Here is a 56,909-nt window from a genome sequence, read left to right on the forward strand (position 1 = left end):
GGACGGAAACGACCTGGGCGACAAGGACGCCGACGGCCTGCTGGTCCTGGACCAGCCCTGGCCCGCCATGGCGCGCGGCATCTGGGGCGATATGCAACGTTTCCAGGAAACCTACTGGGATAGATTCGCCTCCGCCGGCTGGTATTTCGCCGGAGACGGCGCCCGCCTCGATACCGACGGCGATCTCTGGGTGATGGGCCGCGTCGACGACGTCATGAACGTCTCCGGCCACCGCATCTCCACCGCCGAGGTGGAATCCGCGCTCGTCGGCCACTCCGGCGTGGCCGAGGCCGCCGTGGTGGGCGCGTCCGACGCCACCACCGGCCAGGGCATCGTCGCCTTCGTGATCCTCACCGCCGAGGCCACCGACACCGGCGCGGCCCTCATCGCCGAACTGAAAGCCGAAGTCTCCCGCGAGATCTCCCCCATCGCCCGCCCCCGCGATATCCACATCGTCCCCGAACTCCCGAAGACCCGCTCCGGCAAGATCATGCGCCGCCTGCTCCGCGACGTGGCCGAAGGCCGCGAACTGGGCGACACCTCAACCCTGGTGGACCCCACCGTCTTCGAATCCATCGCCCGCCGCTGACGCCCACCGGGCATACGTGTTCTCGGGCCTCACCGTGATCACATCGAGTTGCTTCACCAGCGCCGCCGGAATCTCCCCGGCGGCGAAGTGCTGCGGGCCAGGAACAATGACCGCTTCGGCATCCAGCCGAATCGCCTGCGCCCGCAGCCGCGCCAGCGGCGGCCGCCCGAACTTGGGGTCGTAGACGACCATGCCGGAGAAGTCGTAGCCGTACCGCTCGGCCACCCGCCTGATCCGCTGTTCATCCCAAAGCTGGGCGATACCGGATACATCAGTCCGCAGATATCCCGAAGCCGTTGTCTTATAACGCATTACCACCCTGTCTCGCGGCCTACCAACCCAGCCACTCCATGAAGCTCGAGCATTCCGCCGGGGAAGCTGAACAGCCGCGAACCGACACGGGCCGCGGCACTTTCACTCTGACCGGGCAGCCGGTCACCGATGAGGCGACGCTGAGCCAACTGGATATCGCCGAAGATGAGACTGCGATCGTGGTTCCGAAGCGAGAGAGGACGTTCTACGGTGCGACCGGATGACTTCTGGTTGTTCGATGACGAGCTGGTGATCTTCTCCGCGTTCGGGCAACACGGGGGTTGGTCGGGCGCGATGACCACCGATCCCCACCTTGCCGCTTACTGTCGTGAGCTGAAAACGCGGTTCTGGTCGGTGGCCGGCCCGTACCCGGAGTACGTCAACCGGAGCTGACGATCACCCAACCGCGAGAGATCAAGATCTATCACCGGACGTGGAACCTTCACCTTGTCCGGAGCTCCGGTCACAGACCCCGAGGCCCTCGGGCAGATGGACATCTACCCTGACGAGACCTGTGTGGAAGTGCCGAAGCTAGGAAGGACGTTCTACGGCAATGCAACTAGTGCAGGGTGAGGCGTTCAACGACCTGTTCCGCGCAGCGCGGCGCGAAGCGTTCCACCTCGAGGTCAGGGACGACTACTACCCTCCGGACTATCCACCGCTCGTACGATTCCTCGCTGGAAAGCCGGAGGACTATGCATGGTTCCAGCCGTGGCTGAACCATGTACGGGAATCGGTCGCCCGCGGGGTGGCGGTGAATCGGGCACGAGTCGTTTCCACCCCTCACAACGACTACACCCGATACGCGAAACATGTTGCCCGCCTCAATGCGGAGGCCGGCGAAGATGTGCGGTACCTGTCGCGCCACCTGATCGACGCTGGCGACTTGACCACCGATGACTGGTGGATCTTCGATGACACGGTTGTCGCTTTCACGGTCTTCGAGCCCGGAGAATATGGACGTTGGGTCGGTGGCGCGGTGACCAGCGACCCTCGGATCATCGAGTACATCCGCGCGGTAAAAGAACGAGTTTGGGCTCGGGCCGTCCCGCTGTCGGAATATTGCGAACCGTGACGAGTTCGCTCGAGCAGGCCAAAGAGGCTCTCGGCGTCAGACTTCGAGAGCTTCGCCTCGATGCGGGCCTGACCGGCACCGAGCTGGCCCGCCGCGCGGGATGGCATCAAACCAAGGTTTCGAAGATCGAGTACGGCAAGACCAGACCCACCGACGACGACGTCCGGACCTGGTGTGCCCTGACCGGTTCCGAAACTCAGCTGCCCGACCTGATCGCCACCCTGCGCAACATCGAAGCCGCCTGGCTCGAATGGCGGCGCGTGCTCGGCACCGGAACCAAACGGCGGCAACAAGCGTCGATCAAGCTGGAGGCCGGCACCGAAGTCATGCGGGTATACCACCCGTTCCTGATTCCGGGTCTGCTCCAGACGGCGGAATACGCCGAAGGTGTGCTTCGGCGCGTCATCGAATTCCAGCAGATACCCAATGACATCGACGAAGGCGTGTCCAAACGCATGGAACGCCAACAGATTCTGTATCGACGGAATCATCGGTTCCACTTCGTCATCGCGGAGCAGGCTTTACGGACCACGGTAGGCGACGACCGCGCCATGGTCGGGCAACTCGACCGGCTGCTGGCCGTCCTAGGCATGCCGAGAGTTGTGCTCGGCATAGTTCCGGCCGAGTCGCCGTACCGGGTATCGATGACGAACTTCACCATGTTCGACAAAGCCAGAGTCATGATCGAAACCGTGACGGCGGAGCTGACGGTCACCCAACCACGAGAGATTGCCCAGTACGGTCGCGCGTTCGACATTCTGGCCGGGCAATCCGTGACCGGCGAGGGTGCTCGCGCATTGATCCGGCAGGCGCTCGCGTACCGGTAGCGGATGCGCGGGCTTTGCACGGCACAGCGCCCGGCCGAAATACGGCCGGGCGCTGCGTCTTCCGGTCAAGCCACTTCTCGCACCGGGACAAGGTTGGCGGTACGGCGTACGGCGTGCGCGCCCCGGACCGCCAGCGGCAGCACCCATGCCGACGCGAGTTGCTCGTTGACCAGCGCGCCCATGCTGAGCCGGTTGTGTACGAAACCGATCGAGATGCCGGAGGCGGGGTCGGCCCAGCCGAGCGAACCGCCCAGGCCGATATGGCCGAAGCCGCCGCGCGCGCCGGGAATCGGCAGCGAGTGGTAGCCGAGATGCCACATCATCGGCGCGTAGCCGAGGGCGTGATCGAGCTGGTAGGTCTCGATGCGGCGCATCGCTTTGACGGTGCGGGGCGAGAGGTAGCGGTGGCCGTTGTGCATGCCGCCGTTCGCGATCGCGCCGTAGAGGGTGGCCAGGCCGGACGCGGTGCAGACACCGTTCCCGGCAGGCATCTCGGTATCGAGCACCGGCGGTTCGTCACCGTCCACCAGACCCTCCAGGCCGGGCAGGAACAGGCAGCGGGCCAGCGTGCCGAATACCGCCGGGAAACCGTAGGCGCGGCCCAGGAACATCGAGGTGTAGGTGCTGCCCACCGGGGCGAGCCGGTTGCCGAACAGGTTGGCGGCGACCGTGGAGGAGCCGGCCGGCGGACGGCCCAGATGGATGCCGTCGGTGCCGAGCGGTTCGGCCACCTCGGTGCGGAACAGTTCGGCCATGCCGCGGCCGGTGATCGCGCGCGCCAGACCGGCCAGCAGCCAGCCGAAAGTCAAGGCGTGATAGGCCGGAACGCCCAGCAGGCGATCGGGTTTCGCGGCGGCGAGGTTGGCTTCCATCAGCCGGTGATCGAGCACATCGTCCAGGCCGCGGGCGATCGACGGCAACCCGGAGAGCCCGGCGCGATGGGTCAGCACCTGCCTGACCGTGATGCGTTCCTTGCCGCCCGCCGCGAACTCCGGCCAGTAGGCGGCGACGGGGGCGTCGTAGTCGAGCAGACCTCGGTCCGCGAGCCGGTGGATGACCGTGGCCGCGACGCCCTTGGTGGCGGAGAAGACGACGGAACCGGTATCGGCGGTCCAGGCGGTATCGGCCGACCGCTCCCCCACCCAGATCTCGGCGAGCGTCTCACCGTGCCGATGCACCGTGACCGCGCCCCCCGATCCGGGCCGGCCGCCCATCCGTCGCGCGAAAGTACGTACCAGCGGCCCGAATTCGGCGGCGGCGTACCCGCCGACACCGGCGGGTAGCCCGGCTGACCCGGGGGAGGAAGCGTCATTGCTCACGGGTTCCACGGTACGAGTCCGTTCGCCCCGGGGGCAATGATTCGCGCGTCGGCGTTATTCCCGTTGTCCGAGAGGTTATTCCGGATGTCCGATCGGTGACGGGAGCGTTATGCCGACGGCGGTGTGAAACACGGGCATGATGGGTACGTGGGCATATACGAAGACCGGGTGCTGCCGCACCTCGTCGACCTGGCATGCGGATCCCGATTCCTCGATCCGACGCGCGAGCGGACCTGCGCCGGACTGCACGGGCGCGTGGTGGAGATCGGTTTCGGCTCCGGGCGCAATGTGCCGTTCTATCCGGCGCAGGTGCGGTCGGTGAGCGCGGTCGAGCCCGCCGACCTGGGCTGGAAGATGGCGGCCGAGCGGGTCGCGGCGGCTACGGTTCCGGTGGAACGGGCCGGGCTGGACGGCCGGTCGCTGCCGTTCGAGGACGATTCGTTCGATTCGGCGCTGTCCACCTGGACGCTGTGCACCATTCCCGATGTCGAGGCGGCGCTCGCGGAAATCCGGCGAGTATTGGTTCCCGGCGGCACTTTTCATTTCGTCGAGCACGGGCGCGCACCCGATGCCGAGGTCCGGACCTGGCAGCGCCGCTTGAATCCGATTCAGAAGGCGCTGGCCGGCGGCTGTCATTTGAATCGCGATATTCGCGGGCTGGTCGAGGCCGCGGGATTCGAAATCCGCGACCTCGACGCCTTCTACGAGAAGCACACGCCGAAACCCTACGGCGCGCTGTCCCTGGGCGTGGCGGTCACGCCCTGACCGTGGCTACTCGGGCCACCCGCCATACGGGACGGTGATCATCTCCAGGTAATGACCGGCGGGATCGCGGAAGTAGATGCCGCGCCCGCCGTCATTGTGGTTGATCTGCCCTTCCGCCTGGCCACGCGGGTCCGCCCAATAGGTGAGCCCGCGCTCCTGGATCTTCGCGTAGCCCGAATCGAATTCGGCCTCCGAGACCAGGAAGGCGTAGTGCTGCGGCTGAATGCCACCGGGAAGATCGGGGGGAACATTCGCGAAGTCGAAGGTCACGTCATTCGCCACCTTGACCGGAATGAACGGACCCCATTGCTCCCCCACCTCCAATCCGAGGATGTCGCCCCAGAATCGGGCGGATTCCCGGTTGTCGTTACAGCCGACAATGGTGTGGTTGAACTGAATAGTTATCGGATTTCTCCTGTGTCCGTGGCGATCCCGACCCTGGACCGGTACAAGTCGGCCGACAGGAGCACCGCCACCGGATCGAAGTTAGCGAATGCCCGCCCGCTCCGCCAACCATCCTGTGGCGGGCGTCACAGCGCGCGTAGGCTGGGCTGGTGCGTACTTTGCGGTCGCTATTGCCCGTCGTGTTCGTCATCGTCGCCCTGGTGGCCGCGGGCTGCTCGCGCTCCGGCCAGGAGGCGGCGCCCGCGCCGCTGACCGGCGATTGGCACGGCACCATCGAGATACCCGAGCATCCGCTGCCGGTGGGGGTCAGCTTCGCCAATGACGGCAAGGGCACCATCGACATTCCGCTGCAAGGGATCTCGGCCAAGACCCTGACCGGGGTGCGGACCGACGAAGACGCGGTGGCCTGGGGGTTCTCCGCGGGCGGCGGGGAGGCGTCGTATCGGGGAACCTACGACAAATCCTCCGACAGCATCAAAGGCGATTTCACGCAGGCCGGTCAGCAGTTCACGCTGAACCTCACCCGCGGAAAGGTGGAGGGACCGGTCCGCCCGCAGGAGCCGAAACCGCCGTGGCCGTACAAGTCCGAGGACGTCAGCTACCCGAGCGGGGATATCACCATCGCGGGCACGCTCACCGAACCGAACACCGGCGGACCCTTCCCGGCCGTGGTGCTGATCACCGGCAGCGGCGCGCAGGACCGCAATGAGAGCCTGCTGGGGCACAAACCCTTCCTGCTGCTCGCCGATACGCTGACCCGCGCCGGGTACGCCGTACTGCGGACCGACGACCGGGGCGTCGGCGGCACCGGCGGAAACCTCGACCACTCCGGCTACCAGGCGCTCGCCGACGATGTGGGTGAGAGCGTGAAATTCCTGCGCGGCCGATCCGAAATCGATACCGCGCGAATCGGATTGCTCGGCCACAGCGAAGGCGGCTACCTCGCGCCGCTGTACGCGTCCCGGCCGGACAGCGGGGTGGCGTTCGCGATCCTGATGGCCGGGCCGTCGGTGCCGGGCTCGGAGGTGGTGCTGGAGCAGAATCGGCTGATCCTGCGGGCGCAGGGCGCGAGCTCGGAGAAGATCAGCGAGCAGGTCGGGTTCCTGTCCGGGCTGACCAATATCTTCCGCACCGGCGATCTCGACGCGGCGAAGCGGTTCGCGCACGAGCACAATGACGCGCTGCCCGCCGAGGAACGCGTCTCCGACGAGGAGATCGACGCCATGGTCACCCAGTACTCGTCGGCGCTGTTCACCTACGATCCGGCTCCGGCCCTGTCCGCCTTGCGAATTCCGGTGCTCGCGTTTTACGGGAGCAAGGATCTCCAGGTGCCCGCCGCGCAGAACGAAGGCCCGGCGCGGACGCTGCTGGCGGCGGATCCGGATGCGACGGTGCAGGTCTTCGACGGGTTGAATCATTTGATGCAGCCCGCCGGCAAGGGGACGCCCGACGAGTACGCCGGGATCGAGACCACCATCGATCCGCAGGTGCTGAGTTATGTGACGGAGTGGATCGGGCAGCGGTTCCCGGCGGCACGCTGACGCCGCACCGGGCCGCGCTGGTGACGGCGCGACATCCGGTGCCGCCGAGGCGATTTCACGCTCGCGCGGTGCGATAGCCGACCGCCACGGTGGCGGCGGCCAGCAGCACCAGCACACCGACCAGGGCGAGGCCGGTCCCCATGGCGTCGGTGAACGCGGCGGTGTCCGGGGTGTCGTGGGCGCTGCCGGTCAGGGCGGTGCCGATCACAGCGACGCCCAGGGCCGCGCCGAATTCCCTTGCGGCGGTGTTCAATCCGGCGCCCATCCCGGATTGTTCGGCGGGCAGGGCGGCGATCACGCCGGTGGTGAGCACCGGTGCGCAGAAACCCATACCGGCGGAGAGCACGACCAGGTAAACGGCGTACAGCGGATACGGGGTGTTCGCGTCGGCGGTCGCCACCGCCAGCAGGCCGAGGCCGATCAGGGCCAGGCCACCGGCAGCCGGAAGCGCTGCGCCATAACGCATCTGGACGCGAATCGCGTAACGCGGCACGAACATCATGCCCAGGGTGAGCGGGATGAGGGCCAGGCCGGTGAGCGCCGGGGAGAATCCCTTGGCGTACTGGAGATATTGGGCGTTCACGAAGAACAGCGCGAAGAGGCCGAAGAAGCTCGTCGCGGTGCCCAGCAGGGCGATACGCAATGGGCGGGAACGGAACACGCGCGGATCCACGAGCGGATACTTCGCGCGCAACAGGTAGGCGGTGAGCACCGCCAGCAGGAGCACGCCGAGCGCGAATCCGGCCAGCACCTCGGGGGCGGCCCAGCCACGCGCGGGTCCTTCGATGATGCCGTAGAGGATCGCGGTCGCCCCGAGGGTCAGCAGCACCGCGCCGATCGGGTCCGGGGAAGCCGTGCGGCGGGGAGTACGCGGCGTGCACCGGGCGACGGCGAGCGCCAGCAGCGCGGCCAGTGGCACCACCGACCAGAACAGCGCCCGCCACGGCAGGTACTGCTGCAACAGGCCGCCACCGATATTGCCCAGCGCGCCACCCGATCCCACGGCCAAGGTCCAAGCGGCCAGCGCCTTGCCGCGCGCCATCGCATCGGGGGCGAGGGACACCAGGATCGCCATGGTGGCGGGCATGATGAACGCCGCACCCGCACCGGAGACGGCTCGCCCGGTGATGAGTACCGCCATGTTCGGGGCGAGCGCGCTCATCGTCGCGCCGAGCATGAATACGGCCAAGCCGGTCAGCAGCGCGCCCTTACGTCCGTAGCGGTCACCGAGGGCGCCGGCCGGGATGAGCAGCCCGGCGAACACGATGACGTAGGCGTCGACCGTCCACAGCAGCTGTTCGCCGCTGGGATGCAGGCCGGACCGGGTCAATACCGGGATGGCCAGGTTGATGGCGGCCACCATGCTCTGCGCCAGCGCCACGCAGGCGCACAGGGTGAGCACGATGATCCGCGGAATACGTTGCGGTGGTGCGGTTTCGGATGGGGCGACGGCGGTTCGAGCCGCGCCCGGAGACAGGGAAGACACAGAGAACTCCTGACGGAAACGTCATGGTGGCTATCGGTGTCGCGACGTGTTCGACGGTAAAGTGCGCACAGGAATTACTCAAATGCAAGTTAGGTAACTATTAAATGCATGAGACGCAATCGAACGGGACGCCGCGCAATCTGGACCTGAACCTGCTGGTGGCGCTGGACGCCCTGCTGGCGGAGCGCAGCGTGACGGGCGCGGCCGAGCGATTGCGGCTGTCCGAACCCGCCGTGAGCCGAGCGCTGGGCCGCATCCGCAAGGCGCTGGGCGATCCGGTGCTGGTGCGCGCCGGGCGGACCATGACCCCGACGCCGCACGCGCTGGCCATCGAGGCCGAGGTGCGGGAGCTCGTCGAGCGCGTGCAGGCGCTGTTCGCCGCGGCGGGCAACACCGATCTGCGCACGCTGGTGCGGGGCATGACCCTGCTCGTGCCCGATGTGATCGCCGCCGCCTACGGTCCGGCGCTGCTCGCCCGCGCGGCGGCCGAAGCGCCCGGACTGCGCCTGGGTTTCCTCCAGGAGAGCCATATCGACCTGCCGGTACTGCGCGAGGGTGCGGCCGATCTCGAGGTCGGCATAATCGACACGCGCGCACCGGAAATCCTCACCGAGCCGCTCTTCGACGATCACATGGTCGGGCTGGCCCGCCCGGGTCACCCCCTGCTCGCCGAGCCGGTGACCGCCGAAAGTTTCGCCCGGGCACGGCATTTGATCGTCTCCCGGCGCGGCCGCTCGCACAGCCCGGTCGACACCGAACTGGAGCGGCGCGGCCTGCGCCGCACGGTGGCCGCCACCACCAGCACCTTCACTTCGGCCCTGTTCCTGCTGCACGGCAGCGACCTGATCGGGCACATTCCGCAACGGCTGAGCCATGTCGCCGAACAATTCGGCCTCACCACCTTCCCCCTGCCCTTCGATCTCCCGGCCCTGCCCTTCGCCATGGCCTGGCACCCGCGTCAAGACGCCGACCCCGCCCACATCTGGCTTCGCGACACCGTGCGCTTCGTCATGCGCGAACCGTCCCCGCGCCCGGTATCCGCGACCGCTACTCCGACAGCTCGCTGATCACCGTCCCGGTCCGGTACAGCTCGATCAGCAAGGGCCGCAATGCTTCTCCCGCTGCCGTCAGCCGATACTCCGACCGCGGCGGAAACCCGGCCACCCGGGTGTGCGTCACCAGCCCGCGCTGCTCCAGCACCCGCAACCGCTCGGTCAGCACCTTCGCGCTGATCACCGAAAGCCGCTCCCGCAGTGCCCCGAACGACATCTCCCCGTGCATCAACTCGCGCAGCACCAGCGTCGTCCAGCGTCCGGCCACCGCCGCCAGCGCCACCTCGACCGGACACCCCGCCTCCGGCCGATCCGTCCGCCCGCGCTCCCCCGGCACCAGCTCCGCATCCCAAACCCGCTGCTCACCATGAGTTTCCGTTTGGTAACTCACCTCGCGCCCCGCTTCACTCGCCGTATGCACACCAACTCCAACCCCGAAACCCCCGCCGCCCCTTCCCTCACCACCGATCCCGCTCACCACCCTCATGTCTTCGCCGCCGCCTTCAACACCGGTGACCCCGCCGCGGTAGCAGCCGTCTACGACCCCGCCGCCGTCTTCGTCCCCCACCCCGGAACGCCCGTCACCGGCCCCGCTCTCGGTGCTGCCACAGCCGAATTCCTCTCCCTCGGCCTTCCCATCACCGTCCGCCCGCGCCACACCTACGTAGCCGACGACATAGCGCTGCTCATCGTCGACTGGACCATCGAAGGCATCGCTCCCGACGGCACCCCCACCCATATCGAAGGCACCGCGACAGACGTGGCCCGCCGCTCCCCGGACGGCCGGTGGCGCTATCTGATCGACAACCCCTTCGGCGCCGCCGCCCCTTGACCCTGTGCGGCTAGGCGGGCCGGCGGCCCGGCGAGTATTCCTGTTCGGGGCGGCCGGTGCTGCCGTAGCGCAGTTGCATGCGGAGCTCGCCGGAGCCGACCAGGACGGCCAGGTGGCGCTGGGCGGTGGCGCGGGACATGCCGGTGGCGGCGGCTACCTCGGCGGCGGAGAGCGGAGCGGTGGCGGCCCGGATCGCTTCCAGCACCAGGGTTTTGGTCGGCGAGGCGGCCGTCGCGGTGGCACCGGGAGCGGTGGTGGCGGCCGCCGGGCGTAGCGCTTCGAGTGCGGCGTCCACGTCGCGCGGGGTGACCTCCGCGGCGGAGAGGATGCGGCGGTAGCGGGCATATCCGGCCAGCCGGGCAGCGAGGGTGGCGTGATCGAAGGGCTTCACCAGGTAGCCGAGCGCCCCGGCCGACAGCGCCGCGCGCACCGTCTCGGCTTCGGTGGCCGCGGTGAGCATGATGGCGTCGCAACGCATTTCCCGAACCAGGTCGATGCCGTTGCCGTCCGGCAGATAGACATCCACCAGGGCCAGGTCGACGTCGGTGCCGCTCAGCAGTTCCCGGGCAGCCGCCAGCGTGTTCGCGGTCCCGCCGACGGTGAAACCCGGTAGCGCCGTGACGATTCCGGCATGCAAGTTCGCCACCCGGAAGTCGTCATCGACCACCAGCACCGTCAGATCCGTTCGGCCCACGCCGCTTCTCCTTCCACCAAGACCCCCGGTAGTCGTGCGATGAACTCAGCCCCCGGCAGCGCCTCGGCGGCGAGGCCGGCACCGCCGGGGTGAGCAAGGCGGACATCGCCGCCGAGGGCGCGGGCGATCTGCCGGGAGAGGGCCAGGCCCACGCCGCGCCCGCCCGGGACGCCGGGACCGGGCCGGGTCGAGACGCCCTCGGTGAAGATGGCATCCGCCAGGTCGGCCGGGACGCCCGCGCCGCTGTCGGCCACCGCTATATGCAGGGTCGAATCTTCTTGGAGGAGTTCGACTTCCACTTCGTGCGGGGGCGGGCCGAGGCGAGCGGCTTCTATCGCATTGTCGATGAGGTTGCCCAGGACGGTGGTGACATCCACCGGGAGAACGAGGGTGGCGTCGACCCAGGTGTTGGGACCGAGGCGGAGCCGTACGCCGCTTTCGCGGGCGTGCGCCGCTTTGGCCGCGAGGAAGGCTTGCAGATAGGGGTCGTGAACGGCGTCCGTGCCGGGGAGGGCGGCGCCGAGCGGGCCGGAGCCCAGCAGCTCCGAAATATATTGCGCGGCTTCGGAAGGGCGGTCGTCGTGCAGGAGGCCGTTGAGCAGGTGGAGGCGGTTGGCGAACTCGTGACGCTGGGCGCGCAGGACGGTGCTCATGGAGCGGACGGCATCCAGTTGGCGGGTCAGCGATTCGATGTCGGTGCGGTCGCGGACGGACAGGACGGCACCCAGGTCACGGTCGTCGCGGCGGACGGTGCGGGCGGTGACGACCACGATGCGGTCGCCGACGGTGGCCTGCACCGGCACCCCGTCGGCGGCCCGGAAGACTTGCAGCACACGGGGAGTCAGACCGATTTCGTCGATCGGGCGGCCCGGGATCTCACCGATACCGCCGGAGACGTCTGCGGCGAGGCCGAGCAGGCGGCGGGCCTCGTCATTGACGACGGTGACGCGCCAGCGGTGGTCGGCGGCGACCACGCCTTCGCCGATGCCGTGCAGGACGGCGTCTTGTTCGCGGACCAGTTCGGCCAGTTCCCGGGGTTCCAGGCCGAGGGTGAGTCCGTGCCAGCGGCGGGCCAGCAGCAGGGAGCCCGCTACCCCGGCGAGCAGGGCGAGGCCGACCAGGAGTCCGGCGCGGCGGAGGTCGCGGACGAGTTGTTCGTGGACGGCTTCGGTGGAGATGCCGACGCTGACTTCGCCGACCACTTGTTCACCGTTGGGCCGGAGGATGGGGACCTTGGCGCGGACCGATTCGCCGAGGGTGCCGCGTTCGCGGATCATCACCTCGGAGCCGGCGAGGGCCTGGGAGGGGTCGGTGCTGACGCGTTCGCCGAGGCGGGTCCGGTCGGGGTGGGCGAGGCGGATGCCGGCGTCGTCGGTGATGACGACGAAGAGGGCGTCGGTGCGCCCGCGGGCCGCGTCGGCGATCTGCTGGACTTCGCCGGCGGCGAGTTCGGCGGTCAGGTCGGGACCGGATACGAGGGTTGCTTCGGAGTAGCGGGAGACCTCGGCGCGGACCTCCGGATCGGAGGCGACGGTACGCGCGACGGCCAGCGCCCGTTGCCCGTATTCCCCGGACAAGCGCTGGTTGCCGACGTAGGCGAACACCCCGAACGCAATGCCCAGGGTCAGTGCGACGAGGACCACCTGTAGCAGCACGATCTGTGTCCGCAACCGCACGGGAAACGCGCGGCGGCCGAACACGCTCATCGGGTCAGTGTAAGCAGAGTGCGTGAGCACAATGCGCACAATGCCGCTATTGCCGCTTGCGCGGGTTGTGCGCACAAGCTCCGGTCATGTGACCCAGGGCACTTAACGTACCTGCATCGGTCGCACGTCACCCCCGTGCGGCGCAGGACAACAGGAGCTGTCAATGAACTCCCCACGCATCGAGAGCGGCTCTCCGCTCATCGAACTGAGAGGCGCGACGAAGCGCTTCCCGGGCACCGGCGGTGGCATTCACACCGCGGTGCGGGATCTGAACTTCACCGTGGCGCCGGGCGAATTCGTCGCGGTGGTCGGGCCGACCGGCTGCGGCAAGTCGACCACGCTGTCGCTGGTCTCCGGCCTGGAACCGGCCTCGGCCGGGCGCACCCTGGTGCACGGCAAGGACGTTCGCGGTATCCCGGACGGCGTCGGCTACATGTTCCAGCAGGACGCCGTGCTGCCCTGGCGCACCGTCATCGACAATGTCGCGCTGGGCCCGCGTTTCCGCGGCAAGGGCAAGGGCGAGGCCCGCGAACGCGCCCAGGAGTGGGTGGCCAAGGTCGGCCTGGCCGGGTTCGAGAAGTACTACCCGCATCAGCTCTCGGGCGGCATGCGCAAGCGCGTCGCGCTGGCGCAGACCCTGGTCAACGAGCCCGAGATCATCCTCATGGACGAGCCCTTCAGCGCCCTCGACGTGCAGACCCGCCAGCTCATGCAGGACGAGTTGCTGCGTGTGTGGTCCGGCACCGGCGCGGCCGTCATCTTCGTGACCCACGATCTGGAGGAGGCCATCGTGCTGGCCGACCGCGTGGTGGTGATGACCGCGAGCCCGGCCACCGTGTGCGGCGACTTCACGGTCACCCTCGAACGCCCGCGCGATGTCGAAGAGGTGCGGCTGACCGAGGAATTCCGCGACCTCTACAAGGAAATCTGGGAGACGCTGCGCGATCAGGTCGATGCGGCGCGCAAGAAGGGAGCCTCCCGTGTCGCTTGAGGTGATGTCCGAAACCGCGAAGAGCGCACCGGAATTCGAGGTCGAGACCGAGGAGCAGATCCTGGCGCGGGTGCGCAACAGCGCCCGCAGGGCCAAGGCCCGCACCTGGGGTCTGCGCGCCCTGCTGGTGGCATTGTGGCTGGGCTCGTGGGAGCTGACCGCCTCGCTGTGGATCGATCCGTTCTTCTACTCCAAGCCGTCGCTGATCTGGGATCGCCTGGTCGAATGGTTCACCGAGGGAACGCAATTCGGTTCCATCTGGTTGCAGCTGTACACCACCGTGCAGGAGGCCGTGCTGGGCTTCGTGATCGGCACCGTGGCCGGCATCGTGCTGGGCGTCCTGCTGGGCCGCTCGCGCTACTGGGCCGATGTGCTCGCCCCGTTCATCAAGGCGCTCAACGCGGTTCCGCGTATCGTGCTGGCCTCGCTGTTCATCATCTGGTTCGGCCTGGGGCTCAGCTCCAAGGTGGCCACGGTGGTGGTGCTGGTGTTCTTCGCGGTGTTCTTCAACGCCTTCACCGGCGCGCGTGAGGTCGACGGCAATGTCATCAACAATGCGCGCATCCTGGGCGCGAACCGCACCCAGATCCTGGGCACCATCGTGCTGCCGTCGGCCACCACCTGGATCCTGTCCTCGCTGCACACCGCCTTCGGTTTCGCGCTGATCGGCGCGGTGGTCGGTGAATACGCCGGCGCCAGCAAGGGTTTGGGCCTGCTCATCTCCAATGCGCAGGGCACCTTCGACGCGGCCGGCATCTACGCGGGCATGATCATCATCACGGTGGTGGCGCTGGTGGCGGAGTGGCTGATCGGCATCGCGGAGAACCGCCTGCTGAAATGGCGTCCGTCGCAGTCCGGTTCGGGTCACGGGGTGTGAGGCATGAAGTATCGCAAGCCTTTCGCGCTGATCGCCCTCGCCGTCTCCACCCTGCTGATCACCACCGGCTGCCGGGACTCCCGCGCGATTCCGGTGCAGAACGGGCGGCCGCAGATCACCATCATGGTCGGCGGCTTGGAGAAGGTCATCTACCTGCCCGCCATGCTCACCCAGCAACTCGGCAATTTCGAACGCAATGACATCGACGTGCAGCTGCTGGGCGAACAGTCCGGCGCGAACGCCGAAACCGCGCTGCTCACCGGCGATGTGCAGGCGGTGGTGGGGTTCTACGACCACACCATCGACCTCCAGGCCAAGGATCAGTGCATCCGGACCGTCGTGCAATTCGCCGATGTGCCGGGCGAGGTCGAACTGGTGTCGAAACAGGACGCGGCGGCCATCAAATCGCCCGCGGACTTCAAGGGCCGGAATCTGGGCGTTACCTCGCTCGGTTCCTCCACCGACTTCCTCACCCAGGGCCTGGCCGGTCAGGCGGGCTTGAGCACCTCCGACTACACCCGGGTGAAAGTCGGTGCGGGACAGACCTTCATCGCGGGCATGAACCATGACGGCATCGACGCGGGCATGACCACCGACCCGACCGTGGCCAAGATGGTCAGCTCGGGCGAGGCCGAGGTCCTGATCGATATGCGCAACGAGGAGGGCACCCGCAAGGCGCTCGGCGGCCTCTACCCCGCGGCCTCGCTCTACATGCGTTGCGAGACGGTGGAATCCCATCCCGATATCGTGCAGAAGCTGGCCACCGCTTTCGTGCAGACGCTGCGATGGATCAAGCAGCACTCCCCCGAGGAGATCGCCGCCAAGATGCCGTCGCAGTACGCGGGCGGCAACCCCGACCTGTACGTGAAGTCGGTGCGCGATTCCATCAGCATGTTCAACGGCGACGGCCTGATGAAACGCGAAGGGGCGGAGAACGTCCTGCGCATCCTGGGCCAGTACTCACGCAATGTGAAACCGGTCCGCGACCGCATCGACCTGGACGCCACCTACACCAACCGGTTCGTCGAGAGCGCCCAGGGCGTCGAACAACCCTGAGTCCCGGGAACCGCGCATCTGATGAGGGGTGCGCGGTTCACGGCTGTTCCGGGACGGCGACCGGCACCTGTGCGCGCCTCGACCGCCGCACGGCATCGAAGGTGAACACGCCCAGCGCCAGCCAGATCAGGGCGAACCCGGCCCAGCGCGAGGCCGGCATGGATTCGTGCACCACCGCCACGCCCCAGGTGAGCTGGAGCGCGGGCGTCAGGTATTGCAGGATTCCCATGGTGGACAAGGGAACTCGCTGGGCGGCCAGCGCGAAGAGCAGCAGCGGCACCAGCGTGACCGGCCCGGCGGACATCAACAGCGCGGTATGCGAGGCACTGGATCCGAAGGTGGCATTGCCGGTCACCGCGAAGGCGATCACCGCGATGAGCGCGAACGGCGCGGCCGCCAATCCCTCGGCCGCCAGGCCGGGCAGCGCGTCGAGCTTGATCACCTTCTTGACCAGGCCGTAGGTGGCGAACGAGCAGGCCAGAATCAAGGCGATCCACGGTGGCCGCCCGTAGTCGACGGTCAGCACCACCACGGCCGCCGCACCCAAACCCAGTGCCGCCCACTGGATCCGGCGCAATCGCTCGCGGAAGATCAGCACCCCGAACGCCACCGTGACCAGCGGATTGATGAAATACCCCAGCGCGCACTCCACCACCTGGTGCGAGATCACGCCGTAGACGTACACACCCCAGTTCATCGACAGCGCCGCCGACGCCACGAACGCCAGCCGCCAGGTCCGGCCGTCGATCCTCCGCAGCTCGCCGATCCGCCCCGATACCGCCAGCAGCGCCAGCGCCACCACCAGCGTCCACAGAATCCGTTCGGCCAGCACCTCCCCCGCACTGGCGAAGGCGAGCAACCCGAAGAACGCCGGGAACAACCCCCAGCACAGGTACGCGCCGACGCCGAAGCTGACACCCAATTCCTGCTGAGATCGTTCGCCCACCGAACTACCCTAACGCGCGGTCATTACCAGCCGAAACGAAATCCTCGGACCGCCGAGCGCCGCTCACCTGCGTTTTCCGGACAGGCATCTAGGCTGTTCGGCATGTCGATCACGACGCAGGAGTCGAGTACGCCCAGTCCACCCACGTTGGGGCTGAGTGCAGCCGAGGTGGAGCAGCGGCGACGGGACGGGTTGACCAATGACGTGCCCGAGCGGGCCAGCCGGTCGGTCGGTGACATTGTCAAGGCGAATGTGTTCACCCGGATCAATGCGATCCTGGGTGTGCTGTTCATTCTGGTGCTGGCCACCGGGTCGATCATCGACGGGATGTTCGGGCTGCTGATCGTCGCGAACAGCGCGGTCGGCATCATTCAGGAGATCCGGGCCAAGAACACCCTCGACAAGCTGGCCATCGTCGGGCAGGCGCAGCCGATGGTGCGGCGCGAGGGCAAGGCCACCGCGGTCGCGCCGCAGGAGGTGGTGCTCGACGACATCATCGAGCTGGGGCCGGGCGATCAGATCGTCGTCGACGGCGAGGTGGTCGAGGCCGAGCTGCTCGAGGTGGACGAATCGCTGCTCACCGGTGAAGCCGATCCGATCGAAAAAAGCGTTGCGGCGCAGGTCATGTCGGGCAGCTTCGTGGTGTCGGGCAGCGGCGCGTACCGGGCCACCAAGGTCGGCAAGGACGCCTACGCGGCCAAGCTGGCGGATGAGGCGAGCAAGTTCACCCTCGTCAAGTCCGAGCTGCGCAACGGCATCGACACCATCCTGAAAGTCATTACCTACCTGCTGATTCCGGCGGGTCTGCTGTCCATCTACAACCAGCTGGTGTCGAGCAAGGAATCCTGGCGGCCCGCGGTCAACGGCATGGTGGCCGCGCTGGTGCCGATGGTGCCCGAGGGCCTGGTGCTGATGACCTCGATCGCGTTCGCGGTCGGCGTGGTGCGACTGGGGCGGCGGCAGTGCCTGGTGCAGGAGCTGCCCGCGATCGAGGGCCTGGCCCGGGTGGATGTGGTGTGCGCGGACAAGACCGGCACGCTGACCGAGAACGGCATGCGGCTCTCGGAAGTCCGCGCGGTGGGCGACATTCCGGAGAGCGAGCTGCGCACCGTGCTCGCCGCCATGGCCGCCGATGATCGGCGCCCGAACGCGTCGGTGGCGGCCATCGCGGAGGCGCTGACCGATGCCCCGGGCTGGCAGGTGAGCGGGATCGCGCCGTTCAACTCGGCCAAGAAGTGGAGCGGGTTCTCCTACGGCGAGCACGGCAACTGGCTGCTCGGCGCGCCGGACGTGCTGCTGGATCCGGATTCCGAAACCGCCGATGTCGCACAGGAGGTCGGTGCGCAGGGTTTGCGGGTGCTGCTGCTGGCCAGTAGCGACCGGCCGGTCGATGCCAAGGACGCGCCCGGCCACGTCACCCCCGCCGCGCTCGTCATTCTTGAGCAGAAGGTGCGCCCCGACGCCAGGGGCACCCTCGAATACTTCGCCTCCCAGCACGTTTCGACCAAGGTGATCTCGGGCGACAACGCCAGGTCGGTGGGCGCGGTGGCCGAATCGCTCGGCTTGCAGGGCGGTGCGCACGCGGTCGACGCGCGGAAGCTGCCGACCGACCAGAACGAACTGGCCGATGTCCTGGAGAACCAGACGGTCTTCGGGCGGGTGCGGCCGGATCAGAAGCGCGCCATGGTGGGCGCGCTGCAATCGCGCGGCCACACCGTCGCCATGACCGGTGACGGCGTCAACGACGTGCTGGCCCTGAAGGATGCCGACATCGGCGTCGCCATGGGTTCGGGCAGCCCGGCCACCCGGTCGGTCGCGCAGATCGTGCTGCTGGACAACAAGTTCGCCACCCTGCCCTACGTGGTCGCCGAGGGCCGCCGGGTGATCGGCAATATCGAGCGGGTCTCGAACCTGTTCCTCACCAAGACCGTGTACTCGGTGGTGCTGGCCTTCCTGATCGGCATCGCCGGAATCGGTTCGCAGATCTTCCATTACAAGGCGATCGGGTATCCGTTCCTGCCGCGGCACGTGACCATCGCGGCCTGGTTCACCATCGGCATTCCGGCGTTCATCCTGTCGCTGGCGCCCAATAACGAGCGGGCACGGACCGGATTCGTCGGGCGCGTCATGCGATTGGCGATTCCGTCCGGCGTGGTGATCGGCGTGATGACGTTCATCTCGTATCTGATCGCGTACCAGGGCCCGGACGCCGGCGAGACCGAGAAGGTGCAGGCCGGGACCACGGCGCTGATCACGCTGCTGATCATCGCGGTGTGGGTGCTCGCCATCGTGGCGCGGCCGTGGAACTGGTGGAAGATCCTGCTGGTGGCGGGTTCCGTTGCGGGATACCTGATCCTGTTCAGCATTCCGTTCACCCGGCACTTCTTCAAACTCGATCCCTCGAACGTGGCGCTGACGACATCGGCGATCGTGTGCGGGGCCATCGGCGTGGTGCTGGTGGAGGTTGCCTGGTGGGTGCAGGCGCGTTTGCGGGGACAGACGCCGCACCTGCTGCCCGCGGCGCCCGAGGAGGTCGTCGAAAAGCGCTGATCTCAGCGACATTCGGCAATACCGAGCACGGCGGCGGACCAACCGGTCTGCCGCCTTTGCTTTACATCCAAACTGGTCGCATGGTTTGGCTCGCCGTGAACGGCCTTGTCCTGGGCAGACATTGAATCCACGGGTACCTTGGGCGACATGGAGGTCCTCCTGCACCAGATCGACGCGTTCGCCGACGCACCGTTCTCGGGCAATCCGGCAGCCGTCATGCCATTGCTGAACTGGCTCCCGGACGAGCTGTTGCAGCACCTCGCCGAGGAGAACAACCTCGCCGAAACCGCCTTCTACACTTCGGCGCTACCCGTGGACGCCGGTGCGCCCCCGGACAATTCACCCGCCTTCCACCTGCGCTGGTTCACCCCCGCCGTCGAAGTGGACCTGTGCGGCCACGCCACCCTGGCCGCCGCCGCCCAGATCCTCGACGACATGCACCCCGGCGCGGACCGCGTCCACTTCTACACCCGCAGCGGCTGGCTGCGCGTGGACCGCGACCGCGACGACCTGGTACTCGACCTGCCGGTGGTGTCGTCGGTAGAAATCGGTGTGCACGAGGACATTCCGCAAGCCGTCGCCAAGGCCCTGGGCGTCCGCCCCCTGCGCGCCTACGAAGGCACCGACCTCATCCTCGTGGTCACCGCCGAACACGAAGTCCGCGACGTCCGCCCCAATTTCTCCCAGTTCCCGAAGCTCAGCCGCGCCGCCATCCTCACCGCCGAAGGCGACGAGATCGACTTCGTCTCCCGGGTATTCGCCCCCGGCGTCGGCGTCCCCGAGGATCCGGTCACCGGTTCGGCGCACGCACAGCTGACACCACTGTGGGCCAAGGAACTCGGCCGCACCACCATGTCGGCCCGCCAGCTCTCCTCCCGCGGCGGCGCGCTGCGATGCACCCTCACCGGCGAACGAGTCCGCCTCTCCGGCCGCTGCCGCCGCTACCTCGACGGCGTGGTCCGCCTGCCCGACTGAGGTTTTCGCCGATGCGCGCGCCCGCACAGACGGGCGCGCGAGTCAGCGTTCGACGATCCGCTCGGTCAAGGTCACCAGATCGTTCGCGCGATAGCCCGGGTACCCGTGCAGGATCTCCACCCACTCCGCCGGGATCGCCGAGGCGCCCCACCGCGCGCCCAGCAGCCCGCCCGCGATGGCGGCCGTGGTGTCGGTGTCGCCGCCGGCGCGCACCGCCGATTCCAGTGCGGCGGGCAGGGAATCGCTGTGGGTGATGGCCCACCAGGCCGTCTGCAAGGCGTGCACGACCCAGCCGTTCTTCGGGAAGTCTTCCGGCACACCGTGTTCCGCGCTGTCCAGCAGGGGCGCCCAGAAGCCGGCGTCGACGATCGAAAGGGCTTCTCGCACACCGTCGTACGTGCCGTACAGGACGGCGTGGCGGATGGCGAGGGACCAGAGTTTGCAGGCCTGCATGGCCTGGGGGTCGTAGTGGGTGAGGGAGCTGACCACGGCGGCGGCCTTGGCGCATTTGATCGGCTCGTCGTCGAGGTAGGCGAGGGCTACCGGGGCGGTGCGCATGAGCGACCCGTTGCCGGCTTTCAGGCCGTGCAGTTCGTGGGCGTGGATCTGCATCTCGCGGCCCGAGAGACTGCGGTGGCGCAGCACCTGGCTGGTCTGCGCGCCGACATCCTTGGGTCGGGTGTCCCACCAGGCGATGAATTCGCGTGCGACGGCGTCCAATCCGGCTTCCTCGTGCAGCTTGCCCACCTCGGCGGCGGCCTTGGCCACCGCGATCGCCATCGACGTGTCGTCGGTCCACTCGCCCGGCGCCCAGTCGAACGCGCCGCCGCCCTTCATCCGGATCACCACATCCGGTTTGGGGTGGGTGAACTCGTAGCCCGCGCCCAGCGCGTCCCCCGCCGCCGTCCCCAACAGCACGCCCCGGGCCCGATCGGCCTGCTCGGCAGTCAAAACCATCGGTTCACGACCCCTCTCCTCAGCTGAGCTTCCCCCAATCTTGCACAGTCATCCGACAGCGCCGGGGTCCGGGACATACTTGTCGGGCCGGAACCGATGAATCCGCCGCGCGCCGCCCGTCTCGACTCGTAGCACCGAAACGAGGAGGAATCATGCTGCCCGATCCCATCGAAGCCACCGACCTCAATATCTACGAGCCCGCCGAACTGCCCTGGAGCCTGGTCCGCAAGCACTTCGAGGCGGGCATCGGGCTACCCGAGACACCGGCTTTCCTGGGCACGGTCGACCCGGACGGGCGTCCGCATTCGACCGGTATCGGACCCGTGGAATACCAGGGGTCCATCTACTTCACGAGCGGCCCCGGAACCCGCAAATCCCGGAACCTGGCCGCGAACCCGGCCTGCACCCTGTCCTTCCGGTTCCCCGAAGCCGACCTGATCTTCGAAGGCGATGCGACGCGCATCCTCGATCACGCCGAACTCGATCAGGTCACCGCGGTGTTCAACGCGGGCGGCTGGCCCGCATCACGCGCGGGTGACGCGGTCACCGCGCCCTACAGCGCCCAGAGCGCCGGACCCGGCCCCTGGTATCTGTACCGGTTCGACCCGCTGACCGCCGTCGCCCTGGGCCTCACCGACCCGCACGGCGCGACCCGCTGGCGCTTCCGCTGAATCGACTCGGATCAGCGCGATCTCAGTTCACGGTGGCCGGGATGGAGCGGCTTTCGGCGAAGGCGGCCAGATCGACCTGGCGGCGGGCATTGGACAGGCCGGTGATGACCGTGGCGCCGAGCGGGCCCGTGCGGTCGTACAGGGTGGCGGTGGCGGTGACCACGCCCGCGGACGAGATGTGGTCCTGGGCGCGCAAACCGACCTCGTGACCGATGGGCAGGCGGGACAGGGTCATGGTCACATCGCTGTTGATGAAGCCGACGCCCGCGGTGCCCCAGTTGCAGACCATATTGGTGCAGTCGGCGACGAAGGCGGCGCGCTGGAAGGGAGTGAGGGGTTCGCCCTCGACCAGGGCGGGCAGGTTCTGCCAGACGGCCTTGCGGAGATTGTTCGCCCCCGAGGCGAAGTCGGGGGTCCAGTCCTGATCGCCGGATTTGAAGTGCGGCGCTTCGCCGTAGGGCGAGTTCAGTTCGTAGGACGGGGTGGGCAGGTCGCGCTCGGCCTCCCACACCTGCCCGGGCGGCTGTTCGCCGACGGCAAGGTACATGACCGAGGCGCGGGCGCGGACCTCGTCGTGCTGCACCAGGGCGGCGTCGACGACCCGGACCCGGGTGCCGTCGCGGACCACTTCGCTGCGCAGGGTGATGGGCTCGTTCAGGACCGGGCGGAACAGGTCCACGGTGAAGCGGGCCGGAATGAAATCGGCTCGGGGAGCGTGGGTTTCCAGTTCGCGGGCGAGCAGGCCGCAGACCGCGGTGCCGGCCAGCTGGGTCTGCGACCACGCGCTCACCGACATCGTCGTCGCGACGAAGCGACCGTCCACCTGCTCGAAGAATGCGACCATCGCGTCGGTTCCCTTTCGACTGCACAACCTCATTGAATTAGAACACGTTCTAGATCAAAGGGCATCGCACGGGTCAGCTCACCGGGACCGGGCCGTCGTCCACGGGTGCGGTGACGGTGGCCGAATACTCCGGGAGCAGCGGTGATACCGCGAAGACACCGGCCGAGGCGTCCGGCGGCAGGGCTTCGACGACACGGACTCCCGGCTGGGCGGCCAGGTTCCGCAAATCGGGCAGGGTGGCGTGCACGACGATGCCGACCACACAGGCGCAGTGCGCGTGCAACCGGGCGGCGACCACCTTCTGGACGTCGGCCTGACGGCCCGCCGGCACCGGTGGATATTCCACGATGTAGCCCGCCGAATCGATCGACCGCACCGCTGCCGCCTCGCCCGCGGGCACCCCGATCGAAACGATCGGCGTGGCGACCCGGTCGATCGCCACGTGATAGTCGACCTCCGAAATCCGGTGCCCGGCAGCGTATCCGGGCACCCGATCGGCGGTGACGCGCTCGGTGAGCGAGATCAGCGCCCAGTGCAGGCCGGTATCGTTGCCCTGCAAGGAGTTCCGGGCGCGAACCAGGTACTCCTCGATCCGCTCGCCGTAATCCGGCCCCAGCCGATCGGTGGCGATGACACCGGGACGGGGCGGTATCGCCACCCCGAGCACGATGTCGAGCACCACGAGCAGCACTGCGATCGCGGCGATTACGGCACGTTTCACCGGCTACACGCTACGGAGTACATCCAGGGCGTGCGAGAGGTCGGCCGGGTACTCGCTGGTGATCTCGATCCAGCGGCCGTCGGCCGGATGGTTGAAGCCCAGCTGCCGGGCATGCAACCACTGCCGTTCCAGGCCCAGCCGTTCGGCCAGCCGCGGATCCGCGCCATAGGTGAGGTCACCACAGCAGGGGTGCCGCACCGCCGAGAAATGCACCCGGATCTGGTGTGTGCGACCGGTTTCCAGGTGGATGTCCAGCAGGCTCGCGGCCTGGAACGCTTCGACGGTGTCGTAGTGCGTGACCGAGGGCCGGCCGTCGGCGGTGACCGCGAACTTCCAGTCGTTGCCGCGCGCGCGGCCGATCGGCGCGTCGATGGTGCCCGAGCTCGGATCCGGATGTCCTTGCACCAGCGCGTGATACCGCTTCTCCACGGTCCGGTACTTGAACGCCCGCTTGAGCTGGGTGTACGCGTGCTCGGACTGCGCCACCACCATCACCCCGGAGGTGCCGACATCCAGGCGGTGCACGATGCCCTGGCGTTCGTGCGCGCCGGAGGTGGAGATGCGGTAGCCCATGGCCGCCAGCCCGCCCACCACGGTCGGCCCGGTCCAGCCCACACCGGTGTGCGCGGCCACGCCCACCGGCTTGTCCACCGCCACGATGTCGTCGTCGGCGTAGAGGATCTTCATGCCGTCCACGGGCGTGGCCTCGACGGTGAGTTCGCGCTTGGGCTCGGGGAATTCGACCTCCAGCCAGGCCCCGCCGGTGAGCCGGTCGGATTTACCCGCCGCCACGCCGTCGAGCTGCACCGCGCCCTCCTCGGTCAGCGCCACCACCGCGGTGCGCGACAGGCCGAGCAGCCGCGACAGTCCGGCATCGACACGCATGCCGTCCAGGCCGTCGGGCACGGGCATGCTCCGGGTTTCCCTCATACCGTCTTCTCCTCCGCGTTCTCGTCCTCCTGGTTCCGCCCGGCACGGGTGCCGTCGGGCTCGAAACCGAATACCGTCAGGGCCACCAGCAGGATCGCGCCGCAGACGATCGCCGAATCGGCGACATTGAATACCGGCCACCAGCCGACCGCCACGAAATCCACCACGTGGCCCTGGAGCGGGCCGGGTGCGCGGAAGAGACGATCGATCAGGTTGCCGAGCGCGCCGCCGAGCACCATGCCCAGGCCGATCGCCCACGGCACCGAGCGCAGCGTGCGGCCGATGCGAATGACGCCGACCACCACCGCGGCCGCGATCAGGGTCAGCAGCCAGGTCATGCCGGTGGCCATGGAGAACGCCGCGCCCGGATTGCGCACCAGGCTCAGGCGCACGAAATCGCCGATGAGGTAGATGGGCTGACCCGGCTTCAGCTGTGCCACCACGATGGTCTTGGTGAGCAGATCCAGGCCGAGCACCAGGGCCGCCAGGGCCAGCAGCAACGGCAGTCGCTTGTGCCCGGCCGTGTGCGGTGCTGCGGCACCGGCCTTTTCGGCGGCGGCCGTATCCGAGCGGTTCATCTCGCTCGCGGACTCGGCCTCCGCGCGGGTTTCGGCGTCCGCGCCGGCCGCCTCTCCGGTGACGGGTACGTCAGCTTCTTCTGCCTCGGGATCGCGCGGCCGGTCGGTACTCACGCGACACATCATTCCTTATCGCAATGGGTTGCCCGGGCGCGGGCGCGATCCCAAGCTGATTATCAGGAACGAGCCGTAACCTGTTCGACGTGACGGTGTTGTCTTCCTCCCCCAGCTCGGCGCACGCCACCGCACGCTGTACCGGTTCACCCGGCCGAGCGCGTCCGGGATTCCAGCGCGGCGCTCGATCCGGAGTTCTGCTGCTGGCCCTCGCGGTCGCGCTATCCGCGCTCGGCGCCGGATGCAGCAGCCAATCGGAGACCACCTCCGATGCCGACGGCACCGAGCCGGTCGGTTTCGGCAAAGAGGTGACCGTGCCGATCTCCACCATGACCACCACGGTCATCGAACCGGGTGCGGAGCCGCGGGCGGCGCTGCGGCCGGCGGTGGCGGCGGGCACCACCCAGCAGGTGACCTTGAGCACCGACCATCACATCGAACAGCAGATCAATACCCAAGCGGTGCGCGACTTCTCCCCGCCCGCGGTGACCATTCCGCTGACCGCGCAGGCCGGCAACGACGGGGTGGAGCTCACCCTCGGTTCGGTGACCTCACCGGATCCGGCCATGGCCAAGGCGCTGCTGCCCGCCGACGGGTCGCGGGCCGGGTTCGATATCAGCGATCTGGGCGCGATCACGGCGCTGCGGCTCTCGCCCAAGCCCGCCACCACCGATGTGGCGCGCGCGGCCTTGGAGCAGGCGTTCTATCAGGCGGTGTACCAGTCCATCGCGTTCCCGGACGAACCGGTCGGCGAGGGCGCGGTGTGGACGGTGCGGCAGCAGATCTCGGGCAGCGTCCCGCTCGAACAGGTGACGACGGCGACGCTGACCCATCGTGAGGGCAATCTGCTGTCCATCGCGCTGAATGTGGTGCAGACGCCGAAATCGACGGTGTGGCATCTGCCCAACGAGGCCGGGCAGCTGGAGATCGTCGACTACCTCATGTACGGCACCGGCGACGTGACCGTGGATCTGGGCCTGCCGCTGCCGGTTTCGGGCGCGGTCGAAGTAGGCGGCACGCAGAGCTATCGCGATCCGCACAGCTCGGTCGTGCTGCGGCAGACGCTGCGCACCCAGGTGCAGTGGGGCGCATGACCCGGCGACTGCTCGCGCTGATCTCGCTCACCGGGGCGGTAGCGGCGGCCGTGACCGGCTGTGGCACCGAGGATTCGGGTGCACCGCTGCCGAGCTTCGGTCCGTCGGTGACGCCGCCCACCGGGTCCGGGGCCGCGCTCGACCAGGTGACCCTGCGCAATGATCTGCTCGACGCGGGCCAATTACCCAGCGGCTACACCGCTTTCCCGGATCCCGCGCCCGGCAACAGTTCCGGAGCGGGCTCGACCACCGATCCCGCGCAGTGCGCCAAAGTGCTGGCGCCGGTGTCGGATCAGGCTCCGGGGGCCGCTGCCACGGCGGTGGCCCAGTTCGGCGGCCCGAATTTCGCGAGCATAGATATCGATGCCGCCTCGTACGCGAACGGCGGAGCCGCACAAGCTTTCTCCGCCGTGCAATCGCTCTTGCGGGAATGCGCGAAATACTCCGGAACGGACGCGGACAACACCAAAGTCGAATTCCGGCTGGGCGGTTTGGAACAGCCGAACGCGGGCGACGCCTCGACCGCTTTCCGTGTCCACACCACCAGTGAAGGCGTCACGCTCTATTCGGCGGTGAGCCTGACATTGGTCGGCGCCACGGTGGTCCAGATCAATATGTCCGCCGCCGTCGAGCCCGATTCGCAGCAGCTCAGCGCCCTGACCGCCGCACAGGTCCGGAAACTCAGCGGTATCGCGGGCCCGTAGTTCTGCTCGAAACCGAGATGGTGCGGGGCTGAGCCGCATCATCCCGAGATTCGTTTCTCCGCCCCGCTTCAGCGCCGAAACGGGTGCGGACCGCTGTGCGCCCAGGACCGCAAGGGGTTTCAGGGGCCTGCCCCTGAGAGCGACGAGAGTTGTTCAGCGCCAGCCGGTGACGTTGATCGGCCCGGGAGACCATCTGGCCGAACGGGTTTCGGTGGTGATCTCCGCCTTGGCCGGCACCGCCGTCGGGTCGATCGGGGCGAGCTGCTGCAACTCGCCCCAGTCATTGCGCCAGTCGTCCTTGGCGTAGGTGGCCAGGGTGTAGGGGCGCAACAGCATCGAGCTCCAGCCGAGCGCGCCGCCGCCGTCGTGGCTCTGCCACAGCGTGGTCATGCCCGCGCCGCCGCGATCGGGCAGGATGCGGTACTCGGGCACCTCGGCGATGCCGTAGCGGTGGTTGAACGGCCGCTGGTTCGGGAACTGGAGGCCGACTTCCCAGTCGGTGAGGACCGGGGTGTCGGAGCCGACCAGCGCGTCCAGGGTGCGGGTCTGCGGGATGCGGGGCGGGGTCAAGGCCACCCATTGTTTGGAGTCCCCGTTGCGGTCCTCGGCCACCAGGCGCACCACGGTGGCGTCGGCGGGGATCTCCGAGAGCGGCACCCGCAGGTTGCGCCAGGTCGGCGCGGGACCGATATCGATCGGCGTGACCCGGCCCCGCGGCTGCATGACGCCGTCGGGACCGGTGGTGCCGTACTCGATTTCGACCGACTGCCCGGCGGTGACGATGCCGTCCTTGTTCACCGAGCGGATCCGCCCCGCCGCGGTGACCGCGATGATGCCCGAGCGCTCATCGGCCTTGGGCAGCGTGTACCAGCCGGTGGTGAGCGAGGAGACGCCCGAGCTGCCGTAGCTGCCCAGGACCGGCGTGCTGCCCGGGTTCAGGCGGAAAGGCAGTGCGGTGGTGGTGGTTCCGTCCACGGTGTGGTCGGAGCGACCGCTCACCGCGCTGTCCATGCCGCCGCCGGTGTCGATCTCGTCGTCGGCGCGCAGATCCTTGCCGACGCCATCGGAGGTGAAACCCGTTGCGTCGGCGCCGAAGGCGGCGAACGCGTCGCCGGTGACCGGCGTCAGCATGCCCTTGTTGGGGTCGACCTCGACCAGCACGTCCCGCGCCAGCCCGCCGGACTTGCCCAGCACCGCATCCACATTCGAGCGGGCGAGCGAGAACGCCGGATACTGCGCCACCGCGCCCTTGGCCAGCGAGGCCACCTCCAGCAGCACCATCAGCGCGGCCGCCACGGTCAGCGGCGGGATCGCGATCAACTGCCGCCCGCGCTTCGAGACGCGCTGCGGCGCACCGGGTTCCGGCGCGCGCACATGGAACCAACCGGCCAGCGCCAGGAACAGCAGCGCCAGGGCCAGCCATGCCTTGCTGAGCTCGAACCCGGCGACCTGAACCGACTTGTCGTTGAACGGGATCGAATAGTTCGACACATACCACCAGCCGTTGATGCTGGAGAACGAGATGGCCAGCACGAACGACACGATCGCGGCGAACAGGGCGCGATTGCGCGGCGAACGCAGCACCTTCGGCCCGACCGCCACCGCGGCCAGCACCGCCACCGCGCCCGCCAGCCCGGCGTAGATGCCGTTGTGGTGGGTCCACTTGGTGGGGGTGGTCATCATCAGCAGGATGACGCCCACACTGCTGCCCAGCAGCCGCCGTGCCGGACCCGCGGCCGCGAACGGAATCCGCCCGCCCTTGCGCAGCAGCACGAACGCACACGCCGCCATACCGAGCCACAGCATGAGCATGCCGAAGCGACGCGACATCGAGCCGTCGATGGTGGGCATGAACAGGTACTGGTAGCGAATGTATTCGCCGTCCCAGTGTACGTTCGGGCCGACCAGATCGTGCACCCGGCGCATCTCGAACATGGCCGAGATGGGCTGATCGTTGAACATGACCGCGAGCACCACCGCACCGGCGGCGATCAGCGGCAGACCCAGCGCCAGGTACGCGACCCAGCGGGCGCGCAGCCCGGTGAGCAGCCCCGCGCCCGCGGCGACGGGCGCACTCATGGCCTTGGCCCGGTGATCGATGGCGCGCCACAGCGGCCGGATACCGGCCAGCAGCGGCGCGACGCAGATGATGCCGGACGGGCCGACGGTGCAGGCGAACGCGCCGATCAGAATGGCCACCGCGTACGGCAGCAAGCGCCGGGTGGCGATCGAGCGCTCCACCGACACCCAGGTCAGCAGGACACCGAGCGCCACCATGGGCTCGGGGCGCAGGCCGTTGCAGTAGGGCAGCCAGACCGCGAGGAAGCCGAGCCCGCCGGTCCACACCGCCAGCTTGTCGTGGCGAATGCGCGCGCCGAGCCGGGGAATCACCTCGCGGCTGAGCACCAGCCACATGACGATGCCGGCCAGCAGCGCGGGCAGCCGCATCCACGGGCTCGCGGTGCTGATCTCGGCCATCCGGCCCAGCAGGTCGTAATACGGTGTGCCGACCGGGGTTTCGGGGACGCCGAAGTAACCGAAGTAGTTGGCCATATAGCCCGCGTGACCGGCGGTGCGGGCCATGCCGAACAGGTAACCGTCATCGGCGGTGGTCGCGCCGATGAAATGCCAGAGCACCAGCGTGCCCAGCACCACGGCGTCGACGGGCCGGAGCGTCCACCAGCGCTGCGGCAGGAACCGCCGCACCCGGCGGCCGTCGAGGCGATCCAGCCGGTAGAGCGCGAACAGCGCGATCACGGTGGCGATGAACGCCGTCCAGATGGCGATGGTCTTGATCAGACTCGGATGCGAGGAGAACCGGCTGTCGACCTCGGCGGTGACCTCGGTGCCGTCGGCGACCGGCAGATCACTGAAGATGCCCACCAGCTGCGGCCGGTAATCGCCGCCGAGGGTGACCGGCGCGAGCGTGGAACCGCTCAGCACCGCCGTGGTCTGGGTCATCCCCGCGTGCACGACGAACTCGCACCCCGGGCTCAGCTGTTCCACCGGCACGCTGACCAGCGCCTGATTCTGAAGCACCGCTTCGAATTTGGCGGGCGTCACGGTCCCGTCGGCGCCGGTGCTCGCGGCCTTGACCCGCGCGGTGAAGCCGTAGCGCTCCAGGTCCGGTGCGCCGTTGGGCGCGGTCGCCACCAGCGTCCCGCCCGTCGAAGCCAGTTGCGTCACAGCCGAACACGGAATGGTGGCATCGAAAGCCACCGGCGCGTAGGACATCAACGGCGCTTCGATGCTGCGCGTCGAGTTGTCCTGCGGCCACGCGATGGTCGCCGCGTCCACCCGTACCGGCAGCAGCGGCACCGCCACCGCGGACAGGATCGCGATCAAACCGGCGATCAGAGCGAGCGGCTTCAGCCAGCCTCCGGGAGCCCGTTCGACTTCAGCGGTACCTGCTCTCCCGGCCGGGCCTTGCCCGGCTCTCTCCAACACGTCGGTCACGACCGGAGATATTAGGCGGCGTTCCTGGGAAACCGCTCCCCCGCGTCCGGCAAGCAGGCTCGGCCGGACACCGACGGACCGGACCCGCCCTGGTGGGAGGCCCGGCCCGTCAGGAAAGCACTAGCTGCAAGCGGGCGAGGTCTGGTTGCCCAGCGACAGCATGTTGCAGATCCATTCCTTCTGGACCTTCCACTTGCCGTCCTCGGCCACGAACGGCACGACCGCGTTCTGCGGGGCGCCGCCGTTCACCGCGACCTGGGCGTCGGCGGTCAGGGTGCCGTTGCCGAGGTCGGTCACGCCGGTCACGGTGATGCTGGCGTTGTTCGCCTTGTAGGCGTCGCTGAGCAGCTGCGGCAGGTTCGGGTCGGCCTGCACGCCCTGCATCATGTCGAGCTTCTGCGCGTTCGGGACGTTCGGGTCCAGGGCCTTCTGCAACTCGGAGTTGAGATCCGCGACGGTCGGCGCCGCCGGGTAGTTCTGGGCCGCGCTCGTGGTCTTGGAGGTGCTCACCTTGGGCTTGGTGGTCTCCTTCTTGTCACCGCTGCCGCACGCCGTGAGCCCGAGAGCGGCTACGACGGCGAGGGTGGCGACCGCGATTCGTCCAGTCTTCTGAAGCTTCAACTGCTCGTCCTTTGCGTTCGAGTAGGTCCGTTACGACAACATGACAGCCGAGCACCCGACCGGCGACGCTGCACGAGGGCCGAGACTACCAACGGATGTGGCGGGAAACCGACTCCGCAAGCGGTGCCACGGCACTTTCAGTCCGAATCCTCATAATTCGGAGAAAGGGGTCTCAGAGCAGACTTCCGAGCGGATCGGCCCGTCTCAGCTGCGGATCTTCGGTGGGAAAGGTGCGCGCCGGACCCGGTCCGCTGGAACGAGTCTCGAAGCGGACGGTCACCACACCGTGGCCCGCGCCCTGCACCCAGCCATGACCGTACTCCGTATGCTCGACATCGAGGCCGGGATACCAGATTTGGGTGGTGTAGGACCGGGTCGGCGGTGGGACGGGCGGGGGTTCGGGGACGTCGGCGAGGCCGAGAGTGGGCTCCTCCGAGACCGATTCGGCGGTCTCCACGGTTTGATCCAGTTCCGGGAACAGGGATTCCTGACGGATCTCGGACAGACCGGCGAAACCCACGCCCACCAGGCGGATCGGGCCCAGTTCCGAGGGATCGACGGCCGAGCGCTGCGCGGCGGCGGTCAGGGTGGTCAAATCCTCGGTGGCATAGGGCAAAGTGGACGACCTGGTCACGATGGACATGTCGGACTTCTTGAGCTTCAGCACCACCGTCCGCGCGGCCCGCCCGTCACTGCCGAGCCGCCGGTGCGCCGCGGCCGCCATGGCGTCGATCGCCGGGCGCAGCTGCGCGAGAGTGAGAATGTCGGTCTCGTAGGTGGTTTCGGCGCTGATCTGCTTGGCCTCCGCGCGTTCGGCCACCGGCCGGTCGTCGATGCCGCGCGCCAGCCGATGCAGGGCGATACCCATGGCATTGCCCAGAATCGAGGTCACCTCGGCCTCGGGCAGCGCCGCCAGCGCCCCCACCGTCTCGATACCCAGTGAGCGCAAACGGCTTTGGGTCACCGGACCCACCCCCCACAGCTTCCCGACCGGCAGCGCCGCCAGGAACCCCTGCTGTTCGGCCGGGGAAATCACCCGCACCCCATCGGGTTTCGCGAGCCCGGAGGCGATCTTGGCGAGCTGTTTGCCGCTGCCTGCCCCCACCGAGGCGACCAATCCGGTGCGCTCCCGCACCGCGGACCGCAAGTCCTCACAGAATTCGAGCACCGTGTCGGCCGTCGCCCCCGCCAGCTCGGCCGGTTCCCCGAACGCCTCGTCGAAGGAGAGCGTCTCCAGCACCGGAATCCGCGATCGCAGCGCCTCGAACACCTGCCCGCTGAGCTCCCCGTACACCGCACCGCGCGGCGGCACCACCACCGCGCCGCCGCCGACCAGCCGCCGCGCCTGATGCATGGGCATGGCCGAGCGCGCGCCGAACACCCGCGCCTCGTAGCTGGCCCCGGCCACCACCCCGCGTCCGCCCATGCCGCCGACCAGCACCGGACGCCCGCGCAGCGTGGGCCTGGTGAGTTGTTCCACCGAGGCGAAGAAGGCATCCATGTCTATATGCAGCACCCAGCGCCGACCAATGCTCTGACCTGGCGCGATACCTCCGGTCGCGAAATCGGCAGGGGTGTTCACAATCGGGAATCTACGCGCGGCTACCGACAGGTACGTTCGCGCCGGTGTGTGATGATCGGGTAATGACGATTCGCAAGGCTGTCATTCCGGCCGCCGGCATCGGTTCCCGCCTGCTCCCGCTGACCAAGGCGATCCCCAAGGAGATGCTGCCGGTCGGCGACAAACCGGTCATCGAACACACGGTCCGCGAGCTGGTCGCCTCCGGCATCACCGATATCACCATCGTGGTCAGTGGCGGAAAGTCGTTGATCCAGGACCATTTCCGGCCGAACCCGGCGCTGGTCGCGCAGCTGCGCGCGGACGGCAAGACCGCCTACGCCGATGCCGTCGAGGAAGTCGGCGAGCTGAGCCGGCTCGGCCACATCACCTATCTGGACCAGCACGGCCCCTACGGCAACGGCACCCCGGTGCTCAACGCCGCCCGCAATCTGGGCGACGAACCCATGCTGGTGCTCTGGCCCGACGACGTGTTCGTGGCCGGGGTGCCGCGCGCCCAGCAGCTCATCGACGCCTACGTGAAGACCGATGCGCCCGTGCTGGCGCTGATGCCGATGGATCCGGCCGAATCCCAGCGCTACGGCGTGCCGGTGGTGGAGGACACCGTCGGCGAGGGCCTGATGCGGATCAGCGGGCTGAAGGAGAAGCCCAAGCCCGCGGACGCGCCGTCGTCGTACGCCGCCATCGGCGGTTACGTGGTGACGCCGGGCATCATCGCCGAACTGCGTGCGCAGGTGGACAACTGGTACACCCATCGCACCGGCGAGGTGTATCTGACCGATGCCATCAATATCTTCGCCGCCGCTAATCCGGTATACGGCCAGGTGATTCGCGGTAGTTGGTACGACACCGGCAATCCGGCCGACTATCTGGTGGCCCAATTCGCTTCGGCGCTGGCGCATCCGGAGTACGGGCCGCTGCTGCGCGGCATCGTCGAGGACCAGAACCGCTGATCAGGAAGGTGGCCCGGCACACATGGGCCGGATGCCACCTATGAGTCGTCCCAAGATCCGGGCAAATCTGAAACACTCATGGCGGATTCGCGATTAGGTCTCTCGAATCACGTCGTGGATGTACAGAGGGTTTGGATCTTGCGTAGTGGATATGGTGCTCGAGCCTCGGCGCTCGCGGCAGCGGTGTGTTTGCTGGGAAGTTCGTCCACGCTCTTTGCCGGTACGGCGGGCGCGGCGCCGAAGGATCCGATCACCAGCAGTGCCACGCTGGCCGGAACCCCGGTCTCCGAAGACGGCTCCGCCATCACCGGTTTCGAGATCGTCGACGCGCACAATCTGACGCTGCGGGTGCGGTCGGCGGCGATGAACACCGAGGTGCGGGTGGAGGTGCAGCGCCCCGCCGACGCCTCGCAGCCGCGGCCGGTGCTGTACATGCTCAACGGCGCGGGCGGCGGGCAGGACACCGCGACCTGGAAGCGCAATACCGATTCGGTGCAGTTCTTCGCCGACAAGAACGTGAACGTGGTGATGCCGATCGGCGGGGCGTTCAGCTACTACACCGACTGGCAGACTTCCGATCCCAAGCTCGGGGTGAACAAGTGGAAGACCTTCCTCACCGAGGAGCTGCCGCCCATCATCGACGGAGCGCTCGGCACCAACGGGGTCAATGCCATTGCGGGCATGTCCATGTCGGGCACCTCGGTGCTGCAATTGCCGCTGGCCAAGCCGGGGTTGTATCGCGCGGTGGCGGCCTACAGCGGTTGTGCGCAGATCAGCGATCCGATCGGGCGGCAGTTCGCGGAGCTCGTGGTCTCCATCGGCGGCGGCAATCCGGCGAATATGTACGGGCCGCCGGAGGATCCGATGTGGGCGGCGAACGATCCGTACGTGCATGCCGAAGGGTTGCGCGGGCTCGGGCTCTACATCTCCAACGGCAGCGGGTTGCCGGGCCGGCACGACACCCTCACCGATGTGCGGGCGCTCGGGCCCAATGACGGCGGGCTGATGCAGCAGTTGCTGGTCGGCGGCGTGCTGGAGGCGGCCAGCGATTGGTGCGCGCGGAACATGCAGGTTCGCTTGGAGCAGTTGCAGATTCCGGCCACCTTCGAGATCAGCGAGGCGGGCACGCACTCGTGGGGGTACTGGCAGGACGCGCTGCGCAGATCGTGGCCGGTGCTGGCCGCGGGGCTGGAGCTGCCGGACGCGTAATCGCCTAGGGCAGCGGGACTATGACGATGCGATTGTCCGGCATGGCGGGAATCCAGAGGTTCTTGCCGGCCGGATCGATCGCGAAATCGGCTGGGCCGTGCAGGTTCTCGGGCAACTTCACGGTGGCGGCCAAAGTGCCGTCCGGGCGATGGACGGTGACGGCGCCGGGGGTGTCGCCCTGGCCGGTCCAATCGGAAATGACCAGATCACCGCTGGGCAGCACGGCGATACCGTCGAGGACCCCGTGCACCGCACCGACCCGCTGCGGCGTCACCGGACTCTGGACCAGGTCGAGCTTCCAGAGATCGCCGCCGGTGAAATCACCGCCGACCCCGACCACGTACGCGGTTTTCCCGGTGCCGTCCAAGGCGATCCCGTTCGCGCCCGGAATCCCGGTGGCCAGGGGTTCGAACTTCTTGGCCTCGAGGTCGAGGCGATAGACGATGCCGCGCAGGGTGTCGGTGAAGGGTGGAGAAGCCCTCCAGCGCACCGGGTTTGCTCACCGTGCCCGGCGAACCGCTGCCGGTGTGGCCCGTGGTGGCACTGTCGGCGTCCTTGCTCGCATTGCCGCAACCGGCGGCGAGCAGTAGCAGCAGCACCGCCCCGAGCGAGCGGGTTCCGCGACGACCAGCTTTCGACCCATCGGACATGGGCGCTCACCTTCCAGCGGAAGGTCCCGCCCCGACCGGCGAGACGGGCTCAGTGTAGGCGAATGAGCACCGGCCCCACTCGTCTTCCCGGCATGCTTTCAGCCGGGATCCATAGTGAGCAGATGGATTCCGGCTAAAAGCGTGCCGGAATGACGGGGGGGTCATTCGTCGGCGGCGTTGTAGCGGACCAGATACCCCGCCAGCCGGTCCACATCGGCATCGTCCCAATCCTGGAAGCGTTCGGCGAAGGCGGCGGCGCGGCTGCGGGCGGCATCGCGGGCGATGCGACGGCCCGGCGGGGTGGCCCGCAGGATGTGATTGCGCCGATTGCCCGGATCGACCTCGCGGACCAGGTAACCGAGCCGCTCCAGCGCCGAGACCTGCCGGCTGACGGTGGACTTGTCCAGGTGGAAATGCCCGGCCAGGTCGGCGGCGAGGCAGCCGTCGCGCTCGATGACCAGATCCAGCACGCTGGAGGCGACCAGCGAGAGCTCGGGATGCAGTTCGGCGGCGCGGCCGCGGGCCCGGCGCGCGAAGGCGGTGAGCTCGCGCTGGATCACCTCGATCGCGTCGGTGCGTGACCCTGGGAATACCGCTTCGCCACTCATAGTTGTATAGTACAACCTCATATAGTTGCATTTACCAACTGTTCGGAGATTCCATGGCCTCGCATCAGATCCGGCATGTCGCCACCCACCTGCTCACTCCCCTGCTCATGTGCGTCGGCATGGGGCTCGCCTACCTCGGCGCGTTCCATCAGCCCGAACCCAATCACCTCGCGGTGGCGGTGGTCGGTGACGCGCCGCAGGTGAAGGTGCTCGCGCAGACGCTGAAGGACAAGGGCGGCGACAAACTCGACGTGGTCACCCTGCCCAGCCGGGACGCCGCGCTGGGCGAACTGATGGACCGCAAGCTCGCCGGGGCCTACCTTCCCGATCCGCAGCACCCCGAACTATTGGTCGCCAAGGCCGGATCCGATACCACCGCGATGGCCACCGAACTGGTCTTCACGCCCGTCGCGGCCCAGCAGGGCACGCCGCTGACCATTACCGATGTGGCCCCGCCGAGTTCGGGCGACCCCACCGCGCAGGGCCTGTTCTTCCTGCTCGTGGCATTGTCCATCGGTTCGTACGGCAGCGTGGCCGCCATCGGCGCGGCCGGAGCGGGCCTGCCCATGCGCATCCGGGCCATGTTCGCCATCGGCACCTCGCTGGCCGTGAGCCTGATCGGAATCGCCTTGGCCGGACCGGTTTTCCACATCATCGACCACGACTACGCCGGCATCTGGGCCATGTCCTGGATCTACTCGGCGGGCATCCTGACCATCGGCATCGGGCTGCACACCTTCCTGCAACGCTGGACCACCCTGGTCATGATGATCCTGTTCGTCATGCTCAACTTCACCTCCTCCGGCGGCGTCTACAGCCCGTGGTTACAGCACGACTTCTTCGGCGTCCTGCACTCCTTCTGGAACGGCGCCGGTTTCGTCGAGGGCACGCGCAGCCTGCTCTACTTCGGCCGCGCCGGATTCACCGGCCACGTCGCCACCCTGATCGCCTGGCTCGCAGCCGGTTTCGCACTCATCGGCCTGGCCGCGCTGCGGGAACGCGAGCAGCGCCCGGCGGCGATCGGCACGAATCCCGAAGCGCGGCAAACGGCTTCGGAGGAGGCCGAAGAGGAGATGGAGGAGGCGGTCGGCGTCTGATCAGACCCGGTTCAGATCGCGATGGCGCGTCTCCGGCAGTGCGACGATGCACAGCAGGGAGAGCAGCGCCATCGCGCTCATGAACCAGCCGATCGCCCCGGAGCCCCGGCTCTCGCCGAGCTGCGCGATCACCAAAGGCGCTATGCCGCCGCCGAGTACGCCGCCGAGGTTGTAGGCGATGCCCGCGCCGGTATAGCGGACATCGGTGCCGAAGAGTTCGGGCAGGAACGCGCCGAGCGGGCCGTAGACGATGCCCATGCACAGCATCGCGCCGGAGAGGGCCAGGGTGATCAACACCGGATTCCTGGTGTCCAGCAAGGGAAACAGCATGAGACTGAAGACCACACCGAAGGCCGCGCCGCCGAGCATGAGCACCCGGCGGCCGGTGAGGTCGGATTGCCGGGCCACCAGGAAGGTGGTCGCGCCCAGCACCACGACCGCGATCAAGGTGATGCCCAGCATGGTGTTTCGCGCGATGTGCAGGGTCTTGGTGGTGTAGGTCAGGCAGTAGGTCGCCGCCGTATAGAACATCACGTAGGACACCACGATGGCGCCCGCGCCCAGCAGCAGTTCCCGGGGATAGCGCCGGATGACATCCGCCAGCGGGGCCCGGTGCGCTGCCCGGTCCGCCTCCAGCGCCGCGAAAGCCGGAGTTTCCGCCACCCGCAATCGAATTCGCAGTCCGACCAGGACCAGGACGAACGACAGCAGGAACGGAACCCGCCAGCCCCAGGAGGTGAACGCGGCGTCGGGCAGCCAGCTCGACAGGGCCCAGAACGCGGCGGTGGCGACGAAATATCCGACGGGCGCGCCCATCTGGGCCGCCGCGGCGAACAGCCCGCGCCGATTCGCCGGAGCGTGCTCGGCGGAGAGCAGTGCCGCGCCGCCCCATTCGCCGCCCAGGCCGATGCCCTGTAAGACGCGCAGGACGACCAGCAGCAGCGGTGCGGCGATGCCGAGCGTGTCGTAGCCGGGCAGCAGCCCGACCGCAGCCGTGGACAAACCCATCAGCAGCAGCGACACCACCAGTGTCGCCTTGCGGCCGATGCGGTCGCCGAAGTGACCGAAGATCACCGCGCCGAGCGGGCGGGCGATGAACCCGATGGCGAAGGTGGCCAGCGAGGCCAGGGTGCCCGCGAAGGACGACAGGGTGGGGAAGAACAGCTTGTTGAGTACGAGCGCGGCGGCGGTGCCGTAGATGTAGTAGTCGTAATACTCGATCGCGGTGCCGATAAAGCTCGCGCCCGCGATCCTGCGCCCGGAGATCGCCGGAGCGCGCGTCGAGTCCGCTGCTGTCGCTTCGTGGTTCATCCGATTCCCGTCACTCACCGATACGCGCGGCAAATGGTAAGCGAATGCTCAGCTACCCCACCAGCTTTCGAGAACCGCATATCAATATCTGAGATATATATGATCCCGGAATCGGATGAACAGGTCATTCACGCCTTTGCTCATCAGTCCTTCCGCTCACCGAACACCTCACGCGCCGCGGCGATCGCATTGAGCGCGGCCGGGAAGCCGCCGTAACCCGCCATCTGGATGATCGTCTCCACGGCCTCCTCGCGGGTGCCGCCGACATTGAGCAGACCGTGCAGGTGCACGCGGAGCTGCGGGCCCGCGGTGCCCAGGACGGTGCAGGCGGCGACGGTGGCCAGCTCGCGGGTCCTCAGATCCGGGCCGGGCCGCGAATAGATGTCGCCGAAGCAGAATTCGATGAGGTAGCGGCCGAGATCGGGCGCGACGTCGGCGAGGGCGGCGAAGATATGGTCGGCCGCGTCGCCGTCCACTTCGGCCAGCTTGGCGACGCCGCGCCGGTATCGCTGCTCGGTGGTCTCCTCCGGCCGGACCGCGCTGTCGGACACCGGGTTTCCAGCCTCGGGCCGATCGGCGAAGGCGGCGCGCGCCACGGTGAGGCCGTTGAGCGCGGCCGGGAAGCCGGCGTAGATCGCGGTATGCACGATGATCTCCACGATCTCGGCCGGCGTGACGCCGACATTGAGCGCGCCGTCGATATGCCAGCGCAGCTGCGGGGCGGCGTGACCGAGCGCGGTGAGGGCCGCGACATTGATGATCTGCCGCTGCGGCAAGGTGAGGCCGGTGCGCGAATAGATGTCGCCGTAACCGAATTCGACGACATAGCGGCCCAGGTCGGGGGCGATATCGGCGAGCGATTCGACGACCGCGCGGCCGTTCGGCCCGCCGACCTGATCGAGGACGGTGAGGCCGCGCTCGAAGCGGGCGGCGGAGGTTTCGGCGGGCGTGCTCATGGCGGCTTCTTTCGACGATGGTGCGGGGCGGGATCGACCTGAGCGAACGAGACGGTCCGTCTCGTCTCCTGACGCTAGCCGCGAGTTCGAGCCACTGTCAAGACGAGACGTTGCGTCTCGTTCTAGGCTAGGCTCTACCCCGTGACCCCACCGCCAAATCCCGAATTGCGCAGCCCGCGCTCCCATCAGGCCATCCTGGACGCCACCTGGGAGCTGGCCGTGCGCAACGGCTACGGCAAACTCACCATCGAGGCGATCGCCGCGCAGGCCGGGGTCGGTAAGCAGACCATCTACCGGTGGTGGCCGTCCAAGGGCGCGCTCGCGCTGGACACCATCAACGATCAGCTCGGCACCACCACCGATTTCCCCGACACCGGCGATATCGCGGCCGACCTGAAGACCCAGATCACCGGGCTCGCAACGGCTTTGGCGGGCGACGTGGGCGGGGTCTATCGCGGCGTGATCGCCGAGGCGCAGACCGATCCGCGCCTCGCCGACGCCGTGCGGGCGACCATTATCGATCCGCGCGCCGCCGAATGCCGCCGCCGCCTCGAAACCGCCATCGCCGCCGGGCAATTGCGCGCCGACCTGCCGCCGGCGACCATGATCCAGCTGCTCTATGGCCCGGTGTACTTCCGGTTCCTGCTCGGGGTCGCGGACGTCGCCGAGTCCCCCGCGCTCATCGAGAACGTGCTGGACGGACTACGTCCGCGCTGATCAAGCGTCAGCGGGATGCCAAGTGCGACAGTGCCGTTCGCACCCCGGCCCGGACCGTCTCCGCATCGCCCACCCCGCCGCTGACGGCCACCCCGTCGCGGGTCAGCAGCAGCGCCCGGGCCGTCTGCCCGGGATCGGGGTGCCCGGCCGCGATCAGCCGATCCGACATCAGATCACGGAACCAGGCGCGGTAGTCGTCGACCACCTTGCGCACGGCGTGGCCGGGATCCGGAAACTCCACGGCCGCATTGAGAAACGGGCAGCCCCGGAACCCCGGCCCGCAGCTCAGTTCGCCGAGCCGCTCGAAAATCAGCACGATGCTGTCGATTCCGCCGCCGGGCACCGCCTCGAGCACGCCGCGCTGCCGCTCGTACTCGCGAATCAGGTAGGCGACGACGAGGTCTTCCTTGGTCTTGAAATGCCGGTAGAAGGTGGCCTTGGCGATTCCGGCCTCGGCGATGATGCGGTCGATACCCACCGTGTGGATGCCCTCGGCGTAGAACAGCCGGGTGGCGGTGTCGAGCAGACGCTCACGAGCCTCGCTCATCGCTGACCTGCACTTCCTTCCGAATCGGAACTTCCCTGTTGACGATAGCAGACAGATCTGTCTACCCTCGGAGAGCAAGTGAACAGACAAGTCTGTCTAGGAGGAATCATGGCCCCCATGTACACCGCAGTCGCCACCTCGGTCGGTCGCGAAGGCCGCTCGGTCAGCGATGACGGCATCCTCGATCTGACCCTCGCGCGCCCCAAGGAGCTGGGCGGCGACGGCCAGGGCACCAACCCCGAGCAGCTCTTCGCGGCCGGCTACTCGGCCTGTTTCGCCAGCGCCATGCAGCTGGTCGCCAAGCGGATGAAGATCGAGGCCGAGGATGCCGCGGTCACCGCCGAGGTCGGCCTGAACGCCAAGGAGGGCGGCGGCTTCTCGCTCTCGGTCGTGCTGCGCGTCGAACTGCCGGAGCATCTGCACAACGAGACCGGTAAGCAGCTGGTCGAGACCGCGCACCAGGTGTGCCCGTACTCGAACGCCACCCGGGGCAATATCCCGGTGGAACTGGTTGTGGAGTAACGAGATTCAGTAGAAACGGCGAATGTCGTAGATATCGAAGTCCGACAGCGGGGTGAGACCGACCGGCACACCCGGACTGTGGGCATTGAGAATATTGCCGCCTCCCGCGTAGATGCCGACGTGGGAGGCGTCGCCGTTCAAGATGATGATGTCGCCGGGTTGCAGTGCGCCGTAGGGGACCTCGAGTCCGGCGTCGGCCTGCTGCCAGGTGGTGCGCGGCATATCGATGCCGACGCTGCGGAAGGCCCACTGCACCAGCCCGGAGCAGTCCCAGGCGTCCGGGCCGGTGCCGCCCCACAGATACGGCTTTCCGGTCTGCGTGGTGGCCAAACCCAGGGCCGCCATGGCACGCGGACTGGCTAGCGGGAGATTCGCCGAACCGCTGGCGCTGCCGGAAGCGGAACCGCTCGCACTTCCGGACGCGGATCCCGAGGCGGAGCCGGAGTCCGCCGAGACCAAGCCGGACGTAATAGCATTTGACGTCGTCAGTGCGGTGATAGTGAGTATGAGTACGGATAATCGGCGTAGCAGTCTGCGTGTCATGCACGTGTCCCTTGCATCAGGTAATGCGGTGAACAACTCGATTGCTATCAATTAGCTGTTCTATCGCATCTGCCACACTGGCCACAAGGGGAACAAACCGGGCGTGTCTCGAGATCCAGGTCACGCCGCGATCGCCGGGAGTGCGGCGAGCACCACCCGGTTGTCGGCCACGGCGGGGATCCAGACACTCAGACCGTCCGGGTCGAGGGCGACGTCGGCGGGGCCGTGCAGCGGGACCGGAGTGGCGACGGCGGCCGAGGCGGTGCCGTCCGGGCTGTAGACGGTGACCGCGCCGGGCTCGTCACCCGGCGTCGAAACCCAGTCGGAGACAACCGCATCGCCGTTCGGGCGGATCGCCACACCGTCGTAGATGCCGAAGAGGGTGCCGAAGCGCACCGGGGTCACCGTCTCTGCGGTCAGGTCGAGGCGATAGACGTTGCCGCCACCGAAATCGACGCCCAGCGCGGCCACATAGGCCACCTGACCGGCGGGATCCACGGCGATGCCATTGGCCCCGGACATGCCTTTGGACAGCAGCGCGAACTGCCGGGTTTCCAGGTCGAGCCGATACACCGAGGCGGCCATGGTGTCGGTGACCAGCAAGGTCGTCGGGTTCAGCACGGCGATGTCGTTCAACAGACCGGCCTTGCCCATGGCCGCCACGAACACCTGCTCGCGAGTGTCCATGTCGTAGCCGACAATTCGATCCACATCCGCGACGTAGAGGTTATTGCCGATGTGCGCCATACCCTTCGGGGCGTTCAGGACCGGATCACCCTCGCGCGGTAGGGCTTTCGCCTCCACGACCGACCCGTCGGCAGTCAGTTCCGACAGGAAGCCGTCGCCGTCCTTCACCTGTGGGTCGGCGGTGCCCATATTGGACACGAACACCCTGTTTCCGGCGAAGTGCACCGACTCCGGTGCCGAGAAGCCTTCGAGGACCGCGGTTTTCGCGATCGGCGCCGGAGGGGCGACGGCGCTGCTGCCCTCGGCGGTCGTGGTGCCCGGAACGACGATATCCCCTTGGTGCACGGTGCATCCGGCCGCCAACAACACCAGAAGTACACCCAACCGCCTGCCCCGCATCCTGTCCCTTTCGACAAAGGATCAATCGGACATAGCAGTTGGCTATATTACCGGCGGGGGTGCCTCTACCAGCGCAGCGACATGAGCGCAAAACCGGGCCCGCCGCAGTAGCGGCGGGCCCGGCAGTCTTGCGAAAGCGCCCCGATCACGCCTTGGTGAGCGACACCCGCACCCCGCCCACGATCTCGGCGGCCTCGACGCCGGCATCACCGAAAGTGAGTGCGGTGGCGAGGATTTCACCGGCGATCAGCTCGCGGTGGGTCTCCGCCCAGCCCAGCCGCTCGGCCGGGACGTCGAGGACCACGGTGATGCGGTCCGAGACATCCAGGCCCCGGGACTTGCGGGTCTCCTGGAGATCGCGGATCAGGTCGCGGGCCCAGCCCTCGGCCTCCAGCTCCTCGGTGACCACCGAATCCAGCACCACCAGACCACTGTTGCCGGGCAGCGCCGCGGTGGATTCGGGTTCGGCGGCGACCAGGCGCTGGGTGTACTCCTCGGGCAGCAGCGCGATCCCGGCCGCGGTGACGGTACCGTCGGCGGCCTCACTCCACTCGCCGGCCTTGACCGCCTTGATCACCGTCTGCACCTGCTTGCCCAGGCGCGGACCGGCGGCGCGGGCGTTCACCACCAGTTCGAAGCGGCCGTGCGCGGCCACATCGGTGGTGAGGTCGACCTTCTTGACATTGACCTCGTCGGCGATCAGATCGGCGAACTCACGCAGCCGTTCCGCGTCGGCGGCGGCCACGGTGACCTCCGACAGCGGCAGCCGCACCCGCAGGTTCTGGGCCTTGCGCAGGCTCAGCACCGTCGAGCAGACCGTGCGCACCTCGTCCATCGCCGAGACCAGTTCCGGATCCTGCGGCAGCTCCGCGGCGGCCGGCCAGTCGGTCAGGTGCACCGAGCGACCACCGGTCAGGCCCCGCCAGATCACCTCGGAGATCAGCGGCAGCAGCGGCGCGGCCAGACGCGTGGTCACCTCCAGCACCGTGTGCAGGGTGTCGATGGCGTCGCGGTCCTCTTCCCAGAAGCGCGAACGCGACCGGCGCACATACCAATTGGTGAGGGCGTCGGCGAAGGTGCGCAGCTCGTCGCAGGCCCCGGCGATGTCGTTGATCTCCAGCGCCGCGGTCATGACCTCGCGGGTCTGCGCCAGCTTGGCCAGGATGTACCGGTCCAGCACGTGCGTGGAGTCGGTGCGCCAGGCGCCCGGCTTCGAGGCGTACAGCTGGAGGAAGGTCCACGCGTTCCACAACGGGCGCAGCGCGTGGCTGACGCCTTCGCGGATGCCGCGCTCGGTGACGATGAGGTTGCCGCCCCGCAGGATCGGCGAGCTCATCAGGAACCAGCGCATGGCATCGGAGCCGTCGCGATCGAAGACCTCGTTGACGTCCGGGTAGTTGCCCTTGGACTTGGACATCTTGAGGCCGTCGTCGCCGAGCACGATGCCGTGCGCCGCGACGGTCTTGAAGGCCGGGCGGTCGAAGAGCGCGGTGGCCAGCACGTGCAGCGTGTAGAACCAGCCGCGGGTCTGGCCGTTGTACTCGACGATGAAGTCGCCCGGATTGTGGCCGGGGATACCGGCGGCCTCGGAGCCGTCGAACCAGTCCTTGTTCTCGAACGGGTAGTGCACCTGCGCGAACGGCATGGAGCCCGATTCGAACCAGCAGTCCAGGACCTCGGGGGTGCGCCGCATCATCGACTTCCCGGTCGGGTCATCGGGATTCGGGCGCACCAGATCGTCGATCATGGGCCGGTGCAGGTCGGTCGGGCGCACGCCGAAGTCCCGCTCGAGCGCGTCGAGCGAGCCGTACACGTCCACGCGCGGGTAGGCCGGATCGTCCGAAACCCACACGGGGATGGGCGAACCCCAGTAGCGGTTGCGGCTGATGTTCCAGTCGCGCGCGCCCTCGAGCCATTTGCCGAACTGGCCGTCGCGGATGTGCTCGGGCACCCAGGTGATCTGCTGGTTGAGCTCCACCATGCGATCGCGGAACTTGGTGACCGCCACGAACCAGGACGGCACCGCCATATAGATGAGCGGCTGCCCGGAACGCCAGCTGTGCGGGTAGGAGTGCTCGATCGTCTCGTGCCGCAGCAGCTTTCCGGCCGCCTTGAGGTCCTTGATGATGACCGGGTTGGCGTCGAAGACCATCAGGCCCTCGTACGGCGGCACCATCGAGGTGAACTTGCCGCCCGCGTCCAGGGGCTGCACCAGTTCGATGCCCGCGGCCGAGGCGACGTCCATATCCTCTTCACCGAAGGCCGGTGCGAGGTGGACGATGCCGGTGCCGGAGTCGGTGGTGACGTAGTCGGCGTTCAGCACGCGGTGCGCGTTCGGGTGACCCACGAAGAAGTCGAACGGCGGCGCGTAGCGCAAATCGGCCAGCGCCGCACCCGAATGCTCGGACAGCACGGCCGGTTCGTCGCCGAGTTCGCGGGCGTAGTGCGAGACCCGTTCGGCGGCAAGCAGGTAGCGCTTGCCGTCCTTGCCCTCGACATGCGCGTAGGTGACATCGGGGTGCACCGCGATGGCGAGGTTGGACGGCAGCGTCCACGGCGTGGTGGTCCAGATGAGCGCGTTCGCGCCGTCGAGCTGATGCAGCGGGTGATCGGCTGGCACCGACAGCACCATGTCCACGGTGACCGCCGGATCCTGGCGCATCTTGTACGCGTCGTCCAGGCGGGTCTCCTGATTCGACAGCGGGGTCTGCTCGTACCAGCTGTAGGGCAGCACCCGGAAGCCCTGATAGATCAAACCCTTGTCGTACAACGACTTGAACGCCCACATGACCGATTCCATGAAGTCGAGGTCGAGGGTTTTGTAGTCGTTGTCGAAGTCGACCCAGCGCGCCTGACGGGTCACATAGTTACGCCACTCGTTGGTGTAACGAAGCACCGAGGATTTACACGCGGCATTGAATTCCGCGAGCCCCATGGCATCGATCTGTGATTTGTCCGTGATACCCAGCTGCTTCTCAGCTTCGATTTCCGCGGGCAGTCCGTGAGTATCCCAGCCGAATCGCCGTTCGACCTTCTTACCGCGCATGGTTTGGAAACGCGGGATCAAATCCTTGACGTATCCGGTCAGCAGATGACCGTAGTGCGGCAGGCCGTTCGCGAACGGCGGGCCGTCGTAGAAGACGAATTCCTCTGCATCGGAACGGTTCTCGATGCTGGCCCGGAAGGTGTCGTCGGCGCTCCAGTACTCGAGCACGCGCTGCTCCAGCTCCGGGAACGACACCGGGCCGCCGGTCGCGGCCAGTTCGACCCGGGGGTACGCATTGCGGGTAGTCGTCTCGTCCGCCATCGCGGGCCTCTCGTCTCCTCGTGCCATTCACCTGGTAGGCACGGGGACGATGCCGGCGCTCGGTGCGCCTTTACCGCGGTACCACCCCGCTTGCCCGGCCGCGACGAGACGTATGCGGACGAGCCACTTCATTGCGAGCTGTGACGGGCTCACCCGTTCGGTTCTAATGAGCGCTCGCGCGCCGTTCTTCCGAAAGCTCCCCGGTGATGGCCGGATCGACGCCGTACTGCTGTGTCCGATTCTAGCGGGGCGGGTCCAGTGGATATTCTCCCGGCCCGGCCGCTCCAGGTCGCTTGCCGAAACCTGTTGCCGGAAACCTAATGCCGAGCGTGCCTGCCGCCGGGATGCGACTCGGCGTCTTCATCGTCGTCCCGCAGCGACAACGCGCTCACCAGCAATAACACCGCACCGATCACACACACCACGATGCAGCCCCACGCCCAGAGCACCGAACCGGTGGTCAGCGCGGTTACCAGCAAGCCGAAGCCGATGGCCGCGAGCACGAGCGTCACTACGAGCAAGAGCACCAACCCCTAGCGCTGTGTCGATAGCGGCGGTGGAGGTACCGCGCCGCCCGGCCGGCTGGACCGGGCAATGCGACACCGATGTCCGTAGTTACGAGTTTACTTGCCGCCCTTCAGGAGTGCGCCGTTGCCGGAGGCGCCCTCACCGAACTCGCCGCCGTCGACCGGGACCGCGGAGCCGCGGTTCTCCAGCTCTTCCAGCTGCGATTCCAGGTACGACTTCAGGCGCACCCGGTACTCGCGCTCGAAGGTCTTGAGCTGCTCGATCCGGCTCTCCAGCACGCTGCGCTGCTGGGTGATGGTGGCCATGATCTCGGTGTGCTTGCGCTCGGCGTCGGCCTGGAGGGCGTCGGCCTTCTCCTTGGCCTGGCGGAGCTGGGAATCGGAGCGGTTCTGCGCGTCCGACAGCATGGCCTCGGCCTTCTGGCGGGAGTCGGCGATCATCGCTTCGGAGCGGGTGCGGGCATCGCTGACCAGACGCTCGGAGTTGGCTCTGGCGTTGGCGAGCAGCTGCTCGGCCTCGGTCTTGGCGTCGGAGGTGAGGCGGTCGGCCATCTCCTGGGCCAGCGAAAGCACCTTGGCGGCCTGCAAATTCGCGTCCGCGGAGGGGGCCTCGGCCTTGACCGGGGCGACCGGCACGGGGGCCGGCATCGGCGGCGGGGGCGCGACGGGGGCGGCCTTGACCGGCTCGGGCACCTGCGGACCCTTCACGGCCTGCACGGGGCCGCGGTTCTTCTTGGCATCGGCCAGTTCGGCATCCAGCTCGGCGACGCGCTGACGCAGATCCGCGTTCTCTTCGATGAGGCGTGAGAGCTCCTGCTCGACCAGGTCGAGGAAGGCGTCGACTTCATCCTCGTTGTAGCCGCGTTTCCCGATCGGTGGTTTGCTGAACGCGACGTTATGAACATCGGCGGGGGTCAGCGGCATGGAACGATCCCTTCACGCTTCGTATGGAGATCTAGCGGTAGATCTGGGCAAGCATTCTTTCGTGCCATTCTGTCACACCTGAGCTACCGACTGGCCGAGCGAGCCCGTGATCGTCATCAGGATGAAGACGATAAACAGCAGCACCATAATCGACAGATCGAGCCGAATTCCCCCAAGATTCACGGGGGGTATCAAACGCCTCAGAAGTTTCACCGGCGGGTCCGTGATCGTGAAGATCACCTCGAGGATGACCACCACGATGCCGGACGGCCGCCAGTCCCGGGCGAAGCTGCGAATGAACTCGACGATGACCCTGGCGATCAGCAACAGCCAGAAGACGAAGAGCAGCAAGTACAACACCTGGAAGAGGGCCACCGCACCACTCTGCCTCAGAATCCATGATCAGCAAAACAGAAACACGGATCGTGCCGGTCACAGTAAGATTCCCCCGCTATGATGCGCTCCCCCGCACGTCGAATCGGCCGTTGAATCGGTCATCCGCGCGACAGCGACTACGTCGCAACCCCCGTTGACGAACGGCAATTATCGTTGCCGCCGTTTACTTTTGGTCGCGGCTCGCCCCCACGCGCCACCGCAACCGAAACTTCCGAACCGGTACAGCTACTTACTTCTGGTTGTAGAAACCGTTTTCGGCGATGCGGCGGCGTTCCTCGGCGGAGACGTCGACGTCGGCGGGCGAGAGCAGGAAGACCTTGGTGGCCACCTTGTCGAACGAACCACGCAGCGCGAAGGCGAGTCCCGCGGCGAAGTCGACCAGGCGACGGGCGTCGGAGTTGCTCATCTCGACCAGGTCCATGATCACCGGGGTGCCGTCGCGGAAGCGCTCGCCGATGATGGCGGCCTCGGCATAGGTGCGCGGGCGCAGCGTCGTGATCTTGGACAAGGGGCCTCCGTCCTCGAAGATCTGCGAACGGCGCGGGGCGGGCGGCTCCAGCCGGCGCTCCTCCATCCGCAGTTCTTCCATGCGCCGCTCGGCCTCGGTGTCGACGGCCAGGGCGCCGCGGGTCGCGCCGCGCATGGTGGGCGCGGTGCCGCCCATGGTGCGGGTGCGGCTGGAGGGCGCGGTGTCGATCCGGGTGGGGCGACGCGGCGCGTCGTAGCGATCGTCGGCGTCGTAGCCGCGCTCACGCTCGTCCGCGTAGTCGTCCCGGCGCGAGACCGGGTAGGCCGGCTTGTACGGCGCCTTGTAGGACGGCTCGGCGTACGCCGGCTCGTCGTCGTAGCGCTCGTCGGTGTACCGGTCGTACTCGCGATCGGCGTAGGAACGGGGGGCACGACGCTGGCCACGCTCGTCGGCGCTCCGGCTCGGCCCGCTCACGCCACGATCGTCGACATAGTCGTCTTCGTAATCCTCGAGCGGAACCATCCCGAAGTACGCCTTGAACTTGTGCAGCGTGCTCATCTGGTCGACCTTCCTTCGGCCCCGGTTGGCCTGGGGTGTTGTCCTGCTCAGCCCTCGTCTGCCAACAAGCATATGTTTCAAATGTGACTGATGAGGTTTCTTTGCTACGCCGAGGTTATCGGTCGCGCGCCCATCAACGCGGTTCCGACACGCACGCACGTGGATCCGTGGCGGATAGCGGCCTCCAAATCGTTTGACATACCCGCCGACAGCTCTGTGGCCTGGGGATGTGCCGTCAGAAGTGAACCGTGCAGCCGGGCGAGTCGCTCGAAGGCGGCGTCCGGGTCGGCATCCAGCGGCGGGATCGCCATCAAGCCTCCGAGCTGCAACGATTCGGCCGCGGCGACCCGATCGGCGAGGGTCAGCAATTCCGCTTCGTAGGCGCCGCCGCGCGCCGGGTCGGCATCGAGACTGACTTGCAGCAGCACCCGCAGCGGGGTGTCGCGCTCGCCCGCTTCGAGGGCTGCTTTCGCACCGGCGTCCAGGGTGCTTGCCAACCGGTCGGAATCGACCGAATAGACCGTATTTGCCCAGCGTGCAACGGATTTCGCCTTGTTGCGCTGGAGCCGACCGATAAATTCCCAGCGCACTCGAGACAGGTGGCGCAACTGCGCCACCTTGTCCGAAGCCTCCTGTTCCCGGGACTCGCCGAACTCGCGCAGCCCCAGGCCATAGAGGATCTCGATATCCGAAGCCGGATGGAACTTGGTGACCGGCAGCAGCCGGACTTCATCAGGACTACGCCCTGCGGCCCGGCAGGCTGCGTCGATACGCTCGGTGAGCGCCCGCAGCGACGCGGCCAGTTGCCCGGCCCGTCCCTCGCCGATAGTGACCTGCGCCTCGTTCGCCACGTCGGAACCCCTTGCGGTGACCCCGTTTTCGGTCATTCTGCGGATCCTTCCGATGCCATCCAAATCACACCGGCGAGTCTTCCAGTCGGCGCGCCACGGCGGTGGCTGAACAGCGTCTTGTCCTCGATGGTGCAGCGCGGATCCATGGCGACCGCCGCCACGCCCGCCGCCTCCAACTGCCGGCGGATGCCCGCGCGCAGATCCAGCCCCGGCGTCCCCTTCACCGTGGTGGTCGCGCTCCCCGGCAGATGTGCCTCGACATCGGCGCGCATGGCGGCGGGCACCTCGTACTGGCGACCGCTGGCCGCCGGTCCGAGGAACGCGCCGATGCGCTCGGCCTTCGCCCCCACCGAAACCATCGCCTCCAGCACCCGCGGCACGATCCCGATCCGCGCCCCGATCCGCCCCGCGTGCACCGCCGCGATCACCCCGGCCTCGTCATCCGACAACAGAATCGGCACGCAGTCGGCGGTCAGCACCACCAGCGCCAGATCGCGCCGCGTGGTCACCAGCGCATCGGTAGCGGGCACCGGCTCGGATCGCGGACCGTCCACGATCTCCACGTTCCGCCCGTGGATCTGCTCCATCCACACCAACCGCTCGAACGGCAGCCCGATGCTCTCCGCCAGCCGAACCCTGTTGCGCCGCACCGCCTCCGGATCGTCCCCGACGTGATCCCCGAGATTGAACGAATCGTAGGGCGCCTGCGAGAAGCCCCCCGCCCGGGACGTCACCACTCGTCTGGTCCGGAAAACCGGTGCCGCTGAAGTCATGTCTACGAGGGTAGTGGTGAACTCCCCGCAATCACGCCTCCGATCGGGCGAACGGGGTGTGACGAATCAGGCGGAAGTGTCGACGTACTCGGTCACCCGCACGTCCACGGCGGCCAGGTCTGCGGGGAATGACAGGTAGAGCCAGCGGGAATCGGAGACCACGGTGCCGAGGCCCTCGGCGAGGTGGTGTTCCAGGGTGACCGAGACGCGGTAGCGGCCGTCGTGCAGGCCGCGGTCGTGGAATTTGTCGGGGCCGAATCGGAACGGGTGCGGTAGCCGCATGCCGGTATCGATCCATTCGGCGGGGGCGGCGGGGCGCAGCACGGTGACGGTCGAGCGGCCGGAGCTGCCGGTCCAGTCGCGGAGGTGCTCATAGGTCATCGGGAGTGGGGCGCCGTCGATGAGGATGCGGAGCTGGCCGATGGCGGGGCCGCGTTCGATTCCGATTCGGCGACCGGCGATTTCGATCTCTTCGTCCTGCACGCCCGCCAATCTAGTGGTACCGCAGGGGGATACGACGCCGCGCCCGCTCCGGGTATCGGAGCGGGCGCGGCGGGGGTTCGTACGCCGGATCAGCGGCGCATGAAGGGCGGGACGTCCACCTCGTCGTCATCGTCGGAGGGCTGGATGTGCTCGCGGGAGTTGTGCTGCACCGTGGGCTCGACCGGGCGGGCCGGTTCGTAGGACGGGGCCGGGATGCGGGAGACCGGGGCCGGGGCGGGCTCGGGGGCGCGGGGGGCCGGTTCCGGGGTGCGGGGGGTGTATTCGGGGGCGGGGCGGGTGACCTCGCCGGCGGTCGCGCGGGCGGTGCCGATGGAAGAGGTCGGGAGGCGGCCGACCGCGGGTTCGATGCGACGGGCGGGGCCGCTGCCGTCGAAACCGGCGGCGATCACGGTGACTCGGACTTCGTCGCCGAGGGAGTCGTCGATGACCGTACCGAAGATGATGTTGGCCTCGATGTGGGCGGCTTCCTGGACCAGGGAGGCGGCTTCGTTGATCTCGAAGAGGCCGAGGTCGGAACCGCCGGCGATGGACAGCAGCACGCCGTGCGCGCCGTCCATCGATGCTTCCAGCAGGGGCGAATTGATCGCGGCTTCGGCGGCTTTCACCGATCGGCCGTCGCCGCGGGCGGAGCCGATGCCCATCAGCGCGCTGCCCGCGCCGGACATGACGGACTTGACGTCCGCGAAGTCGACGTTGATCAGGCCGGGGGTGGTGATCAGGTCGGTGATGCCCTGAACACCGTTGAGCAGCACCTCGTCGGCGGAGCGGAAGGCGTCCATCAGCGAGACGGCCGCGTCGCCCAGTTGGAGCAGGCGGTCGTTGGGGATGACGATGAGGGTGTCGCAGGACTCGCGCAGGCCCTGGATGCCGGCCTCGGCCTGGTTGCTGCGGCGCTTGCCCTCGAACGAGAACGGCCGGGTGACAACACCGATGGTGAGCGCGCCGAGCTTGCGGGCGATGCTGGCGACGACCGGCGCGCCACCGGTGCCGGTGCCACCGCCCTCACCGGCGGTCACGAAGACCATGTCGGCGCCCTTGAGCACCTCTTCGATCTCGTCCTTGTGGTCCTCGGCGGCCTTGCGGCCCACCTCGGGGTCGGCGCCGGCGCCGAGGCCGCGGGTCAGCTCGCGGCCGACATCGAGCTTGACGTCCGCATCGGACATCAGCAGCGCCTGCGCGTCGGTATTGACCGCGATGAACTCGACTCCCTTGAGTCCCTGTTCGATCATTCGGTTGACGGCGTTCACGCCGCCGCCGCCGATACCGACGACCTTGATCACAGCAAGGTAGTTGTGCGGGGGCGTCATGAGCGTTCGCCTTCCTTCGATCCAAAAAGCTTGTGTCGTCTTCGGAAACTCGGCACTACCGGAACCGGTTCGGTCTCGGTCCGATAAACCCTCAACCATAGGTTCAGCGTTATGTCAAGTATCCGACTGGTGCCGAACGGTATTCGCAGCCACCGCGTTACGGGCGCAGGCGCGCCGAACGTAGTACCAGAATCTTGTGTGATTCGGCTCGTCCGGCCCACTTGCGCATCGTATCTTGGACGGTTGCCCTCCGGTGCCGAGATCGGAACCGACGGTGACTTTCCGGCAAGCCGCCGAATATTCCGGCGGCCCAATGGGTATCGCTCACTTTACCGTGACCAGATTCGGACTCGAAATGTCGAACACCTTGCCGTCCTGGGTGAGCACCGGCATCACCACCGCCGCCTTGCGCGCGGAGTCGGCTACCCCACCCCACAGCACGGTACGGCCATCGCGCAACTCGAGAGCAATATCGGAGACCGAGCGCGCCACGATCTTCTCCACCTGGACGCGCAGATCCGGTGGGGCGGCGGCGATCACGGTCACGGCCGCCTTGGTCACCGGGTCGGCGCCGCCGGGATGGTCAGTGACCAGTTTGGGCAGGCTCGGCGACGGGGGTTCGATGGCGAATTCCACGCTGTCGCGATCGAGCAGGTGGGTGCCGTCGGGGCTGTCGAAATAGGCCACCGGGAGCCGTTCGTCCACCGTCACTTCGACCCTGGAGGGGAAGACCCGCTGCACGCGCGCGGATCGGACCTTGGGCAGGCCCGCGACGCGTTCGGCCATGGCGTTGGTGTCCAGGCGCAGCATGGACAGGCCCTCCGGAACTTGAAGGGCGTCCAGTACTTCCTGTTCCGGCACGCTGGACAGGCCGGTCACGCGCACCGTGCTGACCGAGATCACCGGCGTGAACCAGGCGACCAGTCCGAGTGCGATCACCAGCACGAAACCCACCGCGATGCCGATGCGGACCCGGCCGGACCGTAAGGCATTGCCGAGCCGCGACTCTCGCGCCGCACGACCGCGCCGCAGCCGGGCCCGGCGCGCCGCGGCGGCCGCATCTCCGGCGGCCTCCGCGCCGGTGCCGCCGGATCGCTTGCGCCCCGCGCGGCCGGTGGACCCGCGACGGTCAGCGGATTCCGGAACCTCGGCCTCGGAATCCGTTTCGTCCCAATCGTCCTCGTATCGGTCGCCGGATTCGCCGTCCACTCCCCCACCCGAGCTCATCGCTCACCGCCCGTGTGAGGTGCGCGCCCGCAGCCCATCGAGAATCTGGCTGCCCAGCATGGTCACATCGCCCGCGCCCATGGTGATAACCACATCACCGGGCCGGGCCAGCGAACCGACCTGTTTGCCGACCCGCGACATATCCGGCTGGTAGTGCACGGGTTTGGTGACCGCATTGGCCACCAGCGCGCCGTTCACTCCCGGCAGCGGCTCTTCGCGTGCGCCGTACACGTCGAGCACCACGACCTCGTCCGCGAGCGACAGGGCCGCGCCGAACTCGGTCGCGAAAGTGGCGGTGCGGCTGTACAAGTGCGGCTGGAAGACCACGATCACCCGGCCCGGCCGCGAACGCGCGCCGTCGCGGGCCTCCTGGGCGACCAGTTCGGCGGCGGCCGAGAGCACCGCGCGCACCTCGGTCGGATGGTGGGCGTAATCGTCGAAGACGCGCACGCCGTTCTCCCGGCCGGTGAGCTGGAAGCGGCGGTGCACACCGCCGAAACCCTCCAGGCCCTGGATGATTTCGGCCATGTCGGCGCCGGCGGCGCGGGCGGCCAGCAGCGCCGCGAGGGCATTGAGCGCCATGTGCCGGCCGGGTACCGACAGTCGCAGGCTGCGCGGTGCGGGCTCGTCGGAGAGCTGGAAGACGGCATTGCCGCCGACGTCACGGGGTTCGAAGGACAGCAGCCGCGCGCCGACCGGTACACCGGAATCGGCGAAATCGCCGGAGCCGTAACCGATCACCTCGATACCGCGCGGGTCGTCGGCCAGCCGGGCCACCGAGCGCTGCGCCAGCCCCAGCGAACCCGGATCGTCCAGGCACACCACCAGCTTGCCGCCCGGCTCCAGACGATCCACGAAATCGTCGAAGACCTGGACGTACGCCTCGTCGGTGCCGAAGTAGTCCAGGTGATCGGATTCGATATTGGTCACCACGGCCACATTCGGCGCGTACTGCAACAGCGACCCGTCGCTCTCGTCGGCCTCGGCCACGAAGATCCCGCCGGTGCCGTGATGGGCGTTGGTGCCCGCCTCGTTGAGCTCGCCGCCCACCGCGAAGGAGGGGTCGAGCCCGCAGTGCTGCAACGACACCACCAGCATCGAAGTGGTCGAAGTCTTGCCGTGCGTGCCCGACACCAGCAGCGTCTTGTGCCCCTGCATGAGTTCGGCCAGCACCGCCGGGCGCAAAAGCACCGGCAGCCCGCGCTTGTGCGCCTCGACCAGTTCGGGATTCGTCTTGGGAATGGCCGCGTACGTGGTCACCACCGCGGTCGGCCCGCCCGGCAGCAGATCCAGCGCGCTCCCGTCGTGCCCGATCCGCACCTGCGCCCCGCGCGCCCGCAGGGCCAGCACGCCCCGGCTCTCCTTGGCATCCGACCCGGAGACCAGGCCGCCGCGCGACAACAGGATTCGCGCGATGCCGGACATGCCCGCACCGCCGATCCCGATCATGTGCACCCGCTGCAAGAGCTCCGGCAGATCGGTCTGCTGTTCGATATCCGCCGCATCGGTCATCGGCCTGCCACCTCCAAAACGATTCGCGCCACCGCGTCGGCGGCGTCGCGGTGACCCGCGTCGGCGGCCGCGCGGCCCATGGTTGTCAGCAGGTCGGAATCCGAGAGCAGCGGTATCACCTCGTCGATCACGTATTTCGGAGTCAGCTCCGCGTCCGCGACGATTCTGCCACCGCCGGCGGCCAGCACCGGACGGGCGTTGAATTCCTGCTCGCCATTGCCGTGCGGGAGCGGGACGTAGAACGCGGGCAGGCCGACGGCCGACACCTCGGCGACGGTCGTCGCGCCGGAGCGGCAGACCACCGCGTCGGCGGCGGCGTAGGCCAGGTCCATACGGGAAAGGTAGGGCACGGCAACGTATTTCGCACGCGCCACACCGTCTCCCCCGATGGCGTTATCCGCGACGACCTGTGCCGTTGCGGCACCACCACCCACCGTCATTCCGGCATGCTTTCGGCCGGAATCCACACGGTTCTCCTGGATCCAGGCTGAACCCATGCCGGGATGACGAGCAGCGGCGCTGCCACCGTCGAAGGTGAGGGTGTGCTTGGGGCCGTGGGCGTGCAACACCGAGATTCCGGCGGCGGCCAGGTGCGGCGCAGCGCCCGAAACGGCGTCGTTGATGCTGCGCGCGCCTTGCGAACCGCCGAAGACCAGCAGCACCGGGCCGTCGGCGGGGAGGCCGAAGTGGGCGCGGGCTTCGGCGCGCAGGGCGGCGCGGTCGAGGGTGGTGATGGCGGAACGCACGGGGATGCCGATGATTTCGGCTTCGGCGCGGCCGGGTGAACGGACGCCGGAACCGGGTCCGGCGGCCAAAACGCGGGCGGCGAGCCGTGCGCCGATCCGGTTGGCGATCCCCGCCATGGCATTGGCCTCGTGCAGGACTACCGGCACCTGTTTTCGGGCGCGGCGTAGGCCGGATCCGGCGGCCAGGTAGGCGGGTAGCGAGACGTAGCCGCCGAAGCCGATCACCACGTCCGCGTCTACGGCGTCCATGACCTCGCGGGTGCGGCGGACCGACGCGCGGACGCGACCGGGCAGGCGGAGCAGGTCGGCGGTGAGCTTGCGGGGCAAGGGAACCGGGGGGATGAGCTCGAGCGGATAGCCGCGTTCGGGGACGAGGGTGGTTTCGAGGCCGCGGCGGGTGCCGAGCGCGGTCACCCGGATCGACGGGTCCCGGCGGCGGAGCGCGTCGGCCACCGCGAGGGCGGGCTCGATATGGCCCGCGCTGCCCCCACCGGCCACGATCACCGACAGTGGCCGCGTCGTGTGTGCCGGGAGGCTTGCCGCCGTCACCTCGAATTACCCCGTTCTCTAGCGTGATTGATCGGATAGCTGGGTTCCCAGGCCCGGGTGCTGCGCCACGATTCGGTGGAGCGGCTGGAGCGCCGGGCCGAGTCCGAATCTATCGATCGGCGGCCCTGGTTGTCCGGCGCACCCCGGCCGCGGCCCTTGGGCGGCAGTGCCTTCCGTTGCGGGGCGGGCTTCACTTTGGGCTTGGCCTTCGCCTTGGCGCGGGCGCGGGAGGCTTGTGCTCGTGCGGGCGAATACATTTCGGGTTTGGGTAGTCGGAGCAGGCGGCTGACCCGCCCGTCCTGTCCGGCGTGCAGGGCCGCCACCGCCTCGGGTTCGTGGCGGGCGGCATTGGCGATGATGCCGAACATGAGCAGGGTGATGGCGAGCGAGGAACCGCCCGCGGAGACCAGCGGCAGCTGGAGGCCGGTGACCGGCAGCAAACCGACGACGTAGCCGACATTGATCAGCGCCTGGCCGGTGATCCAGGTCGTCGCCGAGGCGGTCAGCAACCGCAGGAACGGGTCCACCGAGCGGGTGGCGATGCGCAGGCCGGTGTAGACGAAGAGCGCGAAAAGGCCCAGCACCAAGGCGCATCCGAGGAAGCCGAGTTCTTCGCCGATGATCGCGAAGATGAAATCGTTGTGGGCATTGGGCAAATAGCTCCACTTGGCTCGCGACTGCCCGAGCCCGCGTCCCCAGATGCCGCCGTCGGCAAGCGAATACAGCGCCTGCCGGGACTGGTAACCGATGCCCTGCGGATCCTCGCCGGGGTTGAAGAAAGCGCGCATGCGGT

The 56,909-nt window shown here is 68.0% G+C and carries 58 protein-coding genes (1 of these 58 running past the window's edge); 22 read left to right on the plus strand and 36 right to left on the minus strand.

All coding sequences use genetic code 11. The features are described 5' to 3' along the window. On the plus strand, positions 1-589 hold a 589-nt coding region (locus NI1_RS34465), incomplete at its 5' end, for an AMP-binding enzyme (protein WP_157535501.1). On the opposite strand, the gene NI1_RS34470 is transcribed toward NI1_RS34465, so the two are convergent. Continuing rightward, the gene (locus NI1_RS34470) at positions 542-901 is read right to left on the minus strand and encodes a hypothetical protein (RefSeq protein ID WP_067829918.1); all 360 of its coding nucleotides are present in this window, start codon (positions 899-901) and stop codon (positions 542-544) included. The genes NI1_RS34465 and NI1_RS34470 overlap by 48 nt on opposite strands. 38 nt (positions 902-939) lie before the next feature. Here NI1_RS34470 and NI1_RS34475 point away from each other — a divergent pair, with 38 nt between their 5' ends. From NI1_RS34475 to NI1_RS34490, 4 genes are all read left to right on the plus strand, one after another. Further along, positions 940-1,125: a hypothetical protein gene (locus tag NI1_RS34475; protein ID WP_067829922.1), complete on the plus strand. Its 186-nt coding sequence runs from the start codon at positions 940-942 to the stop codon at positions 1,123-1,125. Beyond that, positions 1,067-1,294, plus strand: a complete 228-nt coding sequence (locus NI1_RS40200) for a DUF6879 family protein (RefSeq protein WP_369690162.1) — start codon at positions 1,067-1,069, stop codon at positions 1,292-1,294. Before NI1_RS34475 ends, NI1_RS40200 begins: the two co-directional genes overlap by 59 nt. 160 nt (positions 1,295-1,454) lie before the next feature. Beyond that, positions 1,455-1,976: a DUF6879 family protein gene (locus NI1_RS34485; protein ID WP_067829930.1), complete on the plus strand. Its 522-nt coding sequence runs from the start codon at positions 1,455-1,457 to the stop codon at positions 1,974-1,976. Continuing rightward, complete coding sequence (locus NI1_RS34490) at positions 1,973-2,803, plus strand: helix-turn-helix domain-containing protein (protein ID WP_067829934.1); 831 nt, start codon at positions 1,973-1,975, stop codon at positions 2,801-2,803. The genes NI1_RS34485 and NI1_RS34490 overlap by 4 nt, the downstream gene beginning before the upstream one ends. 65 nt (positions 2,804-2,868) lie before the next feature. Here the strand turns inward: NI1_RS34490 and NI1_RS34495 are convergent, their stop codons facing one another. Then, a complete protein-coding gene (locus NI1_RS34495; protein ID WP_067830366.1) occupies positions 2,869-4,122 on the minus strand; it encodes a serine hydrolase domain-containing protein in 1,254 nt (417 codons plus the stop codon). Between the two features lie 147 nt (positions 4,123-4,269). Here NI1_RS34495 and NI1_RS34500 point away from each other — a divergent pair, with 147 nt between their 5' ends. After that, positions 4,270-4,887 (plus strand): class I SAM-dependent methyltransferase, encoded by a 618-nt coding sequence (locus NI1_RS34500; protein WP_067830369.1) that lies wholly within the window; start codon positions 4,270-4,272, stop codon positions 4,885-4,887. 6 nt (positions 4,888-4,893) lie between these two features. On the opposite strand, the gene NI1_RS34505 is transcribed toward NI1_RS34500, so the two are convergent. Continuing rightward, positions 4,894-5,292 carry a VOC family protein gene (locus NI1_RS34505; RefSeq protein WP_067829937.1) on the minus strand — a complete coding sequence of 133 codons (399 nt, stop codon included), beginning with the start codon at positions 5,290-5,292 and terminating at the stop codon, positions 4,894-4,896. A gap of 149 nt (positions 5,293-5,441) precedes the next feature. Between NI1_RS34505 and NI1_RS34510 the strand changes: the two genes are divergently transcribed. Further along, complete coding sequence (locus NI1_RS34510; RefSeq protein ID WP_067829940.1) at positions 5,442-6,833, plus strand: alpha/beta hydrolase family protein; 1,392 nt, start codon at positions 5,442-5,444, stop codon at positions 6,831-6,833. Positions 6,834-6,888: 55 nt separating this feature from the next. On the opposite strand, the gene NI1_RS34515 is transcribed toward NI1_RS34510, so the two are convergent. Further along, positions 6,889-8,319 carry an MFS transporter gene (locus NI1_RS34515; protein ID WP_067829943.1) on the minus strand — a complete coding sequence of 477 codons (1,431 nt, stop codon included), beginning with the start codon at positions 8,317-8,319 and terminating at the stop codon, positions 6,889-6,891. Between the two features lie 104 nt (positions 8,320-8,423). Between NI1_RS34515 and NI1_RS34520 the strand changes: the two genes are divergently transcribed. After that, positions 8,424-9,386, plus strand: coding sequence for a LysR family transcriptional regulator (locus tag NI1_RS34520; RefSeq protein WP_067829945.1), 963 nt, complete (start codon positions 8,424-8,426; stop codon positions 9,384-9,386). Here the strand turns inward: NI1_RS34520 and NI1_RS34525 are convergent. After that, the gene (locus NI1_RS34525) at positions 9,367-9,792 is read right to left on the minus strand and encodes a winged helix-turn-helix transcriptional regulator (RefSeq protein ID WP_245663554.1); all 426 of its coding nucleotides are present in this window, start codon (positions 9,790-9,792) and stop codon (positions 9,367-9,369) included. The two genes, NI1_RS34520 and NI1_RS34525, sit on opposite strands and share 20 nt — an antisense overlap. On the opposite strand from NI1_RS34525, the gene NI1_RS34530 reads away from it, so the two are divergent. Further along, positions 9,787-10,203, plus strand: coding sequence for a YybH family protein (locus tag NI1_RS34530; RefSeq protein WP_067829948.1), 417 nt, complete (start codon positions 9,787-9,789; stop codon positions 10,201-10,203). The genes NI1_RS34525 and NI1_RS34530 overlap by 6 nt on opposite strands. A 10-nt stretch (positions 10,204-10,213) precedes the next feature. Here NI1_RS34530 and NI1_RS34535 read toward each other — a convergent pair whose 3' ends face one another. Continuing rightward, positions 10,214-10,897, minus strand: a complete 684-nt coding sequence (locus NI1_RS34535; protein WP_067829951.1) for a response regulator — start codon at positions 10,895-10,897, stop codon at positions 10,214-10,216. Then, positions 10,879-12,603 carry an ATP-binding protein gene (locus NI1_RS34540; RefSeq protein WP_245663555.1) on the minus strand — a complete coding sequence of 575 codons (1,725 nt, stop codon included), beginning with the start codon at positions 12,601-12,603 and terminating at the stop codon, positions 10,879-10,881. Before NI1_RS34540 ends, NI1_RS34535 begins: the two co-directional genes overlap by 19 nt. A gap of 163 nt (positions 12,604-12,766) precedes the next feature. Between NI1_RS34540 and NI1_RS34545 the strand changes: the two genes are divergently transcribed. Genes NI1_RS34545 through NI1_RS34555 form a run of 3 tightly spaced genes read left to right on the plus strand, consistent with a single transcriptional unit; the run spans position 12,767 to position 15,527 of the window. Beyond that, a complete protein-coding gene (locus tag NI1_RS34545) occupies positions 12,767-13,594 on the plus strand; it encodes an ABC transporter ATP-binding protein (protein WP_067829956.1) in 828 nt (275 codons plus the stop codon). Then, positions 13,584-14,471 (plus strand): ABC transporter permease, encoded by an 888-nt coding sequence (locus NI1_RS34550; protein WP_067829959.1) that lies wholly within the window; start codon positions 13,584-13,586, stop codon positions 14,469-14,471. Before NI1_RS34545 ends, NI1_RS34550 begins: the two co-directional genes overlap by 11 nt. 3 nt (positions 14,472-14,474) lie before the next feature. Next, positions 14,475-15,527 (plus strand): ABC transporter substrate-binding protein, encoded by a 1,053-nt coding sequence (locus tag NI1_RS34555; protein ID WP_067829962.1) that lies wholly within the window; start codon positions 14,475-14,477, stop codon positions 15,525-15,527. Positions 15,528-15,564: 37 nt separating this feature from the next. On the opposite strand, the gene rarD is transcribed toward NI1_RS34555, so the two are convergent. Then, positions 15,565-16,473, minus strand: coding sequence for an EamA family transporter RarD (gene rarD / locus NI1_RS34560; RefSeq protein ID WP_067829965.1), 909 nt, complete (start codon positions 16,471-16,473; stop codon positions 15,565-15,567). A 102-nt stretch (positions 16,474-16,575) separates the two neighbouring features. On the opposite strand from rarD, the gene NI1_RS34565 reads away from it, so the two are divergent. Both NI1_RS34565 and NI1_RS34570 read left to right on the plus strand, forming a co-directional pair. Further along, complete coding sequence (locus NI1_RS34565) at positions 16,576-19,023, plus strand: HAD-IC family P-type ATPase (protein ID WP_067829968.1); 2,448 nt, start codon at positions 16,576-16,578, stop codon at positions 19,021-19,023. A gap of 147 nt (positions 19,024-19,170) precedes the next feature. Then, on the plus strand, positions 19,171-19,998 hold the full coding sequence (locus tag NI1_RS34570; protein WP_067829971.1) for a PhzF family phenazine biosynthesis protein: 828 nt from the start codon (positions 19,171-19,173) through the stop codon (positions 19,996-19,998). Positions 19,999-20,040: 42 nt separating this feature from the next. On the opposite strand, the gene NI1_RS34575 is transcribed toward NI1_RS34570, so the two are convergent. Next, the gene (locus NI1_RS34575) at positions 20,041-20,955 is read right to left on the minus strand and encodes an ADP-ribosylglycohydrolase family protein (RefSeq protein WP_067829974.1); all 915 of its coding nucleotides are present in this window, start codon (positions 20,953-20,955) and stop codon (positions 20,041-20,043) included. Positions 20,956-21,107: 152 nt separating this feature from the next. Between NI1_RS34575 and NI1_RS34580 the strand changes: the two genes are divergently transcribed. Further along, the gene (locus NI1_RS34580) at positions 21,108-21,626 is read left to right on the plus strand and encodes a pyridoxamine 5'-phosphate oxidase family protein (RefSeq protein ID WP_067829977.1); all 519 of its coding nucleotides are present in this window, start codon (positions 21,108-21,110) and stop codon (positions 21,624-21,626) included. Between the two features lie 22 nt (positions 21,627-21,648). On the opposite strand, the gene NI1_RS34585 is transcribed toward NI1_RS34580, so the two are convergent. The 4 genes from NI1_RS34585 to lspA all read right to left on the minus strand — a co-directional run bounded on the left by NI1_RS34585 (position 21,649) and on the right by lspA (position 24,699). Then, positions 21,649-22,470, minus strand: a complete 822-nt coding sequence (locus tag NI1_RS34585; RefSeq protein ID WP_067829979.1) for an acyl-CoA thioesterase domain-containing protein — start codon at positions 22,468-22,470, stop codon at positions 21,649-21,651. Between the two features lie 73 nt (positions 22,471-22,543). Further along, complete coding sequence (locus tag NI1_RS34590; RefSeq protein WP_067829982.1) at positions 22,544-23,191, minus strand: hypothetical protein; 648 nt, start codon at positions 23,189-23,191, stop codon at positions 22,544-22,546. Between the two features lie 3 nt (positions 23,192-23,194). Then, a complete protein-coding gene (locus NI1_RS34595) occupies positions 23,195-24,121 on the minus strand; it encodes an RluA family pseudouridine synthase (protein ID WP_067829985.1) in 927 nt (308 codons plus the stop codon). Further along, positions 24,118-24,699 (minus strand): signal peptidase II, encoded by a 582-nt coding sequence (gene lspA, locus NI1_RS34600; protein WP_067830375.1) that lies wholly within the window; start codon positions 24,697-24,699, stop codon positions 24,118-24,120. The genes NI1_RS34595 and lspA overlap by 4 nt, the downstream gene beginning before the upstream one ends. A 311-nt stretch (positions 24,700-25,010) precedes the next feature. Here lspA and NI1_RS34605 point away from each other — a divergent pair, with 311 nt between their 5' ends. Both NI1_RS34605 and NI1_RS34610 read left to right on the plus strand, forming a co-directional pair. Further along, complete coding sequence (locus NI1_RS34605; protein ID WP_084524218.1) at positions 25,011-25,907, plus strand: hypothetical protein; 897 nt, start codon at positions 25,011-25,013, stop codon at positions 25,905-25,907. Further along, the gene (locus NI1_RS34610) at positions 25,904-26,611 is read left to right on the plus strand and encodes a hypothetical protein (RefSeq protein ID WP_084524219.1); all 708 of its coding nucleotides are present in this window, start codon (positions 25,904-25,906) and stop codon (positions 26,609-26,611) included. Before NI1_RS34605 ends, NI1_RS34610 begins: the two co-directional genes overlap by 4 nt. A gap of 153 nt (positions 26,612-26,764) precedes the next feature. Here NI1_RS34610 and NI1_RS34615 read toward each other — a convergent pair whose 3' ends face one another. The 3 genes from NI1_RS34615 to NI1_RS34625 form a co-directional block, all read right to left on the minus strand. Next, the gene (locus NI1_RS34615) at positions 26,765-30,067 is read right to left on the minus strand and encodes an arabinosyltransferase domain-containing protein (RefSeq protein WP_084524190.1); all 3,303 of its coding nucleotides are present in this window, start codon (positions 30,065-30,067) and stop codon (positions 26,765-26,767) included. A gap of 120 nt (positions 30,068-30,187) precedes the next feature. Continuing rightward, a complete protein-coding gene (locus NI1_RS34620) occupies positions 30,188-30,688 on the minus strand; it encodes a WKL family lipoprotein (RefSeq protein ID WP_067829991.1) in 501 nt (166 codons plus the stop codon). Positions 30,689-30,860: 172 nt separating this feature from the next. Further along, entirely contained in the window at positions 30,861-32,189 is a 1,329-nt protein-coding gene (locus NI1_RS34625; protein ID WP_245663569.1) for a DNA polymerase IV, read from the minus strand. 143 nt (positions 32,190-32,332) lie between these two features. On the opposite strand from NI1_RS34625, the gene NI1_RS34630 reads away from it, so the two are divergent. Together NI1_RS34630 and NI1_RS34635 are read left to right on the plus strand one after the other, a co-directional pair. Continuing rightward, entirely contained in the window at positions 32,333-33,220 is an 888-nt protein-coding gene (locus tag NI1_RS34630; RefSeq protein WP_067829996.1) for a UTP--glucose-1-phosphate uridylyltransferase, read from the plus strand. Between the two features lie 135 nt (positions 33,221-33,355). Beyond that, complete coding sequence (locus NI1_RS34635) at positions 33,356-34,429, plus strand: alpha/beta hydrolase (protein WP_439957334.1); 1,074 nt, start codon at positions 33,356-33,358, stop codon at positions 34,427-34,429. A 4-nt stretch (positions 34,430-34,433) separates the two neighbouring features. Here the strand turns inward: NI1_RS34635 and NI1_RS34640 are convergent, their stop codons facing one another. Both NI1_RS34640 and NI1_RS34645 read right to left on the minus strand, forming a co-directional pair. Next, the gene (locus NI1_RS34640) at positions 34,434-34,919 is read right to left on the minus strand and encodes an SMP-30/gluconolactonase/LRE family protein (RefSeq protein WP_067830000.1); all 486 of its coding nucleotides are present in this window, start codon (positions 34,917-34,919) and stop codon (positions 34,434-34,436) included. Between the two features lie 321 nt (positions 34,920-35,240). After that, entirely contained in the window at positions 35,241-35,687 is a 447-nt protein-coding gene (locus tag NI1_RS34645; RefSeq protein ID WP_067830003.1) for a MarR family winged helix-turn-helix transcriptional regulator, read from the minus strand. Between the two features lie 53 nt (positions 35,688-35,740). On the opposite strand from NI1_RS34645, the gene NI1_RS34650 reads away from it, so the two are divergent. Further along, a complete protein-coding gene (locus NI1_RS34650; RefSeq protein ID WP_067830006.1) occupies positions 35,741-36,784 on the plus strand; it encodes a hypothetical protein in 1,044 nt (347 codons plus the stop codon). Here NI1_RS34650 and NI1_RS34655 read toward each other — a convergent pair whose 3' ends face one another. Further along, positions 36,785-38,095 (minus strand): MFS transporter, encoded by a 1,311-nt coding sequence (locus NI1_RS34655; RefSeq protein ID WP_067830009.1) that lies wholly within the window; start codon positions 38,093-38,095, stop codon positions 36,785-36,787. It lies immediately after the preceding gene. A gap of 143 nt (positions 38,096-38,238) precedes the next feature. Then, a complete protein-coding gene (locus NI1_RS34660; RefSeq protein ID WP_067830011.1) occupies positions 38,239-39,051 on the minus strand; it encodes a carboxymuconolactone decarboxylase family protein in 813 nt (270 codons plus the stop codon). Positions 39,052-39,192: 141 nt separating this feature from the next. Between NI1_RS34660 and NI1_RS34665 the strand changes: the two genes are divergently transcribed. Beyond that, positions 39,193-39,768, plus strand: coding sequence for a TetR/AcrR family transcriptional regulator (locus tag NI1_RS34665; RefSeq protein ID WP_067830014.1), 576 nt, complete (start codon positions 39,193-39,195; stop codon positions 39,766-39,768). Positions 39,769-39,775: 7 nt separating this feature from the next. Here the strand turns inward: NI1_RS34665 and NI1_RS34670 are convergent, their stop codons facing one another. Continuing rightward, positions 39,776-40,315, minus strand: a complete 540-nt coding sequence (locus tag NI1_RS34670) for a TetR/AcrR family transcriptional regulator (RefSeq protein WP_067830017.1) — start codon at positions 40,313-40,315, stop codon at positions 39,776-39,778. Positions 40,316-40,423: 108 nt separating this feature from the next. Here NI1_RS34670 and NI1_RS34675 point away from each other — a divergent pair, with 108 nt between their 5' ends. Next, positions 40,424-40,837, plus strand: coding sequence for an organic hydroperoxide resistance protein (locus NI1_RS34675; protein WP_067830020.1), 414 nt, complete (start codon positions 40,424-40,426; stop codon positions 40,835-40,837). 6 nt (positions 40,838-40,843) lie between these two features. Here NI1_RS34675 and NI1_RS34680 read toward each other — a convergent pair whose 3' ends face one another. From NI1_RS34680 to ftsW, 15 genes are all read right to left on the minus strand, one after another. Next, positions 40,844-41,380, minus strand: coding sequence for a C40 family peptidase (locus NI1_RS34680; RefSeq protein ID WP_067830023.1), 537 nt, complete (start codon positions 41,378-41,380; stop codon positions 40,844-40,846). Between the two features lie 120 nt (positions 41,381-41,500). Then, positions 41,501-42,451, minus strand: a complete 951-nt coding sequence (locus NI1_RS34685; protein WP_067830025.1) for an SMP-30/gluconolactonase/LRE family protein — start codon at positions 42,449-42,451, stop codon at positions 41,501-41,503. Positions 42,452-42,611: 160 nt separating this feature from the next. Next, on the minus strand, positions 42,612-45,773 hold the full coding sequence (gene ileS / locus NI1_RS34690; RefSeq protein ID WP_067830028.1) for an isoleucine--tRNA ligase: 3,162 nt from the start codon (positions 45,771-45,773) through the stop codon (positions 42,612-42,614). A gap of 317 nt (positions 45,774-46,090) precedes the next feature. Then, a complete protein-coding gene (locus NI1_RS34695; protein WP_067830386.1) occupies positions 46,091-46,294 on the minus strand; it encodes a hypothetical protein in 204 nt (67 codons plus the stop codon). 102 nt (positions 46,295-46,396) lie between these two features. Continuing rightward, complete coding sequence (gene wag31, locus NI1_RS34700; RefSeq protein WP_067830030.1) at positions 46,397-47,224, minus strand: DivIVA-like cell division protein Wag31; 828 nt, start codon at positions 47,222-47,224, stop codon at positions 46,397-46,399. A gap of 72 nt (positions 47,225-47,296) precedes the next feature. Then, a complete protein-coding gene (locus NI1_RS34705; protein ID WP_067830032.1) occupies positions 47,297-47,599 on the minus strand; it encodes a YggT family protein in 303 nt (100 codons plus the stop codon). Between the two features lie 250 nt (positions 47,600-47,849). Next, positions 47,850-48,647: a cell division protein SepF gene (locus NI1_RS34710; protein ID WP_067830034.1), complete on the minus strand. Its 798-nt coding sequence runs from the start codon at positions 48,645-48,647 to the stop codon at positions 47,850-47,852. Positions 48,648-48,751: 104 nt separating this feature from the next. Next, positions 48,752-49,534, minus strand: a complete 783-nt coding sequence (locus NI1_RS34715) for a YggS family pyridoxal phosphate-dependent enzyme (protein WP_084524192.1) — start codon at positions 49,532-49,534, stop codon at positions 48,752-48,754. After that, on the minus strand, positions 49,531-50,271 hold the full coding sequence (gene pgeF, locus NI1_RS34720; protein WP_067830037.1) for a peptidoglycan editing factor PgeF: 741 nt from the start codon (positions 50,269-50,271) through the stop codon (positions 49,531-49,533). Before pgeF ends, NI1_RS34715 begins: the two co-directional genes overlap by 4 nt. A 66-nt stretch (positions 50,272-50,337) precedes the next feature. Continuing rightward, positions 50,338-50,754 (minus strand): hypothetical protein, encoded by a 417-nt coding sequence (locus NI1_RS34725; RefSeq protein WP_157535503.1) that lies wholly within the window; start codon positions 50,752-50,754, stop codon positions 50,338-50,340. Positions 50,755-50,843: 89 nt separating this feature from the next. Then, positions 50,844-52,082 carry a cell division protein FtsZ gene (ftsZ, locus tag NI1_RS34730; RefSeq protein WP_067830044.1) on the minus strand — a complete coding sequence of 413 codons (1,239 nt, stop codon included), beginning with the start codon at positions 52,080-52,082 and terminating at the stop codon, positions 50,844-50,846. Between the two features lie 324 nt (positions 52,083-52,406). Further along, positions 52,407-53,309 (minus strand): cell division protein FtsQ/DivIB, encoded by a 903-nt coding sequence (locus tag NI1_RS34735; RefSeq protein ID WP_084524193.1) that lies wholly within the window; start codon positions 53,307-53,309, stop codon positions 52,407-52,409. Positions 53,310-53,312: 3 nt separating this feature from the next. Next, the gene (murC, locus tag NI1_RS34740) at positions 53,313-54,821 is read right to left on the minus strand and encodes a UDP-N-acetylmuramate--L-alanine ligase (protein ID WP_067830047.1); all 1,509 of its coding nucleotides are present in this window, start codon (positions 54,819-54,821) and stop codon (positions 53,313-53,315) included. Further along, positions 54,818-56,116, minus strand: a complete 1,299-nt coding sequence (locus NI1_RS34745) for a UDP-N-acetylglucosamine--N-acetylmuramyl-(pentapeptide) pyrophosphoryl-undecaprenol N-acetylglucosamine transferase (protein ID WP_245663556.1) — start codon at positions 56,114-56,116, stop codon at positions 54,818-54,820. The genes murC and NI1_RS34745 overlap by 4 nt, the downstream gene beginning before the upstream one ends. Beyond that, on the minus strand, positions 56,113-56,909 hold the 3' portion of the coding sequence (ftsW, locus tag NI1_RS34750) for a putative lipid II flippase FtsW (RefSeq protein WP_067830397.1). It continues 649 nt past the right edge of the window; the window shows 797 of its 1,446 coding nt (coding positions 650-1,446); the start codon falls outside the window, past its right edge; its stop codon occupies positions 56,113-56,115. The genes NI1_RS34745 and ftsW overlap by 4 nt, the downstream gene beginning before the upstream one ends.

It is taken from the genome of Nocardia inohanensis NBRC 100128, from assembly GCF_001612945.1.
GTDB classification, from domain to species: Bacteria; Actinomycetota; Actinomycetes; order Mycobacteriales; family Mycobacteriaceae; genus Nocardia; species Nocardia inohanensis.

Bases quoted from the DNA above. Each gene is read 5' to 3' on its own strand.
- ftsZ (WP_067830044.1), bottom strand. From the start codon at position 52,082: ATGACGCCCCCGCACAACTACCTTGCTGTGATCAAGGTCGTCGGTATC.
- NI1_RS34485 (WP_067829930.1), top strand. From the start codon at position 1,455: ATGCAACTAGTGCAGGGTGAGGCGTTCAACGACCTGTTCCGCGCAGCG.
- NI1_RS34595 (WP_067829985.1), bottom strand. From the start codon at position 24,121: ATGAGGGAAACCCGGAGCATGCCCGTGCCCGACGGCCTGGACGGCATG.
- NI1_RS34710 (WP_067830034.1), bottom strand. From the start codon at position 48,647: ATGAGCACGCTGCACAAGTTCAAGGCGTACTTCGGGATGGTTCCGCTC.
- NI1_RS34565 (WP_067829968.1), top strand. From the start codon at position 16,576: ATGTCGATCACGACGCAGGAGTCGAGTACGCCCAGTCCACCCACGTTG.
- NI1_RS34530 (WP_067829948.1), top strand. From the start codon at position 9,787: ATGCACACCAACTCCAACCCCGAAACCCCCGCCGCCCCTTCCCTCACC.
- NI1_RS34645 (WP_067830003.1), bottom strand. From the start codon at position 35,687: ATGAGTGGCGAAGCGGTATTCCCAGGGTCACGCACCGACGCGATCGAG.
- pgeF (WP_067830037.1), bottom strand. From the start codon at position 50,271: ATGACTTCAGCGGCACCGGTTTTCCGGACCAGACGAGTGGTGACGTCC.
- NI1_RS34545 (WP_067829956.1), top strand. From the start codon at position 12,767: ATGAACTCCCCACGCATCGAGAGCGGCTCTCCGCTCATCGAACTGAGA.
- NI1_RS34660 (WP_067830011.1), bottom strand. From the start codon at position 39,051: ATGAGCACGCCCGCCGAAACCTCCGCCGCCCGCTTCGAGCGCGGCCTC.
- NI1_RS40200 (WP_369690162.1), top strand. From the start codon at position 1,067: ATGAGACTGCGATCGTGGTTCCGAAGCGAGAGAGGACGTTCTACGGTG.
- NI1_RS34630 (WP_067829996.1), top strand. From the start codon at position 32,333: ATGACGATTCGCAAGGCTGTCATTCCGGCCGCCGGCATCGGTTCCCGC.
- NI1_RS34625 (WP_245663569.1), bottom strand. From the start codon at position 32,189: ATGGATGCCTTCTTCGCCTCGGTGGAACAACTCACCAGGCCCACGCTG.
- NI1_RS34715 (WP_084524192.1), bottom strand. From the start codon at position 49,534: ATGACCGAAAACGGGGTCACCGCAAGGGGTTCCGACGTGGCGAACGAG.
- NI1_RS34570 (WP_067829971.1), top strand. From the start codon at position 19,171: ATGGAGGTCCTCCTGCACCAGATCGACGCGTTCGCCGACGCACCGTTC.
- NI1_RS34470 (WP_067829918.1), bottom strand. From the start codon at position 901: ATGCGTTATAAGACAACGGCTTCGGGATATCTGCGGACTGATGTATCC.
- NI1_RS34585 (WP_067829979.1), bottom strand. From the start codon at position 22,470: ATGGTCGCATTCTTCGAGCAGGTGGACGGTCGCTTCGTCGCGACGACG.
- NI1_RS34610 (WP_084524219.1), top strand. From the start codon at position 25,904: ATGACCCGGCGACTGCTCGCGCTGATCTCGCTCACCGGGGCGGTAGCG.
- NI1_RS34555 (WP_067829962.1), top strand. From the start codon at position 14,475: ATGAAGTATCGCAAGCCTTTCGCGCTGATCGCCCTCGCCGTCTCCACC.
- NI1_RS34520 (WP_067829945.1), top strand. From the start codon at position 8,424: ATGCATGAGACGCAATCGAACGGGACGCCGCGCAATCTGGACCTGAAC.
- NI1_RS34575 (WP_067829974.1), bottom strand. From the start codon at position 20,955: ATGGTTTTGACTGCCGAGCAGGCCGATCGGGCCCGGGGCGTGCTGTTG.
- ileS (WP_067830028.1), bottom strand. From the start codon at position 45,773: ATGGCGGACGAGACGACTACCCGCAATGCGTACCCCCGGGTCGAACTG.
- NI1_RS34580 (WP_067829977.1), top strand. From the start codon at position 21,108: ATGCTGCCCGATCCCATCGAAGCCACCGACCTCAATATCTACGAGCCC.
- murC (WP_067830047.1), bottom strand. From the start codon at position 54,821: ATGACCGATGCGGCGGATATCGAACAGCAGACCGATCTGCCGGAGCTC.
- NI1_RS34680 (WP_067830023.1), bottom strand. From the start codon at position 41,380: ATGACACGCAGACTGCTACGCCGATTATCCGTACTCATACTCACTATC.
- NI1_RS34475 (WP_067829922.1), top strand. From the start codon at position 940: ATGAAGCTCGAGCATTCCGCCGGGGAAGCTGAACAGCCGCGAACCGAC.
- wag31 (WP_067830030.1), bottom strand. From the start codon at position 47,224: ATGCCGCTGACCCCCGCCGATGTTCATAACGTCGCGTTCAGCAAACCA.
- NI1_RS34675 (WP_067830020.1), top strand. From the start codon at position 40,424: ATGGCCCCCATGTACACCGCAGTCGCCACCTCGGTCGGTCGCGAAGGC.
- NI1_RS34670 (WP_067830017.1), bottom strand. From the start codon at position 40,315: ATGAGCGAGGCTCGTGAGCGTCTGCTCGACACCGCCACCCGGCTGTTC.
- NI1_RS34650 (WP_067830006.1), top strand. From the start codon at position 35,741: ATGGCCTCGCATCAGATCCGGCATGTCGCCACCCACCTGCTCACTCCC.
- lspA (WP_067830375.1), bottom strand. From the start codon at position 24,699: ATGAACCGCTCGGATACGGCCGCCGCCGAAAAGGCCGGTGCCGCAGCA.
- NI1_RS34735 (WP_084524193.1), bottom strand. From the start codon at position 53,309: ATGAGCTCGGGTGGGGGAGTGGACGGCGAATCCGGCGACCGATACGAG.
- NI1_RS34540 (WP_245663555.1), bottom strand. From the start codon at position 12,603: ATGAGCGTGTTCGGCCGCCGCGCGTTTCCCGTGCGGTTGCGGACACAG.
- NI1_RS34655 (WP_067830009.1), bottom strand. From the start codon at position 38,095: ATGAACCACGAAGCGACAGCAGCGGACTCGACGCGCGCTCCGGCGATC.